Annotated in this window: 55 protein-coding genes and 1 pseudogene (1 of these 56 only partly in view); 34 read left to right on the plus strand and 22 right to left on the minus strand. The window is 62.1% G+C overall.

Translation table 11 applies throughout. The features are described from left to right. Both ACODSP_RS20815 and ACODSP_RS20820 read right to left on the minus strand, forming a co-directional pair. Positions 1–162 (minus strand): transposase family protein (locus ACODSP_RS20815; protein WP_488967524.1); only part of this gene is annotated, 162 nt, incomplete at its 3' end. Positions 163–392: 230 nt separating this feature from the next. Next, positions 393–1391 carry a GDP-mannose 4,6-dehydratase gene (locus ACODSP_RS20820; protein ID WP_488967458.1) on the minus strand — a complete coding sequence of 333 codons (999 nt, stop codon included), beginning with the start codon at positions 1389–1391 and terminating at the stop codon, positions 393–395. Between the two features lie 395 nt (positions 1392–1786). Here ACODSP_RS20820 and ACODSP_RS20825 point away from each other — a divergent pair. From ACODSP_RS20825 to ACODSP_RS20835, 3 genes and pseudogenes are all read left to right on the plus strand, one after another. Next, positions 1787–2253, plus strand: a pseudogene (locus ACODSP_RS20825) (recombinase family protein). A gap of 210 nt (positions 2254–2463) precedes the next feature. Next, on the plus strand, positions 2464–3159 hold the full coding sequence (locus ACODSP_RS20830) for a division plane positioning ATPase MipZ (protein ID WP_488967459.1): 696 nt from the start codon (positions 2464–2466) through the stop codon (positions 3157–3159). Positions 3160–3173: 14 nt separating this feature from the next. Further along, positions 3174–3542, plus strand: a complete 369-nt coding sequence (locus ACODSP_RS20835) for a hypothetical protein (protein ID WP_488967460.1) — start codon at positions 3174–3176, stop codon at positions 3540–3542. A 201-nt stretch (positions 3543–3743) separates the two neighbouring features. Here the strand turns inward: ACODSP_RS20835 and ACODSP_RS20840 are convergent, their stop codons facing one another. Next, positions 3744–5180, minus strand: a complete 1437-nt coding sequence (locus ACODSP_RS20840) for an O-antigen ligase family protein (RefSeq protein ID WP_488967461.1) — start codon at positions 5178–5180, stop codon at positions 3744–3746. A gap of 262 nt (positions 5181–5442) precedes the next feature. Between ACODSP_RS20840 and ACODSP_RS20845 the strand changes: the two genes are divergently transcribed. The 7 genes from ACODSP_RS20845 to ACODSP_RS20875 all read left to right on the plus strand — a co-directional run bounded on the left by ACODSP_RS20845 (position 5443) and on the right by ACODSP_RS20875 (position 13579). Beyond that, positions 5443–6321, plus strand: a complete 879-nt coding sequence (locus ACODSP_RS20845) for a class I SAM-dependent methyltransferase (protein ID WP_488967462.1) — start codon at positions 5443–5445, stop codon at positions 6319–6321. A gap of 115 nt (positions 6322–6436) precedes the next feature. Beyond that, the gene (locus ACODSP_RS20850) at positions 6437–7039 is read left to right on the plus strand and encodes a polysaccharide biosynthesis/export family protein (protein ID WP_488967463.1); all 603 of its coding nucleotides are present in this window, start codon (positions 6437–6439) and stop codon (positions 7037–7039) included. Positions 7040–7114: 75 nt separating this feature from the next. Next, positions 7115–9385: a GumC family protein gene (locus tag ACODSP_RS20855; protein ID WP_488967464.1), complete on the plus strand. Its 2271-nt coding sequence runs from the start codon at positions 7115–7117 to the stop codon at positions 9383–9385. Between the two features lie 10 nt (positions 9386–9395). Further along, a complete protein-coding gene (locus ACODSP_RS20860) occupies positions 9396–10085 on the plus strand; it encodes a hypothetical protein (RefSeq protein WP_488967465.1) in 690 nt (229 codons plus the stop codon). Continuing rightward, positions 10082–12106: a glycosyltransferase gene (locus tag ACODSP_RS20865; RefSeq protein WP_488967466.1), complete on the plus strand. Its 2025-nt coding sequence runs from the start codon at positions 10082–10084 to the stop codon at positions 12104–12106. Before ACODSP_RS20860 ends, ACODSP_RS20865 begins: the two co-directional genes overlap by 4 nt. Then, a complete protein-coding gene (locus tag ACODSP_RS20870; RefSeq protein ID WP_488967467.1) occupies positions 12103–12852 on the plus strand; it encodes a class I SAM-dependent methyltransferase in 750 nt (249 codons plus the stop codon). The genes ACODSP_RS20865 and ACODSP_RS20870 overlap by 4 nt, the downstream gene beginning before the upstream one ends. After that, the gene (locus ACODSP_RS20875) at positions 12845–13579 is read left to right on the plus strand and encodes a polysaccharide deacetylase family protein (protein WP_488967468.1); all 735 of its coding nucleotides are present in this window, start codon (positions 12845–12847) and stop codon (positions 13577–13579) included. Before ACODSP_RS20870 ends, ACODSP_RS20875 begins: the two co-directional genes overlap by 8 nt. Here the strand turns inward: ACODSP_RS20875 and ACODSP_RS20880 are convergent. Then, the gene (locus ACODSP_RS20880) at positions 13551–14744 is read right to left on the minus strand and encodes a glycosyltransferase (protein WP_488967469.1); all 1194 of its coding nucleotides are present in this window, start codon (positions 14742–14744) and stop codon (positions 13551–13553) included. The two genes, ACODSP_RS20875 and ACODSP_RS20880, sit on opposite strands and share 29 nt — an antisense overlap. 195 nt (positions 14745–14939) lie before the next feature. Here ACODSP_RS20880 and ACODSP_RS20885 point away from each other — a divergent pair, with 195 nt between their 5' ends. From ACODSP_RS20885 to ACODSP_RS20895, 3 genes are read left to right on the plus strand one after another with little or no spacing between them, the layout of a single operon-like run. Continuing rightward, complete coding sequence (locus ACODSP_RS20885; RefSeq protein WP_488967470.1) at positions 14940–16286, plus strand: O-antigen ligase family protein; 1347 nt, start codon at positions 14940–14942, stop codon at positions 16284–16286. Further along, the gene (locus tag ACODSP_RS20890; RefSeq protein WP_488967471.1) at positions 16283–17065 is read left to right on the plus strand and encodes a metallophosphoesterase; all 783 of its coding nucleotides are present in this window, start codon (positions 16283–16285) and stop codon (positions 17063–17065) included. Before ACODSP_RS20885 ends, ACODSP_RS20890 begins: the two co-directional genes overlap by 4 nt. Before the next feature lie 6 nt (positions 17066–17071). Further along, positions 17072–18550 (plus strand): oligosaccharide flippase family protein, encoded by a 1479-nt coding sequence (locus ACODSP_RS20895; protein WP_488967472.1) that lies wholly within the window; start codon positions 17072–17074, stop codon positions 18548–18550. A 52-nt stretch (positions 18551–18602) separates the two neighbouring features. Here the strand turns inward: ACODSP_RS20895 and ACODSP_RS20900 are convergent, their stop codons facing one another. From ACODSP_RS20900 to ACODSP_RS20915, 4 genes are all read right to left on the minus strand, one after another. Next, positions 18603–19775 carry a glycosyltransferase family 4 protein gene (locus tag ACODSP_RS20900; RefSeq protein WP_488967473.1) on the minus strand — a complete coding sequence of 391 codons (1173 nt, stop codon included), beginning with the start codon at positions 19773–19775 and terminating at the stop codon, positions 18603–18605. Then, the gene (locus ACODSP_RS20905; protein ID WP_488967474.1) at positions 19775–20944 is read right to left on the minus strand and encodes a glycosyltransferase; all 1170 of its coding nucleotides are present in this window, start codon (positions 20942–20944) and stop codon (positions 19775–19777) included. Before ACODSP_RS20905 ends, ACODSP_RS20900 begins: the two co-directional genes overlap by 1 nt. A 16-nt stretch (positions 20945–20960) precedes the next feature. Next, positions 20961–22040, minus strand: coding sequence for a hypothetical protein (locus tag ACODSP_RS20910; RefSeq protein WP_488967475.1), 1080 nt, complete (start codon positions 22038–22040; stop codon positions 20961–20963). 150 nt (positions 22041–22190) lie between these two features. Then, on the minus strand, positions 22191–23141 hold the full coding sequence (locus tag ACODSP_RS20915; protein WP_488967476.1) for a glycosyltransferase family protein: 951 nt from the start codon (positions 23139–23141) through the stop codon (positions 22191–22193). A gap of 357 nt (positions 23142–23498) precedes the next feature. Here ACODSP_RS20915 and ACODSP_RS20920 point away from each other — a divergent pair, with 357 nt between their 5' ends. Beyond that, positions 23499–24842 carry a nucleotide sugar dehydrogenase gene (locus tag ACODSP_RS20920; RefSeq protein WP_488967477.1) on the plus strand — a complete coding sequence of 448 codons (1344 nt, stop codon included), beginning with the start codon at positions 23499–23501 and terminating at the stop codon, positions 24840–24842. A 48-nt stretch (positions 24843–24890) separates the two neighbouring features. Here the strand turns inward: ACODSP_RS20920 and ACODSP_RS20925 are convergent, their stop codons facing one another. The 3 genes from ACODSP_RS20925 to ACODSP_RS20935 all read right to left on the minus strand — a co-directional run bounded on the left by ACODSP_RS20925 (position 24891) and on the right by ACODSP_RS20935 (position 28427). Continuing rightward, positions 24891–25676, minus strand: coding sequence for a WecB/TagA/CpsF family glycosyltransferase (locus ACODSP_RS20925; protein WP_488967478.1), 786 nt, complete (start codon positions 25674–25676; stop codon positions 24891–24893). Further along, positions 25670–26983 carry a sugar transferase gene (locus tag ACODSP_RS20930; protein ID WP_488967525.1) on the minus strand — a complete coding sequence of 438 codons (1314 nt, stop codon included), beginning with the start codon at positions 26981–26983 and terminating at the stop codon, positions 25670–25672. Before ACODSP_RS20930 ends, ACODSP_RS20925 begins: the two co-directional genes overlap by 7 nt. A 151-nt stretch (positions 26984–27134) precedes the next feature. Then, entirely contained in the window at positions 27135–28427 is a 1293-nt protein-coding gene (locus ACODSP_RS20935; RefSeq protein ID WP_488967479.1) for an outer membrane beta-barrel protein, read from the minus strand. Positions 28428–28796: 369 nt separating this feature from the next. Here ACODSP_RS20935 and ACODSP_RS20940 point away from each other — a divergent pair, with 369 nt between their 5' ends. From ACODSP_RS20940 to ACODSP_RS20970, 7 genes are all read left to right on the plus strand, one after another. Next, the gene (locus ACODSP_RS20940; protein WP_488967480.1) at positions 28797–29900 is read left to right on the plus strand and encodes a nucleotidyltransferase domain-containing protein; all 1104 of its coding nucleotides are present in this window, start codon (positions 28797–28799) and stop codon (positions 29898–29900) included. A gap of 199 nt (positions 29901–30099) precedes the next feature. Next, the gene (locus ACODSP_RS20945) at positions 30100–30663 is read left to right on the plus strand and encodes a recombinase family protein (protein WP_488967481.1); all 564 of its coding nucleotides are present in this window, start codon (positions 30100–30102) and stop codon (positions 30661–30663) included. Beyond that, positions 30653–31453, plus strand: coding sequence for a class I SAM-dependent methyltransferase (locus ACODSP_RS20950; RefSeq protein WP_488967482.1), 801 nt, complete (start codon positions 30653–30655; stop codon positions 31451–31453). Before ACODSP_RS20945 ends, ACODSP_RS20950 begins: the two co-directional genes overlap by 11 nt. 187 nt (positions 31454–31640) lie before the next feature. After that, positions 31641–32045 carry a lasso peptide biosynthesis B2 protein gene (locus ACODSP_RS20955; RefSeq protein ID WP_488967483.1) on the plus strand — a complete coding sequence of 135 codons (405 nt, stop codon included), beginning with the start codon at positions 31641–31643 and terminating at the stop codon, positions 32043–32045. 62 nt (positions 32046–32107) lie between these two features. Next, entirely contained in the window at positions 32108–33043 is a 936-nt protein-coding gene (locus ACODSP_RS20960) for a putative 2OG-Fe(II) oxygenase (RefSeq protein WP_488967484.1), read from the plus strand. A gap of 96 nt (positions 33044–33139) precedes the next feature. Then, positions 33140–33304 (plus strand): hypothetical protein, encoded by a 165-nt coding sequence (locus ACODSP_RS20965; protein ID WP_488967485.1) that lies wholly within the window; start codon positions 33140–33142, stop codon positions 33302–33304. Next, complete coding sequence (locus ACODSP_RS20970) at positions 33301–35262, plus strand: asparagine synthetase B family protein (RefSeq protein WP_488967486.1); 1962 nt, start codon at positions 33301–33303, stop codon at positions 35260–35262. Before ACODSP_RS20965 ends, ACODSP_RS20970 begins: the two co-directional genes overlap by 4 nt. A gap of 75 nt (positions 35263–35337) precedes the next feature. On the opposite strand, the gene ACODSP_RS20975 is transcribed toward ACODSP_RS20970, so the two are convergent. Next, a complete protein-coding gene (locus ACODSP_RS20975) occupies positions 35338–36516 on the minus strand; it encodes a JmjC domain-containing protein (protein WP_488967487.1) in 1179 nt (392 codons plus the stop codon). 244 nt (positions 36517–36760) lie between these two features. Between ACODSP_RS20975 and ACODSP_RS20980 the strand changes: the two genes are divergently transcribed. The 5 genes from ACODSP_RS20980 (at position 36761) to ACODSP_RS21000 (ending at position 40296) form a co-directional block, all read left to right on the plus strand. Next, the gene (locus ACODSP_RS20980) at positions 36761–37606 is read left to right on the plus strand and encodes a sulfotransferase domain-containing protein (protein WP_488967488.1); all 846 of its coding nucleotides are present in this window, start codon (positions 36761–36763) and stop codon (positions 37604–37606) included. A 367-nt stretch (positions 37607–37973) separates the two neighbouring features. Continuing rightward, positions 37974–38549: a phage tail protein gene (locus ACODSP_RS20985; protein ID WP_488967489.1), complete on the plus strand. Its 576-nt coding sequence runs from the start codon at positions 37974–37976 to the stop codon at positions 38547–38549. 60 nt (positions 38550–38609) lie between these two features. Further along, the gene (locus tag ACODSP_RS20990) at positions 38610–39161 is read left to right on the plus strand and encodes a phage tail protein (RefSeq protein WP_488967490.1); all 552 of its coding nucleotides are present in this window, start codon (positions 38610–38612) and stop codon (positions 39159–39161) included. 24 nt (positions 39162–39185) lie between these two features. Beyond that, positions 39186–39758, plus strand: coding sequence for a phage tail protein (locus tag ACODSP_RS20995; protein WP_488967491.1), 573 nt, complete (start codon positions 39186–39188; stop codon positions 39756–39758). A gap of 58 nt (positions 39759–39816) precedes the next feature. Further along, entirely contained in the window at positions 39817–40296 is a 480-nt protein-coding gene (locus ACODSP_RS21000; RefSeq protein ID WP_488967492.1) for a GNAT family N-acetyltransferase, read from the plus strand. Between the two features lie 58 nt (positions 40297–40354). Here the strand turns inward: ACODSP_RS21000 and ACODSP_RS21005 are convergent, their stop codons facing one another. From ACODSP_RS21005 to ACODSP_RS21015, 3 genes are all read right to left on the minus strand, one after another. Further along, positions 40355–40648, minus strand: coding sequence for a DUF6916 family protein (locus tag ACODSP_RS21005; protein WP_488967493.1), 294 nt, complete (start codon positions 40646–40648; stop codon positions 40355–40357). Between the two features lie 83 nt (positions 40649–40731). Continuing rightward, complete coding sequence (locus tag ACODSP_RS21010) at positions 40732–41571, minus strand: sulfotransferase domain-containing protein (protein WP_488967494.1); 840 nt, start codon at positions 41569–41571, stop codon at positions 40732–40734. Positions 41572–41576: 5 nt separating this feature from the next. Continuing rightward, positions 41577–42482, minus strand: a complete 906-nt coding sequence (locus ACODSP_RS21015) for a hypothetical protein (protein ID WP_488967495.1) — start codon at positions 42480–42482, stop codon at positions 41577–41579. 219 nt (positions 42483–42701) lie between these two features. Here ACODSP_RS21015 and ACODSP_RS21020 point away from each other — a divergent pair, with 219 nt between their 5' ends. From ACODSP_RS21020 to ACODSP_RS21030, 3 genes are read left to right on the plus strand one after another with little or no spacing between them, the layout of a single operon-like run. Then, positions 42702–44519: a tetratricopeptide repeat protein gene (locus ACODSP_RS21020; protein WP_488967496.1), complete on the plus strand. Its 1818-nt coding sequence runs from the start codon at positions 42702–42704 to the stop codon at positions 44517–44519. An 8-nt stretch (positions 44520–44527) separates the two neighbouring features. After that, positions 44528–45316, plus strand: coding sequence for a hypothetical protein (locus ACODSP_RS21025; RefSeq protein ID WP_488967497.1), 789 nt, complete (start codon positions 44528–44530; stop codon positions 45314–45316). After that, positions 45313–45966 carry a hypothetical protein gene (locus ACODSP_RS21030; RefSeq protein ID WP_488967498.1) on the plus strand — a complete coding sequence of 218 codons (654 nt, stop codon included), beginning with the start codon at positions 45313–45315 and terminating at the stop codon, positions 45964–45966. Before ACODSP_RS21025 ends, ACODSP_RS21030 begins: the two co-directional genes overlap by 4 nt. A 4-nt stretch (positions 45967–45970) precedes the next feature. Here ACODSP_RS21030 and ACODSP_RS21035 read toward each other — a convergent pair whose 3' ends face one another. Continuing rightward, on the minus strand, positions 45971–46249 hold the full coding sequence (locus tag ACODSP_RS21035; RefSeq protein ID WP_488967499.1) for a PqqD family peptide modification chaperone: 279 nt from the start codon (positions 46247–46249) through the stop codon (positions 45971–45973). Positions 46250–46412: 163 nt separating this feature from the next. On the opposite strand from ACODSP_RS21035, the gene ACODSP_RS21040 reads away from it, so the two are divergent. Further along, a complete protein-coding gene (locus tag ACODSP_RS21040; RefSeq protein ID WP_488967500.1) occupies positions 46413–48095 on the plus strand; it encodes an ATP-binding cassette domain-containing protein in 1683 nt (560 codons plus the stop codon). Between the two features lie 82 nt (positions 48096–48177). On the opposite strand, the gene ACODSP_RS21045 is transcribed toward ACODSP_RS21040, so the two are convergent. Genes ACODSP_RS21045 through ACODSP_RS21055 form a run of 3 tightly spaced genes read right to left on the minus strand, consistent with a single transcriptional unit; the run spans position 48178 to position 52093 of the window. Continuing rightward, positions 48178–48474: an XRE family transcriptional regulator gene (locus ACODSP_RS21045; protein WP_488967501.1), complete on the minus strand. Its 297-nt coding sequence runs from the start codon at positions 48472–48474 to the stop codon at positions 48178–48180. A gap of 17 nt (positions 48475–48491) precedes the next feature. Further along, positions 48492–51845: a MobF family relaxase gene (mobF, locus tag ACODSP_RS21050; protein ID WP_488967502.1), complete on the minus strand. Its 3354-nt coding sequence runs from the start codon at positions 51843–51845 to the stop codon at positions 48492–48494. After that, complete coding sequence (locus ACODSP_RS21055; RefSeq protein WP_488967503.1) at positions 51842–52093, minus strand: ribbon-helix-helix domain-containing protein; 252 nt, start codon at positions 52091–52093, stop codon at positions 51842–51844. The genes mobF and ACODSP_RS21055 overlap by 4 nt, the downstream gene beginning before the upstream one ends. A 252-nt stretch (positions 52094–52345) precedes the next feature. Between ACODSP_RS21055 and ACODSP_RS21060 the strand changes: the two genes are divergently transcribed. The 4 genes from ACODSP_RS21060 (at position 52346) to ACODSP_RS21075 (ending at position 55333) form a co-directional block, all read left to right on the plus strand. Continuing rightward, complete coding sequence (locus ACODSP_RS21060; RefSeq protein ID WP_488967504.1) at positions 52346–52720, plus strand: hypothetical protein; 375 nt, start codon at positions 52346–52348, stop codon at positions 52718–52720. Next, positions 52713–53498 (plus strand): hypothetical protein, encoded by a 786-nt coding sequence (locus tag ACODSP_RS21065; RefSeq protein ID WP_488967505.1) that lies wholly within the window; start codon positions 52713–52715, stop codon positions 53496–53498. The genes ACODSP_RS21060 and ACODSP_RS21065 overlap by 8 nt, the downstream gene beginning before the upstream one ends. Then, complete coding sequence (locus ACODSP_RS21070; protein WP_488967506.1) at positions 53495–54277, plus strand: hypothetical protein; 783 nt, start codon at positions 53495–53497, stop codon at positions 54275–54277. Before ACODSP_RS21065 ends, ACODSP_RS21070 begins: the two co-directional genes overlap by 4 nt. A 306-nt stretch (positions 54278–54583) precedes the next feature. After that, positions 54584–55333: a replication initiation protein gene (locus ACODSP_RS21075; RefSeq protein WP_488967507.1), complete on the plus strand. Its 750-nt coding sequence runs from the start codon at positions 54584–54586 to the stop codon at positions 55331–55333. A 62-nt stretch (positions 55334–55395) separates the two neighbouring features. On the opposite strand, the gene ACODSP_RS21080 is transcribed toward ACODSP_RS21075, so the two are convergent. The 3 genes from ACODSP_RS21080 to ACODSP_RS21090 form a co-directional block, all read right to left on the minus strand. Then, complete coding sequence (locus tag ACODSP_RS21080) at positions 55396–55557, minus strand: AbrB/MazE/SpoVT family DNA-binding domain-containing protein (RefSeq protein WP_488967508.1); 162 nt, start codon at positions 55555–55557, stop codon at positions 55396–55398. A gap of 220 nt (positions 55558–55777) precedes the next feature. Then, complete coding sequence (locus tag ACODSP_RS21085) at positions 55778–56080, minus strand: CcdB family protein (RefSeq protein ID WP_488967509.1); 303 nt, start codon at positions 56078–56080, stop codon at positions 55778–55780. Next, positions 56080–56301: the 3' portion of a type II toxin-antitoxin system CcdA family antitoxin gene (locus tag ACODSP_RS21090; protein WP_488967510.1), read on the minus strand. The gene runs 18 nt beyond the window's last position; 222 of the gene's 240 nt are visible here — the last part of the coding sequence; its start codon lies off the right edge, out of view — the gene reads right to left on this strand; the stop codon is at positions 56080–56082. Before ACODSP_RS21090 ends, ACODSP_RS21085 begins: the two co-directional genes overlap by 1 nt.

The raw sequence follows: 56301 nt of genomic DNA on the forward strand, positions 1-56301 counted from the left end.
TCCCCACAGCCGGATTTCCACAAAATCCTCCATCCCGCTCAAGGTCGCGCACAAAGCCAGAAGCAGTATCTCCGGCAGAGGATAGACCACAGGCCATTGCTGGCGGGGGTCACGGAGCACTGAAGAATGATCCAGGATCGAACGCGACGGCGACCACAGCATCCCAAGGCTCCATCAAAACAGAGCCTTCCATGAATCACAGAACCGATATCCCGGAAATAATAATCCCGTTAACCTGAAGCGATTGCCCTGCGCAAACACCCTGACCCGGCAAATGCCCCCTTCTATCGATGGCACCATTCCCGCCACTGGTATGAGGTGGTGGTGCCATTTCATCACCGGATACCGACGACGCCACCGACTATGTTTTCGGGTTCTGCTCCTGGGCGTGGCTACGAAGACCGCGATGACACGGTGGCCCCGCTCGGCTGAGAAAATCGTGCCTGTTCGCTTGTAACAAGGGCTAAGGCTATTTGCGGCATGGTCATGGTCGCTTCCCAACCCAGCAGGTGTTTGGCCTTTCCTGGGTCTCCGACGCTTCGATCGATTTCGGAAGGACGGAACAGCTTGGGATCAGTGACAACATGATCGCGCCAGTCCAGGCCGACAGCAGCGAACACCGCCGCCACGAAGGCCTCCAATGGATAGGTCCGACCGGTCGAGATAACGAAATCCTGCGCGGGTTCATGCTGGAGGATGCGCCACATGGCATCCACATATTCCGGCGCCCATCCCCAGTCACGGTGGATGGAGATATTGCCGAGCCTCAGCTTCTCACCGCTGCCGTGAGCGATACGTACGGCAGCGGAGACGATCTTGCGGGTCACGAAACGCTGGGGGCGCAGCGGAGATTCATGATTGAACATAATCCCCGAACAGGCATGCAGATTGTAGGCTTCACGATAATTGGCGATTGTCCAGAAGGACGTGGCCTTCGCGGTTGCATAAGGGCTGCGGGGGTGGAAAGGCGTCTGTTCGTTCGCCGACTCGGGGGTATTGCCGAAACATTCGCTGGAACAGGCGTTGAACAGTTTCACGGGATGGTCCAGCAGCTTCAGGCATTCGAGGATGTTCAACGTCCCGACGGCGATGCTCTCGAATGTCTCCACCGGCTGGTCGAACGAAAGACCCACGGAGGACTGACCCGCCAGATTATAGACCTCGTCAGGCCGCACGCTTCTCAACACCTTGAACATACTGCGAAAATCATTCAGGGAAAGAGAATGGGTCTGTATCTGGTCACGGATTCCCATGGCATCGAGGCTGACGAACCGGCGGATCTGATCATCGCGGGAGGTTCCGTGAATCTCGTAGCCTTTCGAGAGCAACAGGCTGCTCAGATACGCGCCATCCTGTCCGCCAATGCCCAAGATCAATGCGACTTTGCCCATCACGTCCTCCGCCATGGCGGTTCGAGCCATGCTCTCCCAACTGCCGCCGGGGTGGGTTCCCGATAAGTCGGACTTATCGGAACTGGACCGTGGCTCATTTTCCACGGCTCCATCGGATGTAGGGGATGCGCCTGAACGGAGCAAGACGTCTCGGACCGTCGCCAGCCATACATGCACCATGGGCGGGATCGGGATCATCCCGTTCCTCCGGCTGCCCGGATCACCGCCCTTGCCAGCGCCAGATCCACCAACCCTCGCAGCCGTACCTCGACCCCGCCGGGCAGAAACACCGAGATCTCCGCAACCGATGCCGCGGCTGGAGACCTGTATCGCCGTCCCCAACACTGGCACGGCCATCGGCTCATCCGCAGCGGCAAGCTGGACTGGTGTGAAGGCTGGAACCGGGCTGTCGATTCAAAGCGTCGGGAGCGCGGGACGACCGACCCGGCCTCAAGCAATGCCTGTCCTTCCTGAAGTCGGGTGACACGCTGGTTGTGTGGAAGCTGAATCGTCTCGGGCGTTCGCTGCCCCACCTGCTCGACATCATCACCGGCCTGCGCGACGCGAGCATCGCTTTCCGGTCCCTGACGGAGGGCATGGACACCCCCCCCAGGGGGAACTCCTTTTCCACCTGTTCGGAGCGCTGGCGCAATATGAACGCGCCTTGATCCGTGAACGTGTCCAAGCCGGACTGGCCGCCGCCCGCAGGCGTGGGCGACGCGGCGGAAGACCCGTCACGGTACAGCCTGAAAAACTAGAGGCAGTTATGGCCGCCGTGTGCCGGACCTTCGGCATCGCCCACAGCACCTTGATCGACACGTTGAAACGCGCGGGCTGGAACCGCCCCAGCAAGGGTCAATGAGAGCCAAGCACCTGCCAAATCAATCCGCAGAACACCATTGATCTACCGACCCCTGTTGGTTCTCACGAACGGTACGTAAAACTCACTTTCGTGTCGGTACACCTATATGATACTAGGTAGCTATTAGATAGCACTTTGATTGCTATGTTTCTGACAGATACCAAGATGATATCACTTAGATATCAGATCAAACGCATCAGGTCCGCGCCCATGCCCACCATCGTCTTCGCCAGCCCCAAGGGTGGGGCCGGCAAATCCACCTCCGCGGTTCTACTGGCCACGGCCCTGGCCGGGCAGGGGGCCAGCGTTACCATCATTGATGCCGACCCGAACAAGCCGGTTTCCCGCTGGGCGCGGCTGCCGGGCAAGCCCGCCAATCTGACGGTCCTGGCCGATGTCACCGAAGAAACGGTGACCGACGCCATTGATGAGGCGGCGCAGCGTACCGCCTTCGTCATCGTCGATCTGGAAGGTACGGCCTCCATGATGGTCGGTTACGCCATGAGCCGGGCTGATCTGGTGGTGATCCCCAGTCAGGGATCGCAGTTGGACGCGGGTGAAGCGGTGAAGGCCATCCGGCTGGTACGCAGCCAGGAACGGGCCTTCCGCCGGGACATCCCATTTGCCGTGCTGTTCACCCGGACCAGTGCCGCCATCCGCCCGCGATCCCTGCAAAGCATCGCGGCGGAGTTCGCCGATAACGAGGTCCCCGTTTTCGAGACGCAGTTGCATGAGCGCGACGCCTTCCGCGCCATCTTCGCTTTCGGTGGCACACTGGCCGATCTGGACCCGGCCCAGGTCACCAATATCAAGGCGGCCACCGCCAATGCCCTGGCTTTCGCGGCCGAAGTGGTGGCCGTGCTGAAAGGCGGCATGAAGGCGGCTGTAGACGGACCCCGGCACTGAAGGGAGCAACGAACATGACCAAATCTCGTGCCAGCATTTTCGGGGAAGGGGAGGAGGGGCTGGACCTGTCCGGCTTCGCGCCCAAGGCCGCCCGCGATATCCAGGCTCCGCCCGCCGACGCCATCCGCGCCGTATCAGAAGCCGCTCGCTTCCCCAGTCGGGAGGCAAAGCCCGCTCCGGTCCCCGCTGCCCCGCCACCACCAGCACGGCGCGAACAGCGCCGGCACCGCACGGGCCGCAATGTGCAGTTCAATATCCGTGCCCGACAGGAAACCATCGATAGCTTCCTGGCCATTGCCGACCGTGAGGGCTGGGTCCTGGGCGAGGTGCTGGAACATGCCATCGCAGCGCTGGAGCGGGAACTGGGGACATCGGAATCCTGAGGTATCAGGCGCTGACGGCTCGCGAATGACCAGCAATCCGGCGCAAGGCTTCGGCCCCATGGAAAAGGATCAGCGGCCAACTCCCGCAACTGTCCCGCTCCCTGCTAAAAGCACAACCTGGAACATTCCGGGACAAGGGGGTGAAACTGTGCGCATCACGCACGTACGGACACTACTCACAGAGCTACAGTAACAGCTGCGTCATGGCGAAACCGGCCTTGCGGGATGAATGTCGCTGCCAGATTGGGATGCCGACACCACATCTTGACGGACGGACGCCGCAGAAGCTGCCCGTTGCCGCGTTTGCCCGCGGGACCAGGATTGGGCAACGGCCACCCCCAGTATCATGGCCCATGTCACGTTGACGGCTGGTATCTGTAGGCTGAAATCGAACAGGGCGTGAAACCCAACCTGCAGAGACGCCACCACCCCAAGCAGCGGATAGATTGCATCGCGCCGCCGGGTCACCCCGCCTTGGATACAGCGGGCTATCAACCAGATCATCACGATAGCCAGCAGCAGCACTGCCGGTATTCCCAGGTCGAATGCCAGTTCCAGATAGGTATTGTGCGCCTCGTTCCAGACCTGTCGCAGATCCGGTGTCCGGATCGTCGCAAAATTTGCAGCAAAACTGCCCGAACCATGGCCCAGCAAAGGGCGATCCACGACCATCTCCCAGGTCAATCCATAGACCCGCTTACGATCGGCGAAATCACCGTCTAGCGCACCAGACCACAGCAGAAGACCGGTCGCCGATATCATCATAAGGCCGGCGGCGGCGGCGGCTTGGCCCAGGGCACGCCATCGGAGCGGACCAACGGGCTGCCACACCACTTTGCGCATGAAAACCAGCACAACCAGAGCGATGAGGGCGGATGCGGTGCCAGCACGTGAACCAGTGGCAATAAGCGCCAAGACCAGCAGGAGGGCAGCCAGACCGTAAAATGCGGTAGATCGCCCAAAATGTACAAGCACGGTACGTAGCCGCAGCGGTGGAGCCAGGCGCTGCATCAAGGTCACGAGGGCACATAGCAGCGCCAATCCGGCATAGGTGGCAAAGCTGTTACGATTCACAAAGGTAGAGGTCAGAGAGTCCGGATAGGCCCATTTCGGCATCCACAGAATCGTTTCGTTACCAGCGACGAATACGATCAGACCGTAGAACGCATAGGCTCCTCCAGCCAGCGCCAGCGTCTCTACCATTTGCCGGGCACGCCAGCCTGAACGCCCATATTGCAGCGCCAGCCACATCACACCAGCATAGCTGAGCAGTTTCATGATGCCGATATTGGCAGCGAAACGATCCATCGCCAACGGGACCGTCTCGATCGTTTCCTCGGTCAGTTGCCGCTGCGCCTCCAGCCATATTGGATCCGCCAAGGCGACCGGCCAGACTGGTATGGTCTGCAACCATGCCCAGAAGACGAGCCCACCGAACCCCAGCAGAGGGATGGCAACACGCCGTGCGGACACCGTCGGTGCCTCGCGGTCAGAAAAAATCACCAAGGGCCAGCTCACACAAAGCAGTCCCACAAGACAGGCCAGCATCGACCAGCTCCAGGGCCGATTCGACCCCAATGGCAAGGGAGCCAGGATAACGACAATCAGGAAAATATAAAAATGCACCCGACCGACCATCAGGATATTCCGCAAAAGGAGAGATTTCTCTAAAGCCCTCCACCGAGCCCGCCACAGGATACCATGATGGGGAAGGTACAAGCCGCAACATGTTGCGCAGACCGTCAGGGCAGCAAACCGCAGCCCCCGCAATGGGCACGATCAAATCAAGCAGAGGGCATGGGGTACCTTCCTGGAATGATGGGTAAATTATATACAAATTCAGGATTGAGGGACCGGTCAATCCGGCGCCCGACCTGTTTTGCGAAGGACCTCACCCAGCATGGCTGACAAGCTGATCTCCGATACCGTGATCTTCGACTTCACCAGCCACGACCTGGACAGCATGGTTGCATCCTGCGCAACCGATGAACTGATGCCGTTTGTGCGGGCGATGGTACCCGCTGGTGGCTCGATCCTGGAGGCGGGGGCAGGTTCGGGCCGCTGGGTCAGGGCATTGACAGATTTAGGTTATGCCGCCACTGGCATCGAACTGAGCGCTGCTGATGTGGAACGGTTCCGTACAGCATGGCCTCACATTCCCTATGACCATGGGAATGTTGAGGCGATGCCATATGCCGATGGCACTTTCGACGCCCTGCTGTCCCTGGGGGTCATTGAACATCTGTTCCATGGACCGGAAAAGGCGATTGCGGAAATGCGCCGGGTGTTGAAACCGGACGGCGTCATGTTTCTTACCGTTCCGCATGCGAATCTATCCTTCCGGCTGGAGCAGTTGAAGGATGCCGTCTTCTACCGGCTCTATCGCAGCAACCTGATCCGCCGTTTGCTGGGCCGCCCGCCCGTCAACTATCCGGTCGGGGCCGAACAGCAGCGGTTGGCCGCCATCGGGAAGGAGCGCCGCTCCGGCGTCGCCATCAAGTATTCTTTCGATCCCGAAACGGGAATTGGATTTTACGAGTATCGCTATGATACGGCACAGATCTGCGCCCTGGTCGAGCAGGGGGGCTTCCGCATAGAGGATTGCCGTCTGCTCAATGCCCCCGACAGGCTGTATCAGATTTTCGGCTCCCTGGTGGGGCATTATGACGGGTGCAGCCAGCCGCAGATGAATGCGCTGGGGCGCCTGCTGCTCAGACTGCTGCCTTCCGGCTGGATCGGACATATGGCGCTGCTGAGGGCACGTCCGGCATCACCATAATCGTCCTAGATAATCGGTGGATAGCGTCAACGGTGCCGCCCGTTTCCGACAGGTCGAAATTTTGTTTGAAAACAGCCACTTATAGTGGTATTCTTCACCTGCTGGATATGATGAGATGTATTGGGTTGAGATGAAGGCCTGGATCAGGAACTCGAGAATCATCCTTGTTGCCGCCTGCACCTTTTTGACGGCTTGCAGCTCAACGACCGAGGATTTTCCGAGGGAGGATGCTCCCAAGACCATTGTCAACCCGGCTGAAGGCTATCTGCTGGAGCCTGGAAACCGCATACGGGTCATCGTTTTCAACGAGTCCAATCTTTCAGGTGACTTCACTGTCGATCCGATAGGCAACATCGCCCTGCCATTGGCCGGCAATGTTTCGGCCAGCGGCGTCACTGCCAAGGTGCTGGCCAAGCGGATCGAGGAAACACTCCAACGGGATGGCTATATGCACAATCCCAGTGTGGCGGTGGAAATCCAGACGTTCCGTCCCTACTATGTGCTGGGGGAGGTTCGCCAGCCTGGTGAGTTCGCCTACTCCCTGGGAACAACGGTGCTGAGTGCCGTGGCCCGGGCCGGTGGTTATGATTACCGTGCTCGCCAGGGGGAGGTGGTGCTGGTCCGTCCCACGCCCGACGGTCAGCTGGAATATCGCGCCAATGAGCGGACGCCCTTGTTGCCGGGCGATATCGTCAAGGTGCTGGAGCGTCGGTTCTGATCGGCCTTCCGCATATTCCGCGTCGTCCGGCGCCCGGGTTCGGATGACAGATATCATGCAAATCAGGTGGGTGGCGTGGACGCTTCGGGACAACCCTATCGACCGATGATGGTGCCGGTTCCCGGCACGCCGGGGCGCCTCAGGCCGGAACGGCATATCGATCTGGCACAGACGCTACGGACCTTGTGGCGCCGCCGTATTCTGATCGCTGCCTGCATGGTGCTGGTGACAGGGGCCACCTGGGCCTATACGACGCGTTTGCCCCGCATCTACACCGCCACCACGGCGGTGATGTTGAACACCCGCCAGCCGCGCGTCATCGACCTGAAAGAGGTGATGAGCCAGTCGGCCCCGCTTTACGTTACCGTCACCTCGGAAGTGGAGGTGATCCGGTCACGCACGGTCGCGGAGCGGGTGGCCGATAATCTGAACCTCTACGAAGACCCGGAGATCAACCCGTCCCTGCGGTCGCAGAGGCCAGGGTCTGATCTGTTCCGATCCATCTCCTCGCTCTGGGACGGGCTGAAATCCGTCATTGCCGGGGCCCCGGACGAAAAGCCGGTGGACGAGGCGCAGCGCCAGCGTGACATCAGGTCTGCTGTGGTCTCCACCATTGCCGGGGGGATGGAGGTTGCCGCCATTCCCCAGTCGCTGGTGATCCGCATCAGCTTCAAATCGACCGACCCGGAGAAGGCCGCCCGCATCGCCAATGCCATCGCGGATGCGTATCTGGTCGAGCAGCTGGAAACCAAGTTCGAGGCCGTCCGGCGCGCCACCACCTGGTTGAACGGTCGTCTGGAAGGTTTGCGCCAGGCGGTGGAGGCATCGGAACGGCAGGTCATTGCCTACCGCTCACAGATGGGGTTGGTCGAGGAGCGGGGCCGGCCGGTCGAAATGCAGAAGCTGGCGGATATGAATACCCAGCTTCTCCAGATCAAGGCCAAGCGGACCGAGATCGAAGCCAAGCTCAGCCGGATCGAGACCCTGTCCAAGGGGCAGGGCAATGTCGTCGATGAATTCGTCGATTCCCCCCTGATCCAGCATCTCAAGCAGTTTGAAGCACAGCTTTCCCGCGAGGAATCCGAGCTTGCGGCCCGCTACGCGGAGCGTCACCCCCTGATGGTCAAGGTCCGGGCGGAACTGGCTGAGACACGCTCCAAACTGCGCCGCGAGACGGATAGTCAGATCCAGGCCCTGCGGGGCGAGTTGTCGGTGATCCGGGAACGTGACAATGCATTGAGCGGTCAGCTCCGGGAAGCTGAGAAATCTACCATCCGCCAGGGCTCTGACGAAATCCGCCTGCGCGAGCTGGAACGGGAGGCGCAGGCCAACCGGGCCATCTATGAAGCCTTCCTGTCCCGCTTCAAGGAAAGCGGCGAGCAGGAACAGATTCAACAGGCCGATGTGCGTATCATTTCGGCAGCGGAGGTACCCAAGGCTCCCAGTACTCCGCGGGTTCCACTGCTAGTGGGTGCCGCCATACTGCTCAGTCTGCTTGGAGCGGTCGTGTTGGTCATGCTGCTGGAACAGCTGGACAATGCGTTCCGCGGTCGCGAGCAGCTGGAAGATGGTACCGGCCTGCCCACTCTGGGCCTGATTCCGGCCATCCGGAACCTCAAGGGCCGGCGGTCGGTGGAAGCTTACATGAGCGAGAACCCGTCCTCCTCCTTCGCGGAAGCCTTCCGCATCGTCTGGTTCGCGTTGAAACATGGCCTGCCCGATCTGTCGGCGGGCGGGCGCCCCAACAGCGTCCTGATCACATCCTCGGTGCCCGAGGAAGGAAAGAGCCTGACCGCGCTGTCGCTGGCCCGTACGGCATCCAACCTGTCGATACGCACGATCCTGGTGGATGCGGACCTGCGCCGCGCGTCTATCGCCCAGACGCTGGGCATCAAGCCCGACCATGGGATCGCCGATGTCCTGGCCGGGCGCTCCACATTGGAGCAGGCCATCATCAAGGACCCGCGCTCCAAGCTGGATATGCTGACCGGCCTGCCGGTCAAGGCTGATCAGTACCAGTTCGATCTGCTCAGTCCCGACAGCATCAACAACCTGCTTGAATCGCTGCGGGGACGGTATGATCTGGTCGTGATCGACGGTCCGCCGACCCTCCCGGTCGCCGATGTACAGTTGCTGGCCCAGTTCGCCGACCGCGTCGTGTTCTGTGTGCGGTGGGACAAGACACCCAAGGAGAATGTCCTGTCCGCGCTGCGCATGCTGCAGGATGTCAATGCCCGCATCGGCGGCCTGCTGCTGACCCGTGTCAATCTGCGCCGCCATGCCCGCTACGGCTACGGCGATCTCGGACATTATTATGGCAGCTACCATGGATATTACACCGACTGAGGAGCAGTCGGTGTGGCGCCATCGACTGGGGAGCTCTGCCGTTTCCCTGGCTTTGGGGCTGGCGCTTCTGGGGCTGGCGCCTATGCGCGTCCAGTCGGAACTTTTCCTGCTGGAACCCGACAGGGTCATTTCGGCGGCGGAGACGGGAACGGCAATCCCCTTGGATATGCTGGAATGGGCTTCCCGGCAGGCCTTGCTGGAAGCAGACCGTGGCCTGACGACCCATGCTGGAGATCTGGCCGGTCGCGCTCAGGTGCTGCGGGCACTTTACTACGGTCCTGAAACGCCGCAAGGCCAGGCGGCGCTGGCTGTTGCCCGTGAGCGTTTCCGTCAGGTTCTGTCCGCAGCGCCGCTCGCTCCCTATGACTGGCATCGTCTGGCTTATGCCGAATATACCAGCCACCGGTACCACGAGGCTGTAGCCGCCTGGTACATGTCGGTGCGCACGGGGCCTTTTGATCCCGTACTGTTTCCAGTCCGCCTGGAAAGCGGGATGGTTCTTTATCCCTACATGGATGTGGCAAGCCGAACGGCTTTTGCCGGGCAGGTGCGCCTTTACGCCGGCTGGAGCCTGCATGCTCTGATCCAGCATGCCCTGCGGCTGAACGCGGTGGAGACGATCCGGCCCTTCCTGGCGTCGCAACCCGCCACCCTGGCGGAGTTCGACCGGCTTCTGCCTTTGCTGGAAGCCCGGCAATGAAGCACGACCCGCGTCGCATCGTTGCAGTCCTGGCCTGTCATGGCCGGTCGGCCACGACGCACGGGGCATTGGCCGCTCTGTTCGCGCAACAGCTGCCGGCGGATATCGGCCTGGGCGCTGTGCTGGTGGATGATGGCAGCCCGGATGATACGACGGTCATGGTCGCCCGTGATTTCCCGCAGGTCCGGCTCCTGCGGGGCGATGGCAGCCTCTGGTGGGCCGGGGCCATGATCATGGGGCTGGACGAGGCGGCGCGTGACGATCCCGATTTTCTGCTCTGGTTGAATGATGATGTGCAACTGGACCCGGATGCCCTGGCCCGGCTTGTCGCCTGCCATGACGAGGCGACCGACGGGCCGGTGGTGGTGGGCGCGACGCGCAGCCCGGATGATGGCCGGCTCACCTATGGCGGTCAGCGGCGTGATCCGGCGCGGCCCTTCCGCTTCCATCCGGTGCCGCTGGCCGACCGGCCACAGGCAGCGGATAGTTTCCAGGGCAATATCGTGCTGGTGCCCCGGGCCGTCCACCGGCGTCTGGGCGGCATCGACCCCTGTTTGCGGGGCGTGCAGGGCATGGCCGATACGGATTTCGGCCTGCGGGTACGGGCCGCGGGCCTGACCTTGCTGCAGGCACCGGGATCGGCGGGCACCTGTGCCGCCAACCGGCATGCCGCCCCCTGGGCCGACCCGGCCCTGTCGGTGCGCCAACGGCTCTCGGGGCTGTTTGGCCCCCGTGGCTTTCCGGTGAAGGGCTGGCTGCCCTTCGCACGGCGCCATGGTGGGCGCCTGTGGCCGGTCTGGGCCCTGTCCCCCTATCTGTGGCGACTGATACAGGTGGCACGTCCGCCTCGCCTGCCGGGGGCCGCCCCACGTGTCGCCTTGATGGATGGGCTGATCGCCCCCTATCGGCTGCCCATGCTGGCCGGGCTGGCCCGGTCACCCGGCTGGGACATCACGGTCTTCCACGGGGCGGCACCGACCGATTTCCGTGTTGCCGTCACCAGCGAGCCGTTGCCCCTGCCGGTGCGGCCCGTCCGCCATCTCCCCTGGCCGGACGGCAGGCGCATGGCCTGGACAGGCGGTGTATGGGCCGCGCTGACAGGCGGCTATGATATCGCGGTGATGGAATTCTGCGTCCATAACCTGGGTATCTGGGTGGTCTGGCTGGTGCGACAGGTGACCGGCCGGCCCCGGCTGGTTCTATCCGGCCATTTCCGCCTCACCGTGAACGGTCCTGGTTTCTTGCCCCGGCTCCGACACGGGTTGCGCCTGCTGCTGGCGCGCGGAGCGGATGCGCTGCTGCCATATACACCGCGCGGTCGCGATGCCTGCATTGCCGAGGGTTTGCCGGCTGACCGCATCTTCGTTACCCATAACACCATCGATGTCGTTGCCTGCCGAGCAGCAGCCGCCAGGGTCGATCCGGCGGCCCTGGTAGCCCTGCGTCAGCGCCTTGGCCTGGGCGACGGCCCCGTGCTGCTGTTCGTTGGCCGGCTTTATGCCGACAAGCGGGTGGATATTGCCGTAGAGGCGCTGAGTATCCTGCGCCGGCGCGGTCTTGCAACGACGCTGCTGCTGGTGGGTGACGGGCCGGACAAGGCGTCCATGGCGGTACTGGCGGCAAACAACCCCGATGTCCGCCTGCTACCGGGAGAAAGTGCCGAGGAGAAGCTGGCCCCGCTTTTCGCCCTGGCCGATGCCGTGGTCTGCCCGGGGGCGGTGGGGCTACTCATCGCCCACGCCTTCGCCTATGGACTGCCGCTGATCACCTGCGAAGGGGATGCGCATGGGGTGGAGATCGACTATCTCCGTCCGGGCGAGAATGGCCTGCTGACGACCCCCGATCCTGTCAGTCTGGCGGCCGCCCTGGCCGGATTGCTGGAACGGCCCGATGATCTGGCGCGTTTGCGTCAAGGTGCCCGCGAGACGGCGGATGGCATGACCATCGACAGCGTAGTGGCCGCCAACATCGCCGCCTATGCCCGGGCGTTGGATGATCGCCAACCGGGGGGACAGCCATGATGCGGCGCCTTGTGTCGGCCTATCGCCGCGCGCAGGCCGTGGTGATCCCGGAACGCCATATGGTAAGCCGTTTCATCGCCGGCCATCTGCCGGACGTGGCGCCGGCAACGGGATTGGCCCTGGATGTCGGGGCCGGCACGGCACCGTTCGCCCCGGCCCTGATGACGGCGGCCCCCGGCCTGCGTCATGTGGCACTGGACCGGATCGTCAATGATACGACGGGCGTGGTGGCGGATGCCTTGTTCCTGCCGTTCCCGACGGGCAGTGCCGGGCTTGCCTGCTATTTCCAGGTATTGGCCCATCTGCCCGACCCGGACAAGGCGCTGACGGAGGCGCGGCGGGTGCTGATGCCCGGCGGCTGCCTGCTGATCTCCTATCCACTGCTCTGCCCGCAGGGCCGCAGCCGCGACCTCTGGCGCTGGACCCTGCCCGGAATGGAGCGGCTGCTGGACCGGTCAGGGTTCGATATCGTGGCCCAGGAGGCGCAAGGCGGCATCGTTTCCTACTTCGTGGCGACCCTTGCCCTGGTGCCAGGCCGGCTGCTGGTGGCGCACAGCCAGGGCTGGCGCAGTGGTCGCCGGACGGGCGATGCGCTGCGCCTGGGGCTGGCCTTCCTGCTGTCGTTGCCATTCCATCTGCTGGGTTTTCCGGCCTGGGTCCTCGACCAGTGGCTCGATCCCCGGCCGGCCTTCTATATTGGCGGTATGGTGCTGGCCCGCCGCCGGGCAGGGCCGGTCGATGGCTGACCCGATCCTCGTCACCTCTTGGGATGATGGCCATCCCGACGATCTGCGAGTGGCGGAACGGCTGGCCCGGCTGGGTATCGCCGCCACCTTCTTCGTGCCCGTCCATAATAGCGAGGGTCGGGCCGTGATGTCGCCGGCTGAGTGGCGGGCATTGGATGCGGCCGGGTTCGAACTGGCCGCCCATACCTTGGACCATGTCCGCCTGAACAGGCTTCCGCCGGACCAGATCCGCCGCCAGCTTGCCGAGGGACGCCAACGGCTGGAGGATGCATTGGGTCATGCGGTGACCGGCTTTGCCTATCCGGGCGGAAGGATCGGCCGCCAGGGCCGGCAGCTGGTGGCGCAAGCGGGGTTTGCCTATGCCCGCACCACCCGCCTGTTCTGTCTGGCTCCTGGTCCCGACCGGCTGGACATGGGCACGACCGCCCAGTTTCACCCCCATGCAACGGGGGCGCTGCTACGCAACTGGCTGCGCCAGGGGGCCGGGTTGGACCGGCTGCGGCTGGCCCGCCGCTGCCTGGCAGCGGGAGGCCTGGAACAGCGCATGGCCATGCTGGCCGACGCGGCGGCGACCCACCCCGGCGGTGGCGTGCTGCATCTCTGGGGCCATGGCTGGGAAATAACCGAACAGGGCCTGTGGCCTGCCCTGGAGCGGACCATGACCATGCTGGCCGCACGGGTTCCCCCAGCCCGGCGGCTTACCGTGCAGGGGCTGGCCGCGCGGTGATGCTGGCCCGCGCAGCCAGCACTTCCTCGTAAAGCGCCAGCCGCTGTGACAGTGCGGCCTTGCGGCTGTACCGTTCGTTGAATATCCGCAACCCCGCTGCCCCCATGGCCGCCAGCCGGTCTGGTCGGGGCAGAAGCTCGCGCAGGCGGGCGCTCCAGGCGGCGGCGTCGCCGGGCGGCGCAAAGGCGCCGGTTTGTCCTTCCTCCAGCGTTTCTGCCACCGATCCGCCGGTGGCGGCCAGCACCGGCAGCCCGTGGGCCAGCGCTTCTGCCACCGCGAGGGGAAAATTCTCATAGCAGAGGGACGGGAACATCAGCAGGGCGGCCCGGTGCATATGGGCAGACACCACGTCCGGCGGCTGCCAGCCCAGGAACCGCGCCTGCGGCGGGGCGGCCCGCTTCAATTCATCGGCCAGCGGCCCGTCCCCAATGATGGTCAACGGGTAAGGCATGCCATGCCAGGCTGCCAGCAGGCTGGCGACCCCCTTTTCAGGTGACAGCCGACCGACGAACAGACCACCCTGCCTTGCCACTGGCGGTTCCGGCGCGGGGGCCATTGGTTCCCGCACGACCGGGGCGCAGATGCCCAGCCGGTCAGCGGGCAGACCGCCGGCGATGAAGCGGCGGGCGGAGAAGGGGGTCAGCGCCAGATAGCGATCAACGCTGTGGTGGCGGATAGCCGTCAGCCGATGCACGATCCCGATCCCGGCCATCACGGTGCTGGCCGCCCGGCTGTCGCGGTAGCAGGCATGCAGCACACCCGGCCATTTCAGTATTTTGTCCACGCAAAGCTCGCAATGGCGACCGTCGCGCAGCAGCAGCATGTTGGGACAGACCAGACGGAAATTGTGCAGGGTCTGGACAACGGCCACCCCGCGCCGCTGTGCCGCGCCATAGATGGAGGCAGACAGAAGCGGGAAACTATTATGGACATGCAGGACGTCCGGTCGGAAACGGTCGATGGCGTCGGCCACCAGCCGACGGCCTTCCAGCGACCAGAGCGCCTTCATCGCCAACCCGAGCGAGGGGCCGCTGATCCGCCGGTTATCTTCCGTCAGCAGTTCGACCTCGATACCCGCTTCCGTCAGCAAGGTGACCTCGGCAGCCACGGCCATGTCCTCGCCACCGGGCTGACGGTAATGCTCATGGACCATGAGAACGCGCAAGCTGCCACCTTTTGTCAAACAGCAGGCTCCCGGCAAGACAGCACTGTCATCGGGATGTCCTACCCCTCATCTGATAAGTCTATCGTCGATTGGGAACGGCACTGTATAATAGCCCTGGGTTACCGGTCGACCTTCCACGTGATGCCAGCCGATGCATCACGCCGGGATCACCGCTTCGCTTGCAGTGGGCATATCGTGGACAATATCGTGATCGACCTGCCGGGGGATGTCGTGCTCCTGGTCCTGGTCATCGTTGTGGCCGCCACCATTCTCCTGTCGCTCTGGTCGTGGCGTGTGATCATTCCCGTTGTGCTGGTGACGGGCATCATCGAGACGCATCTGAGCCTCAATCCCGTGATCCTGCTCTATGGCTACAATGTCCTGCCGATCGATGTGCTGTTTGTCGGCATTCTGGTGGCCTACATCCTCCGGCTGGGCATCCTGGGCCGCATCGGCATCACCCATCTGTGCTGGGTGGGGCTGGGGTGCGTGATGGCACTTGCGCTGCTGCGCGGGATCGGCAGCTACGGGCTGAATACGGCGGTCGTGACCTTCCGTCAGGAATTCTATTTTATCGTCGGCGCCCTTTATATGCAGAGCTTCCACTGGGGACAGAAGGATCTGGACCATTTCGCCTATGTCTGGGTGGCCTGTGCCTCGGCCCTGGTCGTCTATGCGGTCCTATGCTGGGTGGACCCGTCTTTCATCCTGCTGCGCAGCGACCCGCTCTACACCTACTTCAACGTTCACGCCTATCTGGGGTGGCGGGTGCTGCCCGCCTCCTCCACGGTGCTAATCGCCCAGGCGGGATTGATCGCGGCCCTGCTATGGTTGCGCAATGACCGGGCGGGCATCATCCATCTTGCCGCCATACCGCTGCTGTTGACGGCCGCGCTGCTGTATCATCGCAGTGTCTGGCTGGCATCCATTGCCGGGATCGGCATGCTGGTCCTCAACCGTCCCCGTTTGATAGGTCGTATTCTGCTCCCGCTGACAGTGCTGGCCGTCGGGCTTGTTGCGCTGGTCATCCTGGGGGGAGACGGGATTTCGGGCGCCCTGCAATCTGCCGTGGCGGAGCCCTTCAATCAAAGCAGCACCTGGGGTTGGCGGATCAACAACTGGCAGAACATGATCCCGGAGACATTGGCAGCCGGCCCGCTCACCACGGCGCTGGGTTGGGGATATGGTGTCAGCTTCCAGGACATGATGACCGGGGTGGATCTGGTCAATCCACACAATGCCTATGTCGCCATTTTCCTGAATACCGGGCTGCTGGGCAGCGGTTTGCTGGTGGTCTGCTGCATGTTGCCGCTCTGGCGGGTCTGGCGTGGCGATTTCCCCCCCAGCCGCACTTTCGATCGTCATACCGCCATGGCCCTGGGGGCGATGATGATCGTTTACTACATCCCCTATTCGGTTTCGTTCGATCACGGCATCATGCTGGGCGTCCTGGCTGCGCTCGGCGCCCAATGCGGGGCGGTGCAAGGTCGCAATCCATCCGATGAGGTGGCATTCTCCGTCCCGGCCGGGGTTTCCCGATGATCCAGCGCTGGTTGGCCCGGCTGCTGTCACGCTCACCGGGTGCCTGGGCCCATCGCCCGGAGGCGCCCCCAGGTCACGTGATTTACGCCATCGGCGACATCCACGGGGAAGACGCACTGCTGCTGGACCTGCTGGCCCGTCTTCGCGCCGATGCGGCCGGGCGGAACGCCCGACCGGTCGCGATCTTCCTGGGCGACTATGTCGACCGGGGGCCCGGCAGCCGCACCGTTCTGGATATCCTGAGCGCGCCCCCTTTGCCGGGCTTCACCATCGATCGGCTGAAGGGTAACCACGAGCAGGGGATGCTCGATTTCATGGCCGATCCTGTGGCAGGGGCCATCTGGCTGGATTACGGGGGGCTGGCGACACTCGCCAGCTATGGTGTCGGCCTGCCGCCCGGCACGCCGGATGCATCTCGCCTGATAGACCTGCGCGACCGGCTCGATCGCGTATTGCCATCGCAGCATCGGCAGCTGCTGGCCAGCCTGCTGCCCTGGGTAGTGCATGGCGATTATCTGTTCGTTCACGCTGGCATCCAGCCGGGCGTGCCACTGGCTGCCCAGCGTGAGAAGGATCTCCTGTGGATTCGAGAGCCGTTCCTGGGGTGGCCGGACCGGCATGAGAAAATGGTGGTACATGGCCATACGGTCCGCCCGGCACCGCAATTGCTGTCCAACCGGATCGGTATCGACACGGGCGCCTATGCCACCGGCATTCTGACAGCAGTAGCCTTGGAGGGGGCGGAGCTGCGGATCATCCAGGCCCGACGGCAATGTTGATCCCCGATGCATCATGAAAGCCAGGCGATCCGCGGCGTCCGCATCACATTGACCAGCAATATTCTGATGGTCTTGCTGCAAACGCTGATCATGGCCGGGCTGGCCCGACTGGTAACGGCTGAGGATTATGGTCTGCTGGCCGGCTCGCTGGCCGTTGTCCGGCTGGTGCAGCATGTGCTGACCGCCGGCCCCGAACGCGCCATACTGCTATTGCCGGATCTGGGACTGCCAGTCCTGACAGCCGCCTTCCAGGCACTGGGCTGGATGGGGCTGGCAGCCAGCCTGTCATTGGCCGGCATTGCCTGGCTGGCGATAGAGATCGGCTGGCCGCCCGCCTTTTTCCTGGCACTCGCAGCTCTGGCGCCGCTGGTGCTGCTCTCGACGATGGGGGTGGTCTTCCGTGCCAGCCTGCGCCGGCGTCTCGCCTTCAAGCAGCTTTCCCTCGTGGATATCGGCACCCAGCTGCTGGGAGGGGGAGCCGTCGCGCTGGTCGCGGCATCGCAAGGCTGGGGGGTTTATGCCCTGATCGCCGGGCAGTTGATGACAACCCTGCTGCAAAGCATCCTTTACGGCTATTTCGCCTGCCGGGCCGGCCATGTGCGGCTGACGGGGGCGCCACCCCGGCCCTGGACCCTGCTGAAACCCCTCGCACGCAGCAGCCTAACCATCTCCAGCACATCGTTCCTGGAACTGGTGAACGGGCAATTGCCCGTGACCATCATCGGGACCGTGCTCGGGGGAACGCCACTCGGTCTTTACAACCGCGCTACCACACTTATCCAGATACCGGTCGAAATGATCGTCACCTCGGTGACGCGGGTACGGATCGCCACAGTCAGCGCCCGGCGGGACGATATATCCACCCTTCTGCCGACCTGCCGGGAGGTGATCGCCGTGGTGGCGGCCATCGTGCTGCCGCTCTGCGCCGGCGCCGCAGTGGCGGCGCCATCGTTGAGCCGTACCATTCTGGGGGCCGGCTGGCAGGACGCGCCGCCGGCTGTCGCCTGGGTCGCGGCACTCGCCAGCACCGCTATGCTAGCTCATGTCTTCGGTATGATTAACGAAGCAATGCTGCGCCTACGCGAACGGTTCCGTATCCAGTTGCTCTCGATCTGCGTTACCGCCCTGACCCTGGGTGCGGGGAGCTGGCTGGGTGGCCTGGAAGGGGCCCTGGCCGGGGCCGCAGGCGCAAACGTCCTGTTCCTTCTGCTGCATATGCGTCTCGCGGCGACTTGTCTGGGCCTGTCCCCGATCCGGCTCCTGGGCCCCTTATTGCCGGGGGCCATCGCCGGGGCCGGATGCGTGGCGGGCGTCACTATGACGGCAGGGCTGATGGATGGGCTGGCTCCTCCCCTGCAGCTGGGCCTGAATATCGGCCTTTGCGCCCTTATCACGGAAAGTATCTATGCCCTTCTTTTCCCGGAACTGAATAATCAGATGCTGCGGTATGTGGGATTGAGGCGCCTTAAAGACGACGATTTATAGATAGTAATAATCATCAGGGAATATTATAGATCGTCGTCCCTGACATGATTGGTCACGCCATTTTTAATGCACGCAGGAGAGAGCGGTAATTGGCAGCAATCGCGGGGGCAGTGAAAGTCCCGCGGGCACGTGCCAGACCGGCAGCGGAGAGGCTTTCCCACCGGGCAGGGTCGCAGAGTATCATGTCCATTGCCCCGCAGAGCGCTTCTGCATCCAGGGGATCGACCAGCAATCCCGCCCCGCCCTGGTCCAACAGCCAGGGAACGGCCCCGGACCGGTGGCCGCCGATCACCGGCGTACCGGCCGCCATCGCTTCTAATACGACCTGTCCGAAGGATTCTTCCAAGGAAGGATGGATATAGAGATGGGCGCGTGACAGCGCGTCCAGCACCACCGCATTGGGTTGAAAGCCGGCAAAGCGGACATTGTCGGTCAGATGATGGGTCCGCGCCCATTGTTCGGCTGCCTGGCCCGGCCCATGATCATGGCCATAGAAGGTCAGATGGGCGGTCGGCCGTCCTTGGCGGAAAAGAGCAAACGCCCGCAGCAAGGTGCTTGTATTCTTGAGACGGCCCCAGCCATTGGCGATGCAGGCCAGCGCGAGATCCCCGCCGGGCCAGGAACGCGGCAGGGCACAAAAGCTGCTCTCTTCCAGCGGTTGGCCGACAATGGCACATTCCTTTCCACTGAACCGCCGCACAAGCCCCGCGATATGCGGGGACGGGGCAGCCAGATGGCTGCTTGTCGCCAAGGTCCACCCGAACATGGCCAGTCGACCCAGCCGATAAAGATCCGGGCTGTGGCGCAGAATCGTCGGCGCCCAGTCGCATACGGAAATCAATGTCGGCCGTCCCGCAGCCCGCGCGCCCAGGGCGAATTCATAGCACCAGTGGGCACTGACCACGTCCGGCGGGTCGGACAAGACCATGTCCCGCATGGTACGGCGCTCCACGGCCATCAGGTCCCGCATCCGATGCCGGGCCCGGTAGGGACCGATATGCAGGGTGAAACCGTCCCTCTCAAAGCGCAGCGGGCGGGAAATGGATGGATCCAGCGTATAAAGCACGACCTGGTCGCCACCTTCCAGGAAGGCTCGCACCAACCGGGAGATCACTGTCGATCCCAGTCCGTCGGGCAGGTCCCTTCCCGGCAGGAGGGGTGCCAGAAGACCGATATCCGCCGGGGCGGCAATACCGATCCGCATCGGTTCCTGGGCACTGGTCATCAAAGTCCCTGATAAAGGTCCAGATATTGGCGGATGCCGCTGCCCGTGCTGAAATGCCGCCGCATCGCCTGGGCCAGGCTGTCGCCGATGCCGCGCCGCGCCGCTTCCGGCAGAACGGCCAGCGCCTTGATCTGCTGGATGATGCCCGACGCGTCGGGCTCGCAATAGCGGATTTCGGGGGCCAGGGCACGGAAATCCGCCAGACCCGGCCGGTCCGACAGAATGGCAGGAAGGCCGGTCGCCATGGCCTCGATCGCCGCGATGCCCACCCCCTCCCAAAGGGACGGCATCACGAAAATGTCCGCCGCCCACAGATGGCTGCGCACATCCCCACTTTCCCCGGCGCATCGCAACCGGTCACCCAAGCCCAGCCGGACGGCCCGCGCGGTCAGGGATCGGCCGGTCGCATCCTCCAGATGGCTGCCCACATGCAGATAATCCATCCGCCCTTGCGGCCAGAGGGCCAGCGCCTCCAGGATATTATCCTGATTCTTCAAAGGGATGTAGCTACCCACGCTGACGATCACCCGTTGGTCCGGGCCATAGCCCAGCCTTGCCCGTGCCGCCGCCCGCTCATCCGGGGTTGGCGGGCGGTAATGGGTATCGTCATACCAGTTGGGGCACAGCCGCGCGGGCAACCCGAAGCGTGACCGCTCATTGTCCTGCACCGACCGGCTGGGCGCAATGAAGGTGACGTTCAGCAGCCGGCGGCAGAACTGGCGCTCCAGCATCTTGCGCAGACGCAGCGGCCCGTTAAACAGGAAAGTGCTGTGAACAGTCCGCACCACCCGGGCCGACGGTGCGGCCAGCAGGGCATAAAGCGGATAGGCCCGTTCGCTGTGGATATGCACCACATCGAAACCGCCCTCGGCGACCAGCCTGCGCACCTGGGCGAAGAAGGTGACCTTCTTGATGAAGGGCATGTGGTGAAGCACATAGCCTTTGCGCGCCAGAATGGGGGCGAAAGGGCCGATGTCGTCGCCGGTGGACAATATATGCGATTGCCAGCCCGCCGCCGCAAAGGCGGGCCCGGCGCAGGCCAACATGGTCTCCGCCCCCGAAAACCGCAATTCATTCAGAATATGCAGTATTTTCCGGGGAGCCTTAACCTCGCCATCCTCCTGACCGGGCTTTGTGGGGCTGCTGAAGGCCACGATCAGGCCATTCACCGGCGCCCAGGCGCCGTCAGCTGGGGCTGGCGGTAAAAATCGGGGTTTCCACCACGACCGGATTGACCGTCGGGTTGTTCTGCGGGGTGGTATTCTGTTGGGGGGCTGCCTGCGTGGTACCGGTCCCCGGGGTGTTTTCGGGGGCGGCAGCGACATTCGTTCCCCCCAGGATAGCGTTCACCTGTGCGGCATTGCTGGCATTGGAAGTGCTCAAAGTGGTGGAGGCGCTGGCTTGGTTCAGCGTCGTGGTCACGCTGGACGCTGCCGAGGGGGACGCCGCCGTCACGGTGGAGGAAGTGGCGGCACTGTAGGCATTGGCCATGACGGAGATGGCCGCCTGCGGTGAGACCTGATAGATGACCGGGTTGGTGGCGATCTGCGTGACCGCGACGGAAATGCTGGCGACGGTCGCCGGTGCGGCGGCCTGGGCCGCTGGTTGGACCGCCACCCGAGCGGCCGTGGTGATGACGTTCAGGGTCTGCGCCGGAGCAGCGGCCTGCGAGGCCTGCGACTGCACGGCCTGGACCGCCGAACTGGCAAGCTGCACCGCGGCGGCCGGTGCCACCGCCAGGATATTTTCGGCCAGGGTGACGGCCTGCAGGCTGACATTGGCGGCCACCGTCGGATTGTTGGCAGTGGCGGCGGCGGCAATGGTTGCGGTCGCGACGCTGGCCGCGGCGGCGGGGGCGACGCGCTGTACCGGCGGGGAGACGAAGATGCGCGATGCCGTGGTCAGAACGGTCGCCGTCTGCACCGGGGCGGAACTCTGCACCGTCGTGGCACGCACAATCTCGACCGCAGCGCCAGCCACCTGGATCGCGGCCTGGGGGTTGGTGGAAACCATCTGCTCGGCCACCGCGACCACATTGTTGGCCAGGTTGGCGGCCTGCTGCGGGTTACCGCCTGACAAGGTGGTGATCACGGTCTGAACCGCCTGCGGATTGCCGGCCAGCACGGCCGCGCGAAGGGCCGGCGGCAGACTGTTGATCGTCGCCCCCGTCTGGCTTTGCTGGGCCTGCGCGGGCGCGACCTGGGTTCCGGCAAGCATGGCGGCGGCGGCCACAGCAGCAAGGGCGCAACGACGGAACATGCTCATATGAGAAACCCCATGGGTCCGATAGAAAGGCAACGCCCCCCTTTATACATCCGCCGACACGTATCGGAAAGGCGTCAGTACCACTATTTGTTAAGAAACTATCCACCCATGATCAGAAAAGGCTGCGACGCAAAGGACTGGGAAGAGAGTTCATGCCCAGCCCAGGACCGCATGGGGCCATTCATCCTCCAGGCGGACGCCGGGGGCGAAGAAATCGAGCTGAGGAAGGGGGGTGGGGGTGCCGGCAAGGCCGGCCTTGCGCACCTGAGCAACGATCTCCAGCATCAACCGGCTGCGATGATACTGGCTGTGCCCCGCCACCATGTGCGCGGCAGCCCTGCCCCCCAGTGCCAGCCATTCGGCATCGCCCAGCCCCAGCAGCCGGTCACATTGGCCCAGCATACCGCGGATGCTGCGGGCCAGATGCCAATGTTCCCCGTCCAGGAACAATGTCTCCGTGCGTGGCATATGGAATTCCACATAGGGGATGCCCGACCGCATGGCGATCTGTGCCCGGTCGGAGGTGTAGTAGTTCATGGCTGAATGGGGGAAGGCGCCCACCACCACCCGCGCCTGCCGCATGATGGCAACCTGTTGGTCGTAGGGGATGGGGCCTTGTGCGCCAGGCACCCTTTCCCAGCCTTGGCCGAAAAGGCCGAACCGTTTCCCGTAACGTTTGAAAAGCGCTGCGACCTGCCGGTAACGCTGCATGCGCGCATAGAACATGAAATGGGTTGGGTTCATGTTCCGCCATTGATTGCCGATCATCACCACATCGAACTCGGCATTGTACCGCGCCGGGTCCAGATCGGTATCGAAACGCACGTGACAATAGCCATTGGGCATCAGCGTGACGCGCCGGGCACCGCCACGGACCAGATCTCGGGCAACCCCGCCCATCTGCGTGGCAAAGGTCAGATCGGACAGGCGGCTGGCGATGCGTAGGGAGGCGGGCGGGCGGCGGGTGAAGCGCCCGAATCCGTCACCCGAACTGGTCACCACCGTCGGGTGCCATGGCAACTGCTTCACCGTTTCGATAAAACCCGTCGGATCGGGGATTGGCCCATGGAAATATTGCAGGAAGACCACGTCCGCGCGCATCCGGCGGATCTGATGCAAAGCCCACTCCCAGGTTGCAGGCCAGCCCCGCTCTTCAGCACTGCCATGATATGGCAGTGCTTCATATGCGCTTAACACCCCCTCCGACAAAAGCCGTCTAAAGCTCTCATCCACCCCAACCGCTTCCGAAAGCATCCGACACTGCATCAGTACGAATAAGCGCATTCTCCACTTTCCGGCCGGGTACCCATGGCCTGTACCATGTCGGGAAACCCCTGGTAGAGCAAGGTCATTGGCCTCTTGCGAGAGGGAGTGTCAGCATCGCGCTATCCCTGGGCCCCGTGGACACGGCATAGTGACGGCATGCCTGATGTGACCAATCAAACCACCGATAGCTTTATGAGCCAGAGCCCCGTGATCGACACTACCCTGCTGGAACAACGCTACCTTGACCGGCAGGCCGCCATCGCCGTCATCGGCCTGGGCTATGTCGGGCTGCCACTGGCGCTGGCGCTTGCCGGGCGCGGCTTTGCCATTACGGGCCTGGATATCGATGTCGCCAAGGTGGCGATGCTGAATGAGGGCCGTTCCTATATCAGACAGATCAGCGATGAACGGGTGGCCGGCGCCGTGGCGACGGGACTGTTTCAGGCGACCACCGAGCCTGGCGCGCTACGGGCTTGCGACGCCGTCATCATCTGCGTGCCCACCCCGCTATCGGCGCAGCGGGAGCCGGATCTGACCTATGTGATAGAAACCACCCAGATGATCCGTGACCAGTTACGACACGGACAGCTTATCATACTGGAATCCACCACCTATCCCGGCACGACGGACGAGGTGGTGCGTCCGATCCTGGAGCAGACGGGACTGGTCAGCGGACGGGATTTCTTTCTCGCCTTTTCTCCCGAGCGGGAGGATCCTGGCAATATCGAATTCACCACCAGCCGCATACCCAAGGTGGTGGGCGCCGACAGTCCCGCCGCCGCCCGCCTGGCCGTGGCGCTGTATGAACAGATCGTCCCTCGGACGGTGCTGGTTTCCAGCAGCCGCGCGGCGGAAGCCACCAAGCTGACGGAAAACATCTTCCGTGCCGTCAATATCGCCATGGTCAACGAACTGAAGGTCATCTATGGCGCCATGGGCATCGATGTGTGGGAGGTGATCGAGGCGGCCAAGACCAAGCCCTTCGGCTTCATGCCCTTCTATCCGGGTCCTGGGCTGGGCGGGCACTGTATTCCGATCGACCCTTTCTATCTCACCTGGAAGGCGCGCGAATTCGGCATTTCCACGCGGTTCATCGAACTGGCGGGTGAGGTGAACACCATGATGCCGCGGTACGTGCTGGACCAGCTGGTCCTGGCATTGGACAGGCATCACGGCATCGGGCTCAGCCGAAGCCGTATCCTGCTGGTCGGCATGGCCTATAAGAAAAACGTAGATGACAGCCGGGAATCCCCTGGCCTCCACCTGATGGATATGCTGTTGGAACGGGGAGCATCGGTCGACTACCACGATCCCTTCATCCCGATGCTGCCATCGACGCGGGAACATCCCAAACTTGCCGGACGTGTCTCCATTGCCTGGGAAGCCGGGGCCTTGGCGCTTTATGATGCCGCGATAATCGTGACCGATCACGACTGCGTAGATTATGAACTGCTGCTGTCAACCTGCCCGGTGATTGTCGATACGCGCAATGCCCTGCGAAACGGCCGGGCTGTCGGCCACGTGGTCAAGGCCTGAAGCCTATAGAGAACTGTGACCAGTCACGACCATTCGCACCGGATGAGGTCAAATGTCTTTCATTCGGCGCAGATGCCGGCGGATTTCCTCCATCAGACTAAGAACCGCGAAGCGGGGTACGGTTTGCAGATAGCGTCCGGACAGGCGCCTGGGTTCCGTCGCCAGACGGAACATCCATTCCAGACCTGTACGGCGCAGCCAGACCGGTGCCTGTGGCTTGGAACCGGACAGGAAGTCGAAAGCGGCTCCCACGCCGCACAATAATGGAGCGGCCAGACGGGAGCGGTTGCGCGCCATCCACAGATCCTGCCGTGGCGCCCCCAACGAGACCCAGACGATATCCGGCTTCGCCCTGTCGATGATGGCGATATGCTCCGCCTCCATCTCCTCATCCCATTGCCCCATCGGGGGGGAAAGGGTGCCGGCGACGGCAAGGCCGGGATAATGCCGGCGCAGCCGGTCCACCAGCCGGTCCAGGACAGGGGTGCTGGAGCCGAAGAAGAAATGCCGGAAAGGGCGCTGCTCCCGCCGGACACCGTGGCTGATCAGGGCCTCCATGAAATCCGGCCCGTAGACGCGCCCCACGGCATGGCCCCGCATCCGGCCTAGCCAGACCAGGGGCATGCCGTCGGCCCCGACCAGATGGGCACCATCGAAGGCCCGGCGCACCTCCGGATGGTCACGGGCCTCCAGAATGGAACGGGCATCGGCATGGCACGTATAGGCGTGCTCGCCACGCAGCACCCAACCGGCGGCCAGCGTCACGGCGTCCGGCAAGGTGATCATATGCACGGGCACGCCCAGGATGGGCACGCGCGGCGGGGCGCTCACCATGCCCCGCGCCCTCGCAGGATTTCCACGACCGTTCGGGCCAGAATGTATATATCAAGCCAGATCGACCAGTTGCGGACATAGTAGCTGTCCAGCCGCTCCATCTCCGTCAGCGGTAGGGAACTGCGGCCGGAAACCTGCCACAGGCCGGTGATGCCTGGCAGCACCTTGGCGCGCATGTCACAGGCGGCTGCCGACATGGTCTGCAGATGATAATCGGGCAGGGGACGGGGGCCGACGATACTCATCTCACCGCGCAGGACATTCAGCAGCTGCGGCAGTTCATCGATGCTGAGCCGGCGCATGAGGCGAGCGACGATGGGGATCAGGCGCGGATCGTGGCGCAGCTTCATGGCAGCGTCCCATTCCGCCCTGGCATCGGCCGAACTGTCCAGCAGGGCTTGCAGGCGCTGGTCGGCATCGGGATACATGCTGCGCAGCTTCAGCACCGGGAACGTCTTGTTCCCCAGGCCGTGGCGGCGCTGACTGTAGAAGATGGAACCCGGCGAGAGAAGCTGCACCACCAGCACGAAGGGCAGGCAGATCAGGAGGGCCGGCGGCAACAGCAGACCGCCCAGCACCACATCCATGCTCCTCTTGAACAGCCGGTTCCAGGGGAGCAGCAGGTTGCGCCGCATCTCCAGGCCAAGCTGTCCCCCCAGGTCGCGGGCGACGACCCATTGGCTCTGCATGTCGCTCAAGCCCGTGGCAAGCACCACTTTCCGGTAAGGCAGTTGGTCAGCCAGTGCCAGTGAAGCGATGCTGTCCGTGGCCAGGAGGGCGAGGGTGACATGGTCGGGCCGGGGCGGTGACGCCGCAGGGGGGATCTCGCTCTCCAGGGCCGGTATCCAACCCAGCTCGGGGTGAGCATGCAGGATCGTCATCAATCTTGCCCGCGCCGGGGCTGTGCCCAGCACCGCCACCGGCATACCCCAAAACCCGTGCCGGATCAGCAGCGCACGCACCAGCGCATCGGCCAGGGGCATGGCGATGATCGCCATCGCCGACGCAATCAGCATGATCCCGCGCGACCATTGCCCGCCCAGGGCGATATGGTCGAACAGCAGCATGGCCGCGAAATAGACGGCCGTCAGCGTGACGCGCAGCCGCAACCGATCCACGGCAGAGCGGCCATAGCCGGGGGTAAGGCCGCCGACAAAATAGATCAGGGGCAGTGCCAGGACGGCCAGATGCACACCCTGATAGATTTCCGGGCCGACACCGATCGGCAGCCAGTCAGCCATTTTCAGGCGTGCCCAGGTCGCCGAGGCAACGATCGCCTGCAACAGCAGCCCGTCGCAGAACAGCATCGCCAAGCAAACCCACCAGCTGCCGCGCCTCACCCCGGCCAGGGAGGCACGCCGCTGTCGTGGAGCATGGTCAATCAACATGTCCGCAGGCATTCATACCTCTTGCCCTCCTGCCTTAACCGGGGCACGGAGGTTTCAGGGTCAGGCCCGGTCAGATGCGCCAGCCGACGCGAAGGGCAACCACAATCTGGTTGAAGGTGGCGCTATCGATCGTGGAAGTCCGGTCACGATAGCCCAACTCGCCGCTGACATAATATTCAGGAGCCAGGGCAAGCGTCCCGCGCAGACGCGTATCATAGGTCCAGTCCTTGCGCTCGTTGCCCCGGAAATTGTCACGCAGCACCGAGCCGATGGCGGTCACGACCAGATTGCGGCTCAGCTCATGGCGCACCACCATGGAGCCGGAGGTGCGCACGATGCCCGCGGAACCGGCAACCGTCGTTTCCTGCACGGAACGTTCCAGGGACGGGACGACCACCGTCATGCGGGTGGGCGTCCAGTTGAAGCTGGCATTGAGCGAATAGCCTTGGGAATCGTTCAGGCGGCGGTCCTTGTAATCCTGCTGCATATAGCCAACCAGGAATTCACCGCGGATCAGATCGGTGATATCAACCCCCAGGCCGGCCTCCAGACGGTGACCGTCGCTGGAACGCTGGTACCCCGCATCATCGAGCCTGTCGTCATACCGCCGCCAGTTCTGGGTACCGGAAACAAGCATCGAGTAACCGGTACGGAATTCATAACCGGCACGGGCGGTAAGGGAGGTTTCCAGACGGTCGCGATCATCATTGTTGATGACGGAACCGTCGGAGGTCCTGACATCGGCGTAATCGCGCTCCGCCATGTCCAACCCAGCGCCTAGGGTTATGCGCCCCATCTGGGACTTCGTGCTCAGGCTGCCGATGGCCGCCCGCGACCGGGTCGGCTTCCTGCCGCCCGCGTCATCGGGGCTGCCGCGATCCTCGTAATACTGGTTCAGCTCGGCACGGCCGTTGGCTTCCCACTCCTTGGTGAAATCATAGCGGCCATCGCCCAGGAATACGCCGTCCAGATGGTTGTCGGCACTGTTCTTGGCATAGATCGACTGGTCCAGACGCGCCAGGATGTTCAGCGCATGGACCGGGAAACGCGACCGCAAGCGCACTTCCGGCGTGACGCGGGTGATCAGGTCGCCCCTCGTATCATTCTTGGTCGCGTAGATGTTGCTGTTATAGACGCCAGACAGTTCCACCTGGGGCAGCATCAGGAAGCTGCCCATCTCCACGCCCTTGGGCTGATAGGACTCGTCCAGGCGCTTGCTGTCATCGCTGTCCGTGGTGCCGGGGCTGCTGTCGCGGACAATGGCCGCACTGTTGCCCGCAGCCCGGCCCGCGGCAGTGGAACTGGCGGTCGATTGCGCCAATGCCGTCACGCTGAATACCGGGCTGAGAGAAATGAGCGCCATCAGCACCGCGGTACCTGCCGCTTTGGAGACGTTTTCCTGGACCCCAAGGGTGGGGAGAGAAAACATGTCCTTGGAAAAGGCCCGCATGACGTCAACTCACTGAAGCTTGAACAACGGAAGCCCACCGTAACACTTCATATAATACAATCAATAAGTTTGTTATTATCCAGGCTGGGCGACCAAAGCTTGAGTGCGGGATGAACCCTGAAAATTTCCCCTATTGGATGCCGGACAGGGGATGGCTGTCATGGTTTATGCCACCCCGCCATGCTAACACAGGAACCCGTTCCATCCGCTCTCCACAATTGGAAAAGGGGAGCCCGCCACAGCTCCTCCACATCTGACAGTCCTCTGCGGGCCCGTACACGCATGCCTTCCATCACCGATCACCCTTTCCTGATCATGGCGACCATGGTGGCCAAGGCTACGGGCCTGCCGGGGCCTGCGATCATGCCCACAGCGGTGGATTGGCGCGGATTCCAGGCGCTGTGCAACCGTCACCACGTGGCACCCCTGGTCTTCCAGGCCGCCCCGCAATGGCCTGGCCTGCCTGAAGAGGTGCTGGACGGCATGCGGCAGGCCGCACGCAGTTCAGGCTGCGCGGGCCTGGGGCGGATCGCGGCGCAAGCGGAGATCGCGCGGGCCCTGCAGCAGGCCGGTATCCGCTTCCTGGTACTGAAGGGAGTGCCCCTGTCGGTTCTGCTGTTCGACGATCCGGTCCGCCGCAGCAGCGGTGACATCGACCTGCTGGTCGCACCGGCTGATTTCGCCACCGCCCGCCGGGTCCTCCACGATCTGGGCTACCGGTTGGCCCCCGGCATGCCCCCCCTTGGCGCGGACACCGCGCCGCAAGCCTGTCCGCGCGATCTGATCCTGCACCGTGGCCCCGTCTGGGTGGAACTGCATCAGCGCCTGACAGACAACCCCGATCGCCTCCCCTTCGATTTCGATACGCTCCATGCGGGAAGACAGCTGGTGACGGTGGCCGGCCTGGCGATCCCGACCCTGGGGCCTGCGCATCAGGGCATTTATCTTTTCGTCCATGGAGCTGGCCATGGGTGGGAACGGCTGGCCTGGCTGACCGATATCGCCCTGCTGTGCCGCGACCGCGAGATGGCGGCGGGCCTTGGCGCGCAGATTAGATCCCTTGGCATGGAGAGGGCAGGCGGGCAGGCCTTTGCGCTCATCCGGTTGTTGCTGGGAGCGGCCCCGCCCCCCGGCATCCGGGTTCCAACACATCCCGGTTGGCTGACACGCTGGCTGGCGACGGGGCATGCGGGGCCCAGACGCGGTCCTGTCTGGGCATTGCGGACCCTGTGTATGCACTGGGTGGGCTGGCGGTTGCGCGGGGGCCTGGCGGCCTTTCGCCAGGAAGTCGCCCTGGACCTTTTCCCGGATCAGCCCACCGGCCCCCTGGACCGGTTGCGCCCCGTTTCACGGCTGGCCGGCTTTCTCTGGCGCCGATTGCGTTGAGGGGAACCACCCCGTCAGCCCTGGCACCGCAGATGACCTGTCATGGCCGAAGACATATTGTTTGGGTATACTCTTACAAGACAATCCTGTGAGACGGCGGCCACCGTCTCAAAAGGGTATGTTTTTACTTTCCGAGACGTTATCCTGTCTTGGTCTAGACCCTAACGGGACAAACATCCCCCTTACGGGACACCCCCCCATGGCCCTGTACGGATATGCCCGCGCCTCCACCACCGGCCAGGATGTGACGATCCAGGTGGAAACGCTGACCCGGGCCGGCTGTGCCGTGGTACGCGCCGAGAAGGCCAGCGGGTCCAGCCGCAAGGGCCGGTCGGAACTGGCCCTGCTGCTGGAATTCCTGCGGCCCGGCGACACGCTGCTGGTCACCCGCATCGACCGGCTGGCCCGATCCATCAAGGATTTGCAGGATATTGTGGCGGAGCTGCGGGCCAAGGCCGTGGACCTGCGCGCCACCGAACAGCCCATCGACACCGGCACCGCCGCCGGCAAGGCCTTCCTGGACATGCTGGGTGTGTTCGCGGAGTTCGAGACGAACCTGCGCCGGGAACGCCAGATGGAAGGGATCAGGGCTGCAAAGGCCAAGGGCGTCTATAAGGGTCGCAAGGCCCGGATTGATGCGGACGCGGTCAGGCGCCTGAAGGCCGAGGGCATGGGGGCGACCGCCATCGCGCGGCACCTGGGCATCGGCCGGGCGTCGGTCTATCGGCTGCTGGCAGGAGAGGTACAGCGGGATGTGGCCTAAGGATGCCCTGAAGCGGCTGGTGCGGGCATTGCCGGGGAGCCGCCATCTGATCCCGCTTTACCGTTTCGCCCTGGGGGAAGATGCACGCCATGCCAGCCTGTGGAAACCACCCCCGGCAGGCCTGTTCCAACCTTTCGCGACAACGGCAGTAGACCGGTATCCACGGCTGTTCGCCTTCGCATGCGACAGGCTGGGCGATGGGCCGGACAGGCGTATCCTCTCCTTTGGATGTTCAACAGGGGAAGAGGTGTTCAGCCTGCGCCGCTATTTCCCCCAGGCCCAGATCCGGGGGATCGACATCAACCCCCGCAATATTGCGCGCGCCCAGGCCCGCCTCAGGCACCTGGGCGATCCTCGCCTGTCATTCAGCATTGCCGCCTCTGCCACTGGAGAGGGCGTGGACAGCTATGACGCGGTTTTTGCCATGGCTGTCTTCCGGCATGGGGAGTTGGGGGATTTTCGTCCGAGCTGTTCCTCCCTGCTCCAGTTTGCCGATTTTGAGCAATCCCTGGTGGAATTATCGGCCTGCCTGAAGCCAGGCGGCCTGCTTTTCCTGCGTCATACCAATTTCCGTTTCCAGGATACGGGGGGGCCCAGCAGTTCGATCTGCTGCTGGAAAGACCACGCAATCCCCAGACACCGGTTTATGGCCGGGATGAAGCGCTGCTGCCCAGCCAACCCGTGCTGGAGGGGGTCGCCTTCCGCAAGCAGGGTCCGTATGACGCCAACGACCATCATTTATGACCGTTGGTACGGCGGCGACCAACGCCGCGCCGCATGTGCAGCGTAGCCAGGCCAGCAGATGCAGGTGCCGACGCTTGACGGGCAGGAAAGATTGACCAAAGGTCAAGGTTTACTGCCGCTGATATGAAACAGGGAAGAGGCCAGTTTAACAGCTTGTATCTGCCTGACAACCACTGCCATTGCGTTCACGATAAGCTAGACTGACTGTTCCTTTACAATGAGGCACACCGACCTTGCGTATTCCCCGACCGATCATGGTGGAGGCAGCCCTGGCGCTGCTGCTGGCCCGACTGTCGCTGTCGCTGCCCGCCTCCTGGCTGTTGCGGGGAGCAGAGCGCGGCGATTGGGAGGGGGATGCCCGTCTCTCTGACGATCCTCGCGCCAGGCAGGTCGCCCAGGCACTGGACCGGGCAGCCAGACGGCTGCCCTTTCACACGACCTGCCTGGTCAGGGCCTTGGCGGGGCGGACCATGCTGCGACGCCGGGCCATCCCCAGCGTGCTGCATCTGGGCGTCGCCCGTCAGAACGGGGCGCTGGCCGCCCATGCCTGGCTGACAGCAGAGGGGGGCATGATCACGGGTGGAGAAGAAGCGCCAGCCTTCCTGCCTCTGGCGAAAATACCGGCAGGCAGGATATGAGGCGCATGCTGTGATCTCTGAGAGGATGACCAATTACTGAAACGATCGGGAGCACTCAGGCCATGACCGACAAACCACAGCCAGAGGTAGTCATGGTCGCACGGCAGGCAGCCTTTCTGCTGATCCAGGGGAAGACCGATCAGGCCGCCATACTCTGCGGTCGCCTGCGGGAACTCGATCTGACCTTGAAACACTTCAGTACCTTCATCGATCTGTTAACCATAGCATTGCCGCGTGAACGCCTCTATCCCCTGGTCCGCGGCCTTGTGGATGCCGGCTTCAACAATGCGCGCAGCCTGGACCTGCTGGCCACCACCGCGGCCTGGGCAGGCAACCGCGACGCTGTCAGGGACATTATGGATTTGGGCCGTTTCCTGTCCGTCGAAAGGTTGCATGGACCCGGCGAGCCCGATCTGGCACCGTTGACCATAGAGCTCAGCACGGCATTGGACCGTTATGACCAGCCTAACTATCGATCCATCCGCATGGGATGGCGTCGTAACCATCTGGAACGGGAGGACAACCCCGTCATACGCCGGATGATTGACCGGCTTTGGCAGGCTGCGCTCCGCTATATTGACCGGCTGCCGGTCGATCTGAACAATCCGTTCGCGCGTTTTCGCCCCGCAGGCCTGTGCCTGCGGGCCTGGAGTGTTGTGTCAGATGCGGCCACGTACCATGTGCAGCATCTGCATGCCGCCAGTTGGATCAATGGCGTCTATTATGTGGTCGTGCCTCCAATAGTGGCCAATTCGGTGGGTAAGCCCGGGTGGCTGCGCGTAGGACCTGCCGCCAACCGGGGTTTCGCAGCAGACGATGGTTGGGACGAGCGCTGGATACGTCCTGAGCCTGGCATGGCCGTCATCATGCCCAGCCATTTCAGCCATGGGACAACACCTCTGGGTATTGAAGGCCGACGGATTTGCGTGGCCTTCGATCTGCACGCCGCAAGGGAGGACAAGGCCGAGTATCGCCTGCCTGCGGTGGCCGACAGGTAAGGTCAGCTCATCCAGCAAGTAAACTTTGCGAGAGGAACCGCACAATGGTATCCGTTGATGTAGAAGATGCTGTCAGACGGCAGGAAAGATAAAGGCATGGATCAGGAACTCGATCAGGATAAAGGCTTGGTAACGGGCCGCAGCGCAGCTGAACGACTGGCATGGCGGACGCCGCGGCTGCAGGTGCTCAGTCTCGACCAAACGCGGAACAACTCAACCGTAACCGATGACACGCCGCATGGTGCCAAAGACCCGTCATGACGGGTTTGCTGTACGGGGCGGTGGACCTGCGGCACCCCGACACCAGACCTGAAAGAAATTCAGCCGACCCTTGTCTGGTCAGCTTGTCAAGCCATCTCAGCGGCGCCAAGATTCACAGCAATGGCGATGGTCCCTGCCTCCTAGCGTTGGCAGGGACCTCAGTGGTAGGGGAAGGCGTGTGCCGCCCCTCCGTTCACGCGAACGGACGCTATGTTCTGGCATTGGACGGATGGCTTGCTGATCGTGCGGGCCTGACCGCTTCCCTCGGACTGGAAGAAGGCTACGCGGCCACGGACAACAACCTGATCGCCTCGGCATTGCTGCGCTGGGGTGATGCGGGACTGGATCGACTGCACGGCCAGTTCGCGCTCGCCTGGTGGGATCGGTCGGAGCAACGGCTGTTGCTGGCTTGCGACCGCACAGGCGGACGGACGCTTTTCTATCACCAGTCACCGTCGGGCGAAGGGCTGCGCTTTGCGTCAGCCATTGGCGTGTTGCTGGCCGACCCCGCGATCCCCCGCCGGATCGATCCCGTGGCCCTGGCAGGGATCAGCCTGTACGGCAACTACAGCTTCAATCCTCGGATCGCGGCGAGTGCCACGTGCTTTGTCGGCGTCGATCAGATTGTCGCGGCTCATAAGCTGGTCATGACCCGCAATGGCATCCGGGTGGAACCGTACTGGAGGCTCGATCATACGCGCCGCATCCGGTTTCGCCGCGACAGCGACTATGTCGAAGCCGCACGGGAATTGCTGGACCGGGTCGTCGCCGACAATCTGCGCGGCCTCGGTCAGCGGGGACAAGGCCCTATCGTATCCATGCTGTCGGGAGGGCTCGACTCCTCCGCCGTCACAACCACCGCGGCGCGGCTGGTGGCACCCGGGCCGGTGCATAGCTTGACGGCGCGCTCTGATCCGGCAACCCCCGCCCTGGGGCCTGGCAACAGCTGGTTCACCGATGAATGGCCACATGCCCAAGCTACAGCAGCACTCCACCCCAATATCCGGGCCGAGCTGTGCCAGGGGCAATTTGAACCGGTCGAGGATTGGCTGCGTCGTCAGTTTCCATGGACCGGACGGCCCCCGGTCAGCCTGATCGCGGGGATATGGTATCAGGGACTCTGGCGGCGGGTGCGGGAATTGCGGGCGCCGGCATTGCTGAGTGGGCGGGCGGGCAACGCTACATTGACCGCTTCGGCGCTGTCGACCTTCGTGCGCCCCGACCGTCTGGGGGACTGGCCATCGGCCTTCGCCGACGCATGGGCCCATGTCCGTTACACGCCGGATCGCCGGACCATCATGAATGCGCTGCGCGGTCTCGTCCCGCAATCCGCAAAGGAATGGCTGCGCACAGGGAGGCGCTCGCCGCCATGGCTTCGACGGACCGGTCTTTCGCCAACCTACCTGGACATGGCTGCCGCAGACACGGTTTGGGCAGCGCAGGTGGCGGGGATAGGCGACGTGCCGTTCCGGCAACGATGGCGCGTCATGCTGATGGAAAGCACCTGGCACCGCAACAGCCTGTTCAGCCCCATGCGCCACGTCCATGGGTTCGAATATCGTGACCCGCTCGGCGACGTGCGGATGGCGGAATTCTGTTTTTCCCTGCCCGATGATCAATTCACCTGCGGTCGCCAGGACCGTTTCCTAGCCCGGCGGGTCCTGGCCGACCGGTTGCCGGCCAGCGTCGTCACAGAGAGGCGCAAGGGACGCCAACTGGCGGAGTGGCATGATTGGATGACACGGCTCAGGCCCTGGATGCGGGCGGAGCTGGATCGGCTCGACGATAGCGCGCTGGGCCGTGAAATGATCGACCTGCCACGGTTGCGTGCCACGCTGGACAACTGGCCAGATGCTGCCGAGGCGGCCGAACCCCGCTATCTGGAACTGACAAGCGCACTGGGTAGCGGTATCGGCCTCGGCATGTTCCTGCGCTGGGCAGAAGGCGGCAACCGCTAACAGGCTGCGGAAACAGCTCCGGCGATTGACGGGCAGGAAAGATTGACCAAAGGCCAAGGTTTATTGACCTTGGTATCAACCCTCCAATAGAATCAGCAATCCATCCGCCGCGAGATCGGCAACGCTTTGCATGATGTCCGCTGGCTGGGCATCGGCCATCACCGGGAAGAGATCGGATACCTGCAAGGTCTGGGCGTTAAGCGCCTCTTTCAATATCGTCGCCTCGCGGGCGTTCAGCCGCCATGTCTTGTCGCCTGCGGTGATCTCCGTGGGCGAGGTGTCAAAAACAGCGGCAGGCGGCCGACGGCGTAGTGCCGGTTGAAACCTCCGCTCCGGCGTGACACGGGAGATCATCCTCAGCGAGGTGAAGTGAAGCGGTGTACGCTCCCGATCCAGCCGCACCAGCAGATCGTCAATATCAAGCGCCTCCACGGCTTGATGCATCAGCGCCTTGACCGCGCTCATCCACGCCTCACGATCCTGATGCGGTGCAATGACAGGCAGATCCCGCCGACAAATGGTATCCGCCCGACAGGCCCGAGCCAAGGCGCGTGCCAGGTCATCAAGGCGCGGGGGGGTGATCGTTACCGTCAGATGGACCGAATCCTCGCCGTCCAGTACCTGCGCCCAATGAACCTCGCCGCGGGGCAGATACAGGACATCTCCCGACCGCAGGATGCCTTCCCATTCTGGAACGCCCAGCCTCGCCGGGTCATCATAAACAGGATTCCCGGTCGGATATGGTTCTCTTTGCCCCCAGGACCGCCATGCCTTCCTTCCATGAACCTGTAAGATCAGCACATTATGGTCGTCCCAATGCGGTTTGAATGCACTTTGTTGCGTGAAGGAGGCATAGGCGTTGGTATGAACCGGTGCCCGCAGCTCTCGCTCGACCACCGCGTTCATAAGGGCAATATTCCGCTCCATGCCCTGTATATTGTTGATGATGATGCTGAGTCCCTGGCGACAATGCCCATGAAGGGCAGCGACATTGAGATGGGTATCTCCGGGTCGGTCTTTTCTGCGCACAAGTGACATTTCAATGGGAAGCTTAAAGCCGCCACGGGCCATCTCTATCTGTCCCGAAGAGATACGGTCTGGCGTTATCAAGGCGTTCAGCCTGTCCCAGGGCAAAAGGGCCGCAAATTCGCTGCTTTGCTCCGTATGCAGCAGAATCCGTTGGTGAGCATTGACCGCATCAAGCAGGAGTGTCGGCTCATGAGGGCGTAAAAGATCGGATAACGAGCCAATCATCAGCGATTATTCCTAGTGGGGAACATCGGCCAGTTGCCCACAGCATAATAAGTCCGTGGATTTTTGACCACAGGACGCAATGCGGTCTATCGCGGGTCACGACAATGCGCTTCCAGCTGTAGCGTGTCCACACCGCTCCTCACGTGGCATTGCGAATAGCACCCCTTTGAACTCAAGAGGCCTTTCCTTCCGGGCCTGACCGGGACATGTTCAAGAATCGCCGTGTTTTTGAGGGAGACGTCCAATGCCATCAAGGGGCGGGTTTGTCTGGCTGGCCTCTTATCCAAAGTCGGGGAACACCTGGATTCGGTTGGCATTGCACAGTCTGTTCAAGGGCGGCGCGCCGGTAAGTTTCGCGATCCCGTTCCAGTTCGCCCCGCTTGTTGGCGACATCACGCAGCTGGAAGCCGTGCTTGACGTGGAGGCGAGCGAACTGACTGCGGCGGAGTTGGAGGAATGGCTGCCGGACTGCCTGATGCAGTCGGCGGCGGACGCAACGGACATGCAGTTCCGTAAAGTCCACGACCATTGGGCGCGCACCCCTTCGGGTCGCCTGCGCTTTCCAACAGCCGCGACGCGCGCGGCCATTTACCTAGTACGTGATCCGCGGGACGTTGCCGTATCCTGGGCCCATCACTCCAATATCGGGATTGATGAGGCCATCGACTTCATGGCCGATATCGATGCTGTCCTGGACAGGGGGGGTAAGGGGGGCAGGACACGTTCTCTTCCGCAACCCTTGTCGAGTTGGAGCCGGCATGTGGAAAGCTGGCTGAATGCCGACCCCGCTCCCATGACGCTCCGATACGAAGACATGCTGGCGGATCCCTTCTCGTCCCTGACCCGCGTTGCGGAACATTGCGGAGTTTCAGCCGATGCTGCTGCAATGGAGCGCGCGGTGGCCGCAACCCGATTTGACCATCTGGTGAATGAAGAGACGGCCCATGGCTTCCACATCGGCCAAGTGCCAGGGCAGAAATTTTTCCGCCGGGGGAAGGCCGGAGGCTGGCGCGACAGCTTGAGCGCCGCCCAGGCTGAGCGCATCCGGCGCGACCATGGCGCCATGATGAACAAGTTCAGGTATGACTGAAGACCGCATGCCCGACAAAGAGACTATACCGACGGTCAAAATTGTTGACTGTCGGTACGGGGTGGCCAGGCCCACGGATGTAAACACCGACGATTGAGGGGCGGGAAAGATTGCCCAAAGGTCAACACTTCAAGTCGATGATATGAGTATCACCCACCCAGGGCAATGCCATCCATCAGGCAATCTGTGAATGCATTATTAACAGGCTTCAAGCCGACAGCCGTACATATACGGCGCTTTCTGTCAATTAAAAGAAGCAATCAACTAACAACAAAGCAACTTTACTGATAGGTAGATATAGGGTCATATGCCTTACATCCGAACAAGGGTGGGACAGCCCTATCATGGATCGCGAACGGAGGAGCTTATGTCGGAATCCTTTCTCGGAGAGATCGCGCTCTTCGCCTTCAACAATGTACCGGATGGGTGGCTGCCCTGTGAGGGCCAGCAACTGACCATAACGCAGAATCAGGCGTTGTACAGCCTTCTGGGTAGAACCTATGGCGGTGATGGCGCAACATATTTCAATCTTCCTGACCTGCGCGGCCGGACACCGGTCCATTACGGGTTGATGCAGGACGCTACCCGTATTCTTCCAGCAGGCCAGGTCCTCACCATGGGTGCAAGTGGCGGAACAGAGACGGTAACCCTGAACCTGACCCAGGTGCCGGCCCATAGCCACCAGTTCACAACCGTTTCGACGAATCCATCAGCTTCGACCGTGCTGGCAAATGCGACCCTGTCCATTGCCCAGAAGGCAACCACGACGGCGGCGACGGCCCCCAATGCCCCGCCTGTCTACGCCGCTCCCGGCGCGTTGGTGACCTTGAACACGGGCTCGCTTGCCCCTGCCGGCAGTAGCCAAGCCCATGAAAACCGTCAGCCTTATCTGGCTTTGCAGTACTGCATCTGTAAATCGGGTCTTTACCCCACGCGGAACTGACCACCCCCCCTTCCCCTCCCCCGGGAGGTCACCGATCCTGTCAGAGCCAGGAGATAAAGCATGACAAGCGCATATGTTGGTCAGATCACGCTGTTTGCGGGCAGTTTTCCCCCCGTCAATTGGAAATTCTGCGACGGCAGCCTGCTGAACATCCAGGCCTACCCGGCCTTGTACGCCCTGATTGGCACAATCTATGGCGGCGATGGCGCCACAACCTTCGGCCTGCCGAACCTGCGAGGCCGCATCGCCGTCGGGAAGTCCAATACACCACCGCCGGGTATGACAGGCACTTATCCGCTGGCCAGTGCCGGGGGCACCTCCGATGTGAACCTCACTGTGGGCCAGTACCCCAATCACGACCATAACCTGAGCGTGACGACGGCCACGGCTACGGCAAACAGCCCAAGCGCGACCCTGATGCCGGCCGCCCTGCCCGCAGGGTTCCAGGCCTATGTCACGCCGAATGCGGGTGCAACCCTGACACCGGTCAGTCTCAGCGCCAACGCCGTTACCACATATACCGGCGGCGGTTATAGCCACACCAATCTGATGCCGACGATGAACCTGAACTATATCATCTGTGCGAATGGCCTTTTCCCCGATTTCAACTAACGCCGGCGTATAAGGAGACAAGCAATGGCTGATCCATTCATCGGCGAAATTCGCCCCTTTGCGTTCAACTTCACCCCGGCGGGATGGCTGCCCTGCAACGGTCAGCAATATCAAGTCGTTCAGTATCAGGCATTGGCCTCCATCCTTGGAAACCGCTTCGGCGGAAGCTGGCCACAGACATTCAATGTTCCGGACCTGCGGGGACGCGCCGCCACAAACTGTGAGGGCTCAGGCACTTGGCCGCTCCCTTCCGTCCCCCCGTCGCTGGGCTTAGCCTGGGGAACCAACGCGGTAACACTGAGTGCAGCCCAGGTCCCGCCGCACACCCATCAAGCGTTCGGCGTGGGTGCCTTGGCAAATGCCACGGCCACCGGCACCGCGACCGCCACCTCGTACCTTTCCCTTCTCCGGGCGGCGAACATTGCTTATGACCTCTGGTCGACGGATACGCCGTCGAATGGCGCGCTCTCGCCCCAGATGATCAATAGCCTTGGGGGCGGGGCTGGCGGCGTTGCACAGTCGCACAACAACAATTCGCCGTACCTGACCTTCAATTTCTGCATCAATCACGATGGCATATACCCCACCCAGAACTGATGCGATTGAGGCTGAGGGTAACCCGCAGGGAACCCCACTTCCCCCCGTGCCCGCAGATTTGGCGGCACGGGGGGTTGGCCTGCGCCTTGAACAGCCGGATGATGGACTGTTCCAACGCGATCTTTTCATTCTCGGCCGATGGCCGGAGATGGTGACAAGCGGCTGGCCAGAACAGGCGATCATTTCCTTTCTGGCCCAGCAGTCAGCGTTCCAGCAACAGCATTACCGCGCCCAATATCCGGATGCGGCCTGGGGGGTCATTACCCGGGACGGGATGCCGGGCGGGCGGCTTTACCTCCAGCAAGGCGCGCAGGACATCCGGATCATCGATATCCTGCTCCACCCTGCGCTTCATGGGCAGGGGATCGGCAGCGGCATTATCCGGGCCGTGTTTGATCAAGCACGGGCGGCTGGGCTTTCCGTCTCCCTGTCGGTGGAGGATCACAATCATGGAGCCCGCCGGCTGTATGAGCGTCTGGGCTTTGCCTATCAAGGACTGCACGGCATACACCATACGCTGACCTGGACACCGTCCTGACCCACATCGTGACAGGGCCCCCCGTGCCCTGGCCGGGGGCTTTTCCACGGGCCAGGCGTCAACCGATGCCGATCCCGTAAAGATAGGCGTCCGTCTCGACATCATGCTGCGTCGGACCCAGACCAAGATCCAGCGCCCCGAAGGCCGGATGCTCGACCCGGTAGCATGCATGGGGGAACAGCACCCCCGGCGGCCCCCGCAGCGCGATCTGAAAAATCGGGTTGAACTCCGGCGGCAGACCCCGGCGGTCGCGTTCCTCTACCCGTAGCACCGTCAAGGGCACGGCTCCGCCCGGCGTGATCACGGTCAGCACCTCCCCTTCCAGGGATTTAGCCAACGTGAAAGTCAACATGCTCTCCTCCTCTCTTCCGGTCTGGTCCCAGCCAGTTCAAATACCATCATCCAAAGCGGTTACATTCCAGGGTGGTGAAAGGGTCACACATAGCCCATACGCACCATGACATGGCCATGGTCGCGTTCGATCCGGGCGGCCTGCTCACGGGACAGTTCCTGCCGCCAGCCGCCCGCGACACCTCGGCGAAAAAATGGCCGGCCCCGAACCTGACCGTTGCGAAAGCCATGCTCCGCCTCGGCCTGACGCAAGCTGTCAAACTGCGTCGCCGCCGCAGCCGCTGGTGCCGCCGCCGCATCCATCAGCAGATGCCGGGCCGCCCGAGCAAAGGAACCGGCAGAGTCAGCTTGCATGTCCTCATATCGCAGCACCAGGGGGGCCGGCACCGCGGACAACCAGCCTTGCACATGCAGGCTCCAGGTCGACAGGTGCTGGGCGAATGCCGTAACAATGCCGCCGGTGCGCATGGCCCATGTGGTCCCGGGATCGGCCATGGAGGCAATGGCCTGATCCACCGAAAAGTCGTTATGGTGGGCCAAGGATATGGCCACATCCCGCGGATCGCGAACGATGTAGAGGCTGGCCAAGGTGGCCTCGGGCGGGAACAAAGGCAGGCCCGAGGGGGTGCGCTCCCAGGCCTCATGAACCCGGCGGTAAAGAGGGCCATTAGCCTCCCGTGCCATCTGGATAGCAGCGCGCGCCCGCATGTCCTGGCATTCAGCCGGGGTGAAATCGCTGGATTCAATATCCAAGGTCAGTTCCACCTCACGCCGGTCGGCGGCGAAGGGAGCGAAGGCCAGAGGCTGACTGAAATCAGGTTGGACGCCGCCCGCCCGCAGACTGGCCAGGGCCAGCCGCATCCAGGTATTGCCCGATTTGGGATAGGAAGCGATCCAGCAATATCCGCCGCCCCGAACCGTCATGCCGGTCACGCCCCCAGGGATGTCAGCAGGGCGTCCAGGTCCGCCTCATCCCCCGGCCGGCGCAGGGCATGGGCTCCCCCCAGGGCGGACAGCAGCCGCGGCACCGCCGTCATCTGGTCCGTCGTCATGCCAAGCCGTCCCATCAGCTGCGGGCGGTACAGAATCTCTCCACTGCGCGCCAGGGCCTCCACAACGCTAAGCCGCCGCAGCCCTGGCTGCAGCGCATTTGGCCCTTCCAGCAGAATCAGCCGCGTGAGAGGAGTCGGTTCGGCATGGAACGATCCCCCGATGGGAAGATGAAACTTGTCCAGGGTTGGCCGGGTCCGCTCCAGCCCCTCCGGCGACAGACCCAGCCGATCCATCGCGTCCCGCCACAGCTTCAACCGCGGAAAGGTCGGCTGCACCCTTGGCCCGCCGAGCACTGACAGGTCCACCATCGTGACGTCATCCGCCAGCAGGGACAGCCCGCGCTGCATCAGACGCGCCGCCAAGGTCGACTTGCCTATGCCCGACGGGCCGGCGAAGGCGACGGCCCCACCGGGAACCCGTACACAGGACGCATGCAGGGGCAGCAGGCCACGCCGCAGCGCGGCTATGGCGAAGACCGTGCCATACAGGAATGTACGCTGACTGGTGGATGCGGGATCCATCACCGCGTCGACGGTGACCCGGCCACCATCGGGTGCCACCCGCCAAGCCGCTATCTCCGGTATTTCAAACCGGCTGGTACCATCGGCGGCAACCTGAAGGAAAGGCCGGTTCACCACGGGATCGACCAAAGGGGGAACCGGACCTTGATCCACCACCAGATCGGCGGGACGATCATCACCGCTCCAGATGATCAGGTCAGGCAGAGGGAAGGTAGATGAGACCCGCAGCCCGCCGAAACAATGGTCGAGTACAGCTTCCACCCGGCCTTCGGACGGGGCGGCGGGGGGAATGGCGCTTTGGGAGCAGGTGACAGGCACAGCAGGCACAGCTTTCTTAGGCACAGATCGACCATGGTAAACGAGGGTTGGGATAGTCACCCGGCGGCTGCTCTATTTCAAGAGAGCTCCGCTTCCTTGTCCAACACGACTGATTAAGGATATAGGAATTATGACTATTGTTTAGGATCGACGGAATTAAGCATGCTCGCCACCTACCAGACGGCCCGATCCCTGCTCCTCGAAGGCCAGACGGATGCCGCTCTGGAAATGCTGGATACCCTTTCGCGGGATGGTACGGCCACGCCGGACGCGTTGGCTCTGCTGGGCAACCTGCTACAGCAGGCAGGCAGACAGGCGGAAGCCATCCCAGTCCTGGAGCAGGTGTTCGTAGCGCGACCGGACATGACGAACGCACTGGCTGATCTGGGCCGGAGTCTCGCCGATATTGGTCGGAACGAAGAGGCGCTGGAGGTTCTGCGGGAAGTGGTACGCCGGGTCCCTGGGCATTCCTGCTGCGGACGCTTGGGTGACCTGCTGGCCAAAAAAGGCATCTATCTCATTGATGCGAACGAACTGCGAGCGGGCGTCGCCTTGTTGGAAGAGGCGATGAGCGTGATCGGGCTGGTGCCGGATGTAGCCGCCATGCTGGCCCTGGGGCACCATCGGCTGGGGAATCATCTGGCGGCCTTGCCGCTGCTGGAGGAAGCGCTGCAGCACTGGCCGGACCATCCGGCCTGCCTGGTGAACATGGCCTCCACCCTGGATGCCCTGAACCGGCACGAGGAGGCGGAGGCTTGCTGCCGACGGGTCCTGGACCATGTTTCTCCCGATCTGGCCGCTGCCTGGTGCAATCTCGGCGTCGCCTTGCGCGGCCAGGGACGGCTGGAGGAGGCGGAACGGATCATGCGGCATGCCCATGACCTGGATCCGGCACAGATTCCGGCCTTGGCCAACCTGGGTAGCTTCGCCTCCATCCTGGGTCGCTTCGATGAAAGCATCGCGTGGTACCGCCAAGCACTGGCGCAGGAACCCAGGAACCCCGTTATCCGGTTCCTGATGGCCTGCGATCGGTTACGGGCGGGCGACTGGGAGGCGGGCTGGGCCCATTATGAGCATCGGGCGGAACATCCAACCAATAACGTCGCTTGGCCCCTGCTGGCCGGCTTACCCCGCTGGGAAGGGGGTGATCCGGCCGGCCTGCGCATCCTGCTGGTGGAAGAACAGGGCTATGGCGACCGGCTGCAATTCTTCCGTTATGCCCGCCTGCTGGCTGACCGGGGAGCCACTGTCGGGCTGGCGACCCTGCCCTCCCTGCGTCGCCTGTTCCGGCAGAGTGACCAGCGCATCATCCTGGTCGATCCTGACGCACCGGTAGAATCTGGGGCGTGGGATTGCGGGGTGCCCTTGATGTCCCTGCCGCACCGGTTTGCCACCCGGGTGGAAACGGTGCCGAACGCCCCCTATCTGAGCGCGGATACTATACAGGCCGCAGCCTGGAAAGAACGCCTCGCCGATCTGCGAGGGCTGCGGGTCGGCTTGGTCTGGGCTGGTGATTCCCGACCCAATGATCCCAGTGCCAACGGCATCGACCGTCGGCGCAGCATGACCTTGTCGCAGTTCGCCCCCCTTGCGGCCATCCCAGGCGTCCATCTGATCAGCTTGCAGAAAGGGCCGCCCGCCGCCCAGGTGGGCGATGCCTCCTTCCCGATCCTGGACTGGACGGCGGAATTGGCGGACTTTGCCGATACGGCAGCTCTGGCCGTGAACATGGATCTGATCGTATCGGTTGATACGGCCCCTATCCATCTGGCCGGGGGGCTTGGCGTGCCGGTGCTGATGCTCTCCCGCTTCGACAATTGCTGGCGCTGGCTGCACAACCGTGAGGACACGCCCTGGTATCCAACGATGCGTATATTCCATCAGCAGGCCTGGAACGACTGGTCCGTGCCGCTGGCCCGGATGGTGGAGGCGGTCACCGCCACCGCCGGAGCCCATGCCCGCGTTGCAGCAGGGGCCTGATGATGGCCATGACATCCCTGCTGACCGGCGTGAGTCCAGACCGTATCCGAACCGATCCTTTTCCGCATCTGGTCATCCAGGACGCACTGCCGCCGGATCTCTATGCCGCCCTTGCCGACAGTTTTCCCGGGTTGGAACAGATCGTCGGCACCAGGATGTCGCGGATCCCCAGCAACCGCCGCTACATGATGATGGCTCACCTGCTCCTGACCCTGCCCGGGATCCCGGAATGCTGGCGGGACTTCGCCCGCATCCATACGGACTCCGCCTTTCTAGCAGAGGTCGAGTCCCTGTTTGCCGGGCACTGGCCAGTAGCCCTGCTGAACGCCCTAGGCGGACAGCTCAGTGGGCACAGGACGGATCGCCTGAACCTCGTCCACAATCAGTCGGCCCGCATCCTGATGGATGCGCGGCTGGAGGTGAATACGCCGGTCCATCATAAGCCGTCCTCCACTCGCGGGCCGCACCTGGATACGCCGAACCGGCTTTACTCGGGCCTCTTCTATCTCCGGCACCCGGACGATGATGCCATCGGCGGCGACCTCGAACTGTTCCGATGGCGGAACGGCCCCACCGCCGCCATCGATGGCTACACCCTGCCCGACGGGGCGGTGGAACGGGTAACCACCATCCCCTACCAGCCCAATACGCTGGTGATGTTCCGGCAAGGGATCGATGCGATCCACGGTGTCGGCATCCGTCACCCCACGCCCCATGTCCGCCGCTATGTTTTCATCACGGCCGAGATCGCCGAGAACTGGCTGCTGCCCCCATCCCAGGAAAGCGAACTGGCATGAGATTACTGGTCCATGGAATGCAATCGAGCGGCGCCACCAGCTTCACCCAGATGCTGGCCCAACGTCCAGATTGTGTGGCCCTGGTGGATATACCGAACAACTTCGCCGCCCCGCGTGTGACAACCGACCGGGATTTCGTGGCCAAGACCGTCTTGACCACGGCCTATCCACTGTCCATCCATGTGGAGCGGTTTCGACCCGATGCCACCATTCTGCTGCTACGCGATCCGCGGGCGAATTATGTCAGCCTGCGGACCAAGGATTACCGGCACCGCTCCGGCCTGATGCACGAGAAATTCCTGCTGCTGGATCAGCTTTTCGCAGAGGTCGGGCGTTTCGACGCCGTCATCCATTACGAGGATTTCGTCGCCGGCGATCCCACGGTTACGACCGCCCTGACCCGGCTGGGCTGGCCGGTGGATGACAGCTACCGGACTTTCCGCCGATCATACGATGAATTGCTGCAATCTTTGTGGGCAGTGGAGCCGGCCCTGCAGGAGGAAATGGACGTGGTCTTCGGCAATATGCAGGGCCGGGCCGTTTCCGAGACTTATATGGAGAAGCGTTGGGACCTGTCGGTGGAGCAGGAAGTAGAACGGCTGTGCCCCCGCCTGCTGTCGCATTATCGTCGGCGCGCCGACGCGGTCTGATCACCTATTGCACCACCGTGATCAGCTTCTGGGTGGCCAAGTTGGCCAGTAGGGCCAGCACGTCGCGCTCGATCACAGGCAGGGGTGCATCATATTCCTGCTCCAGCGCGCGGCACAGAGACGCCACTGAGATCGCTTCGGCCATCGCCTTCCAGATGCGGGTTCCGATGGCGTCGAGTGTGAAATATTGGCCGCTTTCAATATCCATCATCACCACTTCACCGTCGATTTCCGACGACAGCAGATCGGAGCGGGCGCGGATATGGGAGGATAGTGTCAGCATGGGACACGCGCTCTTCACGGGATTGATGCGATTATATCTAATCACAGCATTGAGGTTTGTCCATGTAATATGGCCCAGATTCCGAGGTCAGGTCTCTACGCATTAACATCCTGATTTTTTACATGTTATCGTCGCGTTGCCCTTTGTTCCGCGCCTGAGTGTCATGCCGCCTACGACCATACCTGCCACCACCCGCCGCCTGTTGTCGCTGCTGGCTGCCTCCTATGGCCGGCGTGATCTGGCACTCATGCTGGGCCTGGGTGTCACGGCATCCCTGGCCGAAGGGGCGGGACTGCTGCTGCTGGTACCCGTGCTGGAACTCGTAGGGGTGGGTGGGGCGGCCCCCCCGTCGGCGGGCACCCTGCTGACCGGCCTCGGGCTTTATCTGCTGCTGGTGACCGCCGCCGCCGGTCTGGTCGCAGCCCGCAGCATCCTCAGCCAGGAACAGCGCACACGTTTCGTGGACCGGCTGCGGGGCACCCTGCATCAGGCCCTGCTGCATGTCGCCTGGCCCGTGTTCCAGGGGCTGCGTGCCACCAGCCTTAAACAGGTCATCGCGGGGGAAGTGGGGCGCCTGGGCCTGTGCCATGACGCGCTGGTCAATCTGGGGGTAGCAGCCCTGACCCTGCCGACCCTGCTGCTGACAGCCCTGGCTTTATCACCAGCCCTGACCCTGGTCACGCTGTGCCTGTCGATCCTGGCGCTGCTGCTGGTCCGGCGCATCGGGCGCAGCGGTTTTGATATCGGCCTGCGCATGGGCCGCGCGCATCAGGAGATGATGGGCGATATCAGCGATGATCTGGCGGGCCTGCGCATCATCAAGGGTTTCGGGGCGGAAGGACGGCGCGCGGACAATCTGTCCCACCGCTTCGCCGATCTGCGCCGCCTGCAGGCCCGCCACAGCCGCATCCAGACCTATGAACATGCCGCCCTGCTGGTGACAGCCGCTGTGATGACGGCAGCGGCCGTCCTGGTGGCGATCCTCTGGCTGCAACAGCCGTTGAGCGAGGCGCTGGTGGTGATCCTGGCCTTCGCCCGTCTGGCACAGCGCGCGCTGGCCGGCCTGCGCTTCTGGCGGATGCTGGAAACCAGCCTGCCGGCCCTGGTCCTGTATGAGGAGATGCTGGACAGGCTGCGCGTCGGCGCAGAGCCGCCGGCGGATGGCAATGGCAACCTGCCCCCCTTCTCCCGGACCCTGTCTTTCCGGGATGTCAGCCTGCGCATGCCCGATGGGCGTCAGGCCCTACAGGGGGTCGATCTTGAACTGCCGTTTGGCACCCTGCTGGCCGTGACAGGTCCGTCGGGGGCCGGCAAGTCCAGCCTGGCCGATCTGGCGGCGGGTCTGGCCTATCCCACCGCCGGCACCCTGTCGGTGGATGGGATGGTTCTGACGCCTGACCTGTTGCCCGACTGGCGGCGTCAGGTGGCGGTGGTGCCGCAGGACCCGTTCCTGTTCCATGACACGATCCGGGCCAACCTGCTGCTGGCTGCCCCGGACGCGATGGACACTGATCTGTGGGCCGCCCTGGCGGATGCGGGGGCCGCCGACTTCGTGCGCGCCCTGCCCCACGGGCTGGATACTATTGTCGGTGACCGGGGCAATGCCGTCTCGGGCGGCGAACGCCAACGCCTCGCCATCGCCCGTGCCCTGCTGCGCCAACCCCGTCTGCTGATCCTGGATGAATCCACCTCGGCCCTTGATGGCGGGTCGGAGGCGCTGGTTCTGGAAACGCTCGACCGGTTGCGGGGCCGGCTGACCATCCTGGCCGTCACTCACCGCGACGCCACCCGCCGCGCCGCCGACCGGGTCCTGGAACTGGCGGGCGGGCGGGTTATCCTGGGCTGAGTCACTTCCAGTATGGGGAGGTAATACAGGGAAACTATGAAAGAGTTCGGATATTCTTTGTATAATCTATATGATCGTTCTGTTAAGACTTGGACAAGTCACCATCTGCTACAGCCTCAATATCGACTTTCAATCCCGCCCTGACACACAGCGCAATCAGGTCGGCCAGTTGAAAGAGATTAATATTCCCTCCTCGCAGATGCTTCAGCCTTGTCGCATTGATGCCGAGTTGGCGGGCCAGCTTGAAGCGATCCAGCTTTGTGTTATCAAGATAATTATGCATTGCGATTAACAGGTCGGCACGAAGCCTGAGGTCCGTCCGCTTAACCGGATCCGGCTCAACAGCATCCCAGACGCAGGCGAAGGCTCTGTATTCCATCACTTACCCCCTCTCGCTCAAAAGCCGATATCCACATCACGTCCCCGAGACTGTTCCTTCCCCTCCATTCTGTCGATACCCCGTCCCAGATTGACTGGAAGGGACAGGATGACGCCTGCCGGCAGGGTTCGGCCAAGTTTCCCCAACAAGGCCATCACTTCGCGCTTGGGCAACCCATCCTGGTTGGAACTCTCCAATCCCGACCGGACAGAACCCAATTCTTTGAGCAGAGGAACGATACTCTTGGTCGGGTCCCCCCCTTTGGAAACGACCAGTTCGACCTCAAGCTCACGACGGGCCGCTGCCAACCCGGCAATACGGCGCACCTGGTCAGGCTGGAGATCACCACCGGTTGCAATATAGGCGATGTCTGACCTGCTCGCATCCGCTCCACGCCTCGACAGGGTTTCTGCGACTGTCGCGGTGATCACTAACCGACCGGCAGTTCTGGGGTTGCCAGCTATATGCAGACCTCTTTCCCGGCTTAACGGCGGAAACTGATGGCGGCTTCCCCTCGCACTGACCACTTCATAGCCGGTGATGCGGCCCGCCTCGTCGCGCCAAGCGAAGCACGTTTCCCCTTGCCCGGAAACCCGCCAGTCGGCGGGGTTCATTCCCGCGATAGCTTGGGACGGTGCACCTCCCCTTTGCACTTCAAAACGCCGGCGGTTGGCGGCCACCGAATCACGCGCCGGCGGAACCCTACCCGCCCCCAACCGATGACGCATCCGTATTCCCAACTCCTGTGCTGGTGTCGGTACAGTAATGGCACTCTGACGGTCCGCCCGTTCGAAGACCCCTGTCCGCACCCATGCCCCCGGGTCGGCGGCATAATCGCGGATATTGTGTTTGATGTTCACACGCTGCATTTCGGCCAGTACTATCTGCTTCACCCTGGCGTCGGAGAGATCTGGTGGCGCTCCCGGCGTTGCGCGGTCGCGCAGCATATCACGGACGCGACTGGTCTCGACAACCATCGTGACATCACACTGATGCCGGGTTAGGCCGACATAGGCTTGGCGTCGATCCACCCCAGCACCATTGTAGAAAATCACATGGCGAACCGTGTCCCCCTGTAGGATATGGGTAGTACCGGCATAGGCATGCTGGATTTTAGGTAGGGCACCCGGTTGCTTCTGCTGCCGCCATCCTCCAACGAAATCCGTAAGTGGAGCTGTTACCTCAGCACCCTTGTCCAGTCTCACACTGAGAACTGTCTCCCCTTTGTCAGCCCTAATGCCTGTGACCGTACCAAGATCACTGGTGTTGATGCCCAGACGCGTCAGCACCTCCCCGAAAACAACCCGGTCGCCAACAGCGATAGGCGTTTCCCTTTCAATCCCATCGCGATGCTCAAACCATAAAGGAACGTCTTTGCTGGTCAGTTCACCCTGTTCCCGCTGCGAGACCCGGATGATCTCATTTAAAGCCCGTACATCGGCATTGCGGGGAGCAATGGCAATCCTGCTGCTATGCGGATCAGCAGCGCGATAAATGTCCCATTGCCTGACGGCGGCGGACAGGGCTTGATCTCTTCCAGTCGCCCAAACAACCCTGTCCCGGGCCTCATAATCACGCACAGCGCTGATCACGTCACCTGCCGCCAATTTGCGGCTGGCTTTACGCATCCAGTCCTGTTCCTGCCGGGTAATCTCGCGCAGTCGTGCCGGTGCCAACTCATCAGCCAAAGCTGCCAGAGCGCCCCCAGCACCAATAGCTTCCAACTGTTTGCGATCTCCCACCAGGACTACCCGCGCCTTGGCCTCATTGGCCAATGTCAGAAGGCGCTTCATCTCGCGGATACCGACCATGCCGGCTTCATCCAGGATGATCATATCCTGCGCCGATAGCCGCCGATCTCCTTCTTCAACATCGCGTATAAATCCAGCCAAAGACTGGCAATCCGTCTGCCCAATTTTATCGCGTAGCCCTTCCGCAGCCTTCCAGGAAGGGGCCAGAGCATGAAGGCGCAACCCTGAGGCACGCGCAGCCTCAGCCACGACAGCCATACCATAGGATTTGCCGGTTCCTGCATCACCCTCCAATAGGCTGACACCGCCACCCTCAATCGCGACATGCCGGCACGCGGCTACCTGCTCGGGCCGTAAGCTGGGGCGCGATTTGATGGCGTTCTCAAGATGGTGATGATGAATGGCACTCGGTTCGTGACGGCGTGCGATGCCAGCTGCCATCATCTCCCGCTCGATACGCATCATTTCCGGAGTGGTGTAGACAGCCTGGCCCAGGGCATCCTGACCGATCTCAAGAAGTTGGCCAGACTGTACCAGCTTTGTCAGTTCCCAGGTGACTGCCTGTACCCCCATGCGCCCCTGGGCATATTCCAGGAGCAGCCGCATCATATGTCGGCTTTCGATAACACTCTCCCGCTCCGTCGCCTCGGCGAGGGCTGCTTGCATGATATCCTGTGTTGGATCACCGAGAGGCTGTCTCCTGCCAGCATGTGTCCGTGTTATTTCCAGTACGCTGGACCCTGGCCACCCGGCAGCAGCAAATTCACTTTGCCAGCGGCGTTCCAAATCTTCCCGAGAGGGTAGCTCACTCTTGGCCACACGGCTGTTACGGGTGATATAAGACGTTTCTGCCCGATCCTCCCGTGTACTGATCCCCGCCTCTCGCGCTAGATCCAGAATTTCGTTCCGGCGTTTGGAGAACTTGAGACACAAGTTACGATCCACACCTGCGATTTCGAAATTGCGCTCCGCCTTGATGATCTGAACCTGCAGCTGACGCCGCAGCTGTTCCGCCAATTCCACCCGATAGGCCGCCTGGATAGCCCCCTGCCAAGCAAACAAAGTTTGTGGCTCCATAGTCCGTGTCGCGCCATTGACGTCTCGGGTGAGGTTCAACACAACGGCATGGTCATGAAGCTGGGGGTCCCCTGCCCTGCTGGTGTAATGCCTGAAGCGACCAGCCACCACATCGTGGGCCACGACACTCTCTATGCCGTCTTTACCGGTACGAGTACGAAATAGGCCCTGCTCAGTTGCGAAGTCCAACGCCCGTTCCACAGCAGCAGTCTGCGCCGCCGAAATAGCCCGCCGGACATCATGATCGCCAGAAGCCCACAATACGGAAACGGACTTTGGTGCCGAAAAGGTAATGTCCAGACCGGCTCTATGCCCCTCGCCGGTCCTCTGTACTAACGCATTCCCGGTTTCCGGATCATAACCAGCACACAAGGCAGCAAAATCAGGGGTTTCAATCCGCCCCTCATGATCCACAATGTCCCAGCGTGGTGCGTACCAGCGACCATAATCCTCATCGGCCCGGCAAAAGTAATCTTCCCGGCGTTGATGCCTCTCATCCGTATAGTAGCGACCTGCACCGGCTCCACAGCCGAGAGACCTCATGGCACCTCCGGCAGGCAATCAGCAATCATGTCGGCGATCACTTGAATCTTGTCATCGATCAAACGTTTCTGCTCCTCGATCCGATGTGCAGATGCAGCGACGGACTGTACCAACAGTACCGGATCGAGCCATGTTTCGACGACCCGACGAACAAGGTCTGAGACGGTTATCTCCTGTTGAGCAGCAGCCCTTTCCAGACGCGCTTTAACGTCAGCATCGAGTGATATCGTTAGAGGCACCTTAGCCATTCTCATCTCCTACCAACGGCGACCAATAATTCATTGATTTAGTTACATAAGTAATTTTGGCATTAAAGATGCGTAATGTGTCTAAACACTTAATTCACCCAATTTAATGGCGTACATCCTTGAGATATACGGATTTACCATCCTATGGGCTAATGCATACCGCGAATGAACAGAATGACCACGAATCTGTTGCAACACTGATTTTCCGCAGTAGCCTGGACATACAGAGCGGCTGAACATGTGGCATAACAAATGGCAAGAACGATCAAGACCTATCCTGTTGAAACAGTGGAGGCAGCAGCCTTAAAGCTTGAAGAGTTTGCGCAGAAAGGACCCAGGGTTCTATCGGTTCGGATGGCAATTGAGCGTCTGCACCCGCAGATCGAGGCCCTTATTGCTAAGGGATTCTCGACAGAGGCTATCATCATGGCCTTACGCGACTGCGGCATCAGCCTCTCAGTACCTGCATTTAGTGAACACTGGAAATCCATCACGCAGGGGGCGATGAAGCCGTCGGCAAAGCGTTCCAGGAAGCAAGCAAAGGGAACCATTGCGGATACCGGTAGGCAGGAAGGCATTGTACGCCCTCCTTCGGCTGCCAGTACCCGGAGACGTGAAGATGTTTAAGCGTATGATCCTGGTTCTAGGCCAGAAGGGCGGAACCGGCAAGAGCACCGCAAGCTGCGCTATTCTGGACCGCCTTCGACGGGATAATGTACCATCTGCTGCATATGATGGTGATGGAACGGATGTCGGCCAGCTGCACCAGCTTTATGCAGAGCGGGGACGTGACCGACAGCCTGTCTTGCCTCAGGATCCCATGCGCGGCGTCGTGCCCTATGACATTCGCCATGAGGGGCAACGCGACTTGTTGCTGAACAGTCTTCAGACCGGTGCCAACGTCGTTCTGCATGATTTGCCGGGTGGATCACTTATACCTGTTATCAGTGTTGCTGGGTCCGCTTCTGCACTCACTGACATGGCCGCTGAAGCGGGTTATCGGATTACTCTTGTGATCGTGCTCTCTCCCGCTTTGGCGTCGGCCTTTGTCGTAGGCGATATTCTTGACCAGTTTGGCACCAGCGTTGACTACCTTGCCATCCGAAACCGGTTTTTTACACGTGTTGCCGGCTTTGCTCTTTTCGATGGTCATACCGATGCGACAGGCAGCATTATAGGCGGCAAAAGTAAACAGCGTCTGCTGCAATCCAATGGCCGGATCATAGACATGCCGAGCCTTATGGAGGGGGAGACCTACTGGATGCTGGAAGCGCTGGATCTGGGTTTTACAGCAGGACGTAATGACCCGCGTCTCTCCATCGCTCATCGTAGCCGTGTCAGCACGTTCCTAAGGGAATTCGATGCTGAGCTGGACAAAGTCAGGGAACTGGTTGGATTGCCATGAGCAAAGGCAGCATCTTCCAGGAGGCGACTAAGGATCTTTCCCCAGAGATACGTGAACGGCTTCTGCTGGTCATGAACCGGCTGAGCCTGTCACCAGATAGCCCAGAAATTATCCTGCTGTCTGTTGCTGGCCACGTCATGGCAGCAGCTCATGACGTCCCTAAGCGGATGCAGGCTGCTGGCCATGACGTAAGCGCTGAGGTCCGCAAAGCGTTGGATGATGTCCGCACGACTATGGTCGCTACCAAGGAGGCTGCCAAATTTGAGGTCGAGGCCGGCATGGTAAAAACCATTGATCGCCTGTTTCAGGCTGCCGGTACAAATATCCGCAAGGCAGAGGCCTCTCGCTGGGTCTTGAAGACTACGGTTGCCTGCCTTGGGGGTATCCTGGTCACCCTTGCCATTGGCGGGGGCCTGATTTGGCACGTCGTTAACGAAGCGGCCGATATGCGTGTGCAGGCAGAAGCAGATCGCTTAAACAGCGTCGTTGCTGGATATAAAGTGGAATTGAAATCGCGCGGTAAATGGGTTGGTGACCTAACTAAGGATCAGTATGAAGCTGCACAATGGGCAGCCAACCTCTCTCGACAAGAGTTGATTGCCGTTAAATGGTACCTTGGCCCAGATGCCGCACTCGTCCGTCAGATTGTCGCAACGGCAACGAAGAGTAAGGATAATTCCCCATTCCCTTGCATAGGGTGGGGGCAGCAGAGCTGGGAGATCGGTGGGCGAGGCGTGACAACATGTACTGTGATTATCGGTCGACCCGAGCAACGCTGAAACGCCGGAAGTTCTACGTCACCCAATCCAGGTGAGTTTCTGGCCTTCCTTGTCCTTTTCCATCCAAAAGGTCTTTTCCTCAGTTCCTAACTGTTCCTTAGATTCCTAAGGCCAAATTCATTTTATTTTTCAGTATCTTGAGAGCCATTATCGGACATTATGACGGGAGACTCGGGACAAATCTACGGGCCTTATCGGACGCAAGTACGGAGATATCGGACATTCTTGCGGTGGAAAGGGGCATTTCGGACATTATGACGGTGTATTTCGGACTTCCCGTAAAATCATGTCCGATATAAGGCGACTGTGGTGGAGTTGAATTACCTGCGCTCAGATGGCGGTCGGGTATGGGAATCTTCACCCTTGCTCAGCACTTGCCGGATTGATGAACGATCTGGCAGCCTACAATACAGCTTCCCCAGCGGCCTCAGGGAGCGGCTGGTGGAACCGGCGCTCTACAGCATGATCAGTCTACGTGTGCAGTGGGAATTCGACAGCAAATATGGTCTGGTCCTGTATGAGACCCTTAAGCGCTATGCCGACCGGGATGCCGCCCAACCTTGGTGGTCCGTCAAAACGTCCGAATTGCGGGACCTGCTGGGATGCCGGGACAAACTGACCGATTGGAAGGATTTCCGCAGACGCGCCCTGGATCCGGCCCTGGAGGAAATTGATCGGCTGGCTGAGTTTCGCGTGCTGGTCATCGAAACCCGTCAGGGTCGTGGTCGCGGTGGCGGTCAGGTTGTCGCTGTCACCTTCCAGATTGAACGAAAGCCCAAGGAGGCGGTCGCCGCGACGATCCGGGAACTGGAAAAGCCCAAGGTCCAGCGACGGGGGGAACGCAAGGCAAAGGCCGAGGACATTGCCAGTACAGCAGCCGCCCGCAAGGCGCTGCATTTCCTAACAGGGGCAGATGCCGGGACAAGGCTGAAATGGGCCAAACGGGCCGAGGCGATCGGCATAGAGCTTCCAAAGGCGGCCAGTGCGGTAGAGAACCTTCCCCGCTGGGTCTCACAGATCGCGGTCGAGCTTCTCGCCGAAGAAAGAATTCGCTGAGGGTGGTAGGACCCGATATCAAGGACACACCGATATCTTTTTGATATTAAACAGCTTTCCCCTCACCCAGACACTGGCCCCTCCCATTCGATACGCTCCGCCCCCACCGGGGGGCCGGGAAACTGCTCCTCATGCTGATTATCCGGCGTCATCCCAGCAACGAGTTCCTCCAGCGTATACCGCTGCGGGTTGTGAGGCTCCGCCTTCTTCGGATCAACCGGCATCTTGTCCTCCAGGTTCTTCTGATATCCGCTGACAGGAAACGTCAGACATGGGCCGTTGGCAAGTCCCCGGAAAGGTCATCCCCCACAACAGGCTGATCTTCCGCCCCAGTCCGGCTGATGCTCGCGCCCAGCCTGTCCCTGCGCAAGCAGGCCTGTCAGTTGGTGCACCCACCTGGGCGCACCGCCAGAACAAAAATTGATATCAGACAGATATCTGATATCAATAACCTGTCAGCAGCATATCCAGCGCATTCATGATCTGCTGATGCTGGTCATCCAGGGACTGAATGACCTTGCCCAGATCCCGCCGCCGCAGGGTGGCGATGGACTGGGTGACCATAACATGGCGTTGTCCCTGGATATCGAAAACCGGGTTAAGGGTGGCGATGGGGGCCGGTGCTTCCTTTTCCGGGAACAGCGGAACAACGACCCGCGTGTCCAGCCGGTCCAGCAGATCGGCCTGCACATCCAGCAGATAGAAGGACCGCTGCCCCGTCATGGCATAGACGTCGAAACGCGCCATCAGAACTGCCTGTATTCGGCGAGCGGCAGACCCTTTTCCTCAACATGGGCGTTCCAGGCATCGATGGCCGCCTGATTTTCCTGCCGCCATTGCGCCGCCTTCATATCGGAAACTGCGGCCGCCAGCCCCCGCTCACAGGCCTGCGACAGGTTGATGTTGAGCTGACGCGCCTCCCGCAGCAATGCCTCCGGCAGGGTCACATTGGTGCGCTGACGCAAACC

The sequence above is a fragment of the Niveispirillum sp. FG156 genome (assembly GCF_057809555.1).

Coding starts and splice junctions, on each gene's coding strand:
- ACODSP_RS20820 (WP_488967458.1), bottom strand. CDS start 1,391: ATGGGCAAAGTCGCATTGATCTTGGGCATTGGCGGACAGGATGGCGCG.
- ACODSP_RS20830 (WP_488967459.1), top strand. CDS start 2,464: ATGCCCACCATCGTCTTCGCCAGCCCCAAGGGTGGGGCCGGCAAATCC.
- ACODSP_RS20835 (WP_488967460.1), top strand. CDS start 3,174: ATGACCAAATCTCGTGCCAGCATTTTCGGGGAAGGGGAGGAGGGGCTG.
- ACODSP_RS20840 (WP_488967461.1), bottom strand. CDS start 5,180: ATGGTCGGTCGGGTGCATTTTTATATTTTCCTGATTGTCGTTATCCTG.
- ACODSP_RS20845 (WP_488967462.1), top strand. CDS start 5,443: ATGGCTGACAAGCTGATCTCCGATACCGTGATCTTCGACTTCACCAGC.
- ACODSP_RS20850 (WP_488967463.1), top strand. CDS start 6,437: ATGTATTGGGTTGAGATGAAGGCCTGGATCAGGAACTCGAGAATCATC.
- ACODSP_RS20865 (WP_488967466.1), top strand. CDS start 10,082: ATGAAGCACGACCCGCGTCGCATCGTTGCAGTCCTGGCCTGTCATGGC.
- ACODSP_RS20870 (WP_488967467.1), top strand. CDS start 12,103: ATGATGCGGCGCCTTGTGTCGGCCTATCGCCGCGCGCAGGCCGTGGTG.
- ACODSP_RS20875 (WP_488967468.1), top strand. CDS start 12,845: ATGGCTGACCCGATCCTCGTCACCTCTTGGGATGATGGCCATCCCGAC.
- ACODSP_RS20890 (WP_488967471.1), top strand. CDS start 16,283: ATGATCCAGCGCTGGTTGGCCCGGCTGCTGTCACGCTCACCGGGTGCC.
- ACODSP_RS20895 (WP_488967472.1), top strand. CDS start 17,072: ATGCATCATGAAAGCCAGGCGATCCGCGGCGTCCGCATCACATTGACC.
- ACODSP_RS20900 (WP_488967473.1), bottom strand. CDS start 19,775: ATGACCAGTGCCCAGGAACCGATGCGGATCGGTATTGCCGCCCCGGCG.
- ACODSP_RS20910 (WP_488967475.1), bottom strand. CDS start 22,040: ATGAGCATGTTCCGTCGTTGCGCCCTTGCTGCTGTGGCCGCCGCCGCC.
- ACODSP_RS20915 (WP_488967476.1), bottom strand. CDS start 23,141: ATGCGCGCGGACGTGGTCTTCCTGCAATATTTCCATGGGCCAATCCCC.
- ACODSP_RS20920 (WP_488967477.1), top strand. CDS start 23,499: ATGAGCCAGAGCCCCGTGATCGACACTACCCTGCTGGAACAACGCTAC.
- ACODSP_RS20925 (WP_488967478.1), bottom strand. CDS start 25,676: ATGGTGAGCGCCCCGCCGCGCGTGCCCATCCTGGGCGTGCCCGTGCAT.
- ACODSP_RS20930 (WP_488967525.1), bottom strand. CDS start 26,983: ATGCTGTTCTGCGACGGGCTGCTGTTGCAGGCGATCGTTGCCTCGGCG.
- ACODSP_RS20935 (WP_488967479.1), bottom strand. CDS start 28,427: ATGGCGCTCATTTCTCTCAGCCCGGTATTCAGCGTGACGGCATTGGCG.
- ACODSP_RS20940 (WP_488967480.1), top strand. CDS start 28,797: ATGCCTTCCATCACCGATCACCCTTTCCTGATCATGGCGACCATGGTG.
- ACODSP_RS20945 (WP_488967481.1), top strand. CDS start 30,100: ATGGCCCTGTACGGATATGCCCGCGCCTCCACCACCGGCCAGGATGTG.
- ACODSP_RS20950 (WP_488967482.1), top strand. CDS start 30,653: ATGTGGCCTAAGGATGCCCTGAAGCGGCTGGTGCGGGCATTGCCGGGG.
- ACODSP_RS20960 (WP_488967484.1), top strand. CDS start 32,108: ATGACCGACAAACCACAGCCAGAGGTAGTCATGGTCGCACGGCAGGCA.
- ACODSP_RS20965 (WP_488967485.1), top strand. CDS start 33,140: ATGGATCAGGAACTCGATCAGGATAAAGGCTTGGTAACGGGCCGCAGC.
- ACODSP_RS20970 (WP_488967486.1), top strand. CDS start 33,301: ATGACGGGTTTGCTGTACGGGGCGGTGGACCTGCGGCACCCCGACACC.
- ACODSP_RS20975 (WP_488967487.1), bottom strand. CDS start 36,516: ATGATTGGCTCGTTATCCGATCTTTTACGCCCTCATGAGCCGACACTC.
- ACODSP_RS20980 (WP_488967488.1), top strand. CDS start 36,761: ATGCCATCAAGGGGCGGGTTTGTCTGGCTGGCCTCTTATCCAAAGTCG.
- ACODSP_RS20985 (WP_488967489.1), top strand. CDS start 37,974: ATGTCGGAATCCTTTCTCGGAGAGATCGCGCTCTTCGCCTTCAACAAT.
- ACODSP_RS20990 (WP_488967490.1), top strand. CDS start 38,610: ATGACAAGCGCATATGTTGGTCAGATCACGCTGTTTGCGGGCAGTTTT.
- ACODSP_RS20995 (WP_488967491.1), top strand. CDS start 39,186: ATGGCTGATCCATTCATCGGCGAAATTCGCCCCTTTGCGTTCAACTTC.
- ACODSP_RS21005 (WP_488967493.1), bottom strand. CDS start 40,648: ATGTTGACTTTCACGTTGGCTAAATCCCTGGAAGGGGAGGTGCTGACC.
- ACODSP_RS21010 (WP_488967494.1), bottom strand. CDS start 41,571: ATGACGGTTCGGGGCGGCGGATATTGCTGGATCGCTTCCTATCCCAAA.
- ACODSP_RS21020 (WP_488967496.1), top strand. CDS start 42,702: ATGCTCGCCACCTACCAGACGGCCCGATCCCTGCTCCTCGAAGGCCAG.
- ACODSP_RS21025 (WP_488967497.1), top strand. CDS start 44,528: ATGACATCCCTGCTGACCGGCGTGAGTCCAGACCGTATCCGAACCGAT.
- ACODSP_RS21030 (WP_488967498.1), top strand. CDS start 45,313: ATGAGATTACTGGTCCATGGAATGCAATCGAGCGGCGCCACCAGCTTC.
- ACODSP_RS21035 (WP_488967499.1), bottom strand. CDS start 46,249: ATGCTGACACTATCCTCCCATATCCGCGCCCGCTCCGATCTGCTGTCG.
- ACODSP_RS21040 (WP_488967500.1), top strand. CDS start 46,413: ATGCCGCCTACGACCATACCTGCCACCACCCGCCGCCTGTTGTCGCTG.
- ACODSP_RS21045 (WP_488967501.1), bottom strand. CDS start 48,474: ATGGAATACAGAGCCTTCGCCTGCGTCTGGGATGCTGTTGAGCCGGAT.
- mobF (WP_488967502.1), bottom strand. CDS start 51,845: ATGAGGTCTCTCGGCTGTGGAGCCGGTGCAGGTCGCTACTATACGGAT.
- ACODSP_RS21055 (WP_488967503.1), bottom strand. CDS start 52,093: ATGGCTAAGGTGCCTCTAACGATATCACTCGATGCTGACGTTAAAGCG.
- ACODSP_RS21060 (WP_488967504.1), top strand. CDS start 52,346: ATGGCAAGAACGATCAAGACCTATCCTGTTGAAACAGTGGAGGCAGCA.
- ACODSP_RS21065 (WP_488967505.1), top strand. CDS start 52,713: ATGTTTAAGCGTATGATCCTGGTTCTAGGCCAGAAGGGCGGAACCGGC.
- ACODSP_RS21070 (WP_488967506.1), top strand. CDS start 53,495: ATGAGCAAAGGCAGCATCTTCCAGGAGGCGACTAAGGATCTTTCCCCA.
- ACODSP_RS21080 (WP_488967508.1), bottom strand. CDS start 55,557: ATGCCGGTTGATCCGAAGAAGGCGGAGCCTCACAACCCGCAGCGGTAT.
- ACODSP_RS21085 (WP_488967509.1), bottom strand. CDS start 56,080: ATGGCGCGTTTCGACGTCTATGCCATGACGGGGCAGCGGTCCTTCTAT.